This is a genomic window from Runella zeae DSM 19591, from assembly GCF_000423565.1.
In the GTDB taxonomy this organism is placed as follows: Bacteria; Bacteroidota; Bacteroidia; order Cytophagales; family Spirosomataceae; genus Runella; species Runella zeae.
The window spans coordinates 1-57,671 of record NZ_AUIF01000011.1 but is presented as its reverse complement, the minus strand read 5'-3'; the positions used below and the strand labels follow the sequence as shown (position 1 = coordinate 57,671).

Genomic DNA, 57,671 nt, shown 5'->3' with positions numbered 1-57,671 from the left:
ATCGTCAATAAACGTTTCGGTTTTTCCTACTACTCCTAAAACGTTATTTTTTGTGGTAAAAAAGTTAAGGGCGCGAGTATATTCTACCACTTCAGGGAGGTCTTTTTTCATGGTCGGGGCAATGACAGGCCCGCTGGTGCAGCTATTGAACATGGGCTGATCGCCGCCGTTATGAACGATATTTGTTCGGAGACGATAGATATTTTCGGCGTCTTTATGGTAGGTATCGTAGCCAAATTGGTCTTTGACATAGGCCAAAATGTACAAGCAACATACTGTACCGACGGTCAGGCCAAAAACATTGAGTGAGCTGAACGTCTTATGACGAACAAGATTTCGAAAAGCGACTTTTAAATAATTGATTAACATGGTCGGGCTGCATAAAAAAGTGGTTTGAAACTCGGATTTTTTACGTTTAAGGGCAAAAGGACGAATAAAACTCAGGACATTCCACACATATTGACGGCGTGCGATTTTCTCGCCAAACAGGGCTAGTTGTCGCTGATAACGCTCATGTAAGTCACCTTGTACTTCCTCTAGCAAGTGAGGAGCACAAAAGAATGTAAGTAGGCGGTCAGCCCAGCGGGGCGGGTAGTTTTGCATATGATATTATATTGTGCATCACGGTAGAGACGTTGCATGCAACGTCTTCTCCACGCATGCAACGTTTCTACAATATTACATTCCCAAAACAGGTAACGTCTGAGGTGCAATAGCATCCCACAAACGATTTCGTTGTTCGCGCACTTCTTGTAGTGTTTTACTGCCAATCACAGTCACCCGAAAGAGGCGCTTGCGGCGTCCACCGCGTTCGGCGGTAGCCTCTCCCATAAACGACGACAGCATTCCTTTCTCTTCGAGGCGGTGCAAAGCGGCATGAACCGCACTAATGCTTACACTTCGTCCCGTTTGGCGGTCGAGTTCGTCGGTAATAGCCACTCCATAGGCCCCTTCTCCCAAAATGGAGACGGTCAAGAGGACAATTTCTTCAAATTCACCTAAGTACGTTCGTTTCATCAAAAAAAATATTATTAACTTTTGTAGAACAAATAGTTTGCCAGTTACCTGAATGTGCATTTTTAGCCTGTAGAAGGGGATTTTGGGATTGTTATTTGTCCGAAATCGTACACCGTTGTCCAGTATTGTACGTTCCATGGTATTAGTTGTTGGTAGAGACGTTGCATGCAACGTCTCCACGCATGCAACGTCTCTACCAACAATACCCGATGATTTTATTCCGTTTTCAACGTTTTGACGGGATTAGAAAGGGCTGTTTTGAAGGCTTGGTACGCAACAGTGCCTAGTGCAACGAGCATCGACAAGCTCCCTGCCAACACAAATATCCACGCGTTGATTTCGATTCGGTACGCAAAGTCCTGAAGCCATTGATTGCCGAAATAATAAGCCACTGGGCAGGCAATGGCAATTCCTATAAAGACGAGCTTCAAAAAGTCTTTTGATAAAAGCGCAACGATGCTTGTTACACCCGCCCCAAGTACTTTACGAATGCCAATTTCTTTGGTACGCTGTTCGGTTACAAATGTGGCCAATCCAAATAATCCTAAGCAGGCAATCAAAATGGCTACCAAGGAGGTATAGGTCAAAATTTGCTTCCAGCGCAGGTCGTCGGCGTAGCGCTGCATCCGAAAATCTTCCAAGAAATAGTATTCCAAAGGAAGGTAAGGGACGTACTTTTTATAGACGTTCTTAATCTGTGCTAAGGCTTCTTTTTGGTGGTTAGCCGCCAGTTGTATGTGAATACAGCCTGCTTGTCGGCGGGTATCGCGCGCCCACACGATGGGCTTGATTTTCTCCTTAAATGAATCATAATGGAAGTCTTTTACAATCCCAACGATGTTCAATGCTTTGTCGCGTTGGCGAATGGAAAGCGTGAAAGGATCTTGGCCTTTGGGAACAAACTCCCGTACAAAAGCCTCGTTGACAATGATATTTGATACCGTGTCCAAGGCGTATTTGGATGAAAAATACCGCCCCTTGACCAACGGAATCCCCATGAGTTGAAGGTGATTCTCGTCGATGTATTCGTAGTAAGTATAATCAGTGTCTTTGCCGTTAATCTGGTAAATCGTACTATTCCAATCGCCCGATTTACTTGATACTTTTTCTACGTAAGGCAACTGCGCTAAATCGTGTTTGAGCGGAGTGGCTACTTTCTCTATTTGATCCCAAGGCAACCAAAAACGCAAGATATTGTCGGTTTTATACCCAAGTTCGGCGTGGGTGATGTAGTCAAATTGACGCGCTGCAATCACCGTCCCGATAATCAATACCCCTGCCAGCACAAACTGAAAGACGACCAATGCTTTGCCGAACATTTGCCGTCCTGATAGCTTAATTTGTCCACGCAAGGTCTCCATGGGACGAAAACCTGAAAGTACCAACGCAGGGTAAAAGCCCGCCAAGAGAGCGACCAAAAACAGTAAACCGCCAAACAGGGCTAAAGTCGAAGGCTGGAAAAGGTAAGTGCTTTCTAAGTGCTTGTCAGTCAGATCGCTAAACGTCGGTAATAGAACATACGCTAATAGCAACGACGGAATAAAAGCCAATGCCGTCAGCAAAAACGACTCTCCTAAAAACTGCGATAAGATATGATTTCGTGTACCGCCCGTTGCTTTTCGAATACCGATTTCTTTGGCACGTTTGAGCGAGCGGGCCAGCGTAAGGTTCACAAAATTGATACAAGCAATGACCAAAACCAACAACGCCAGTCCCGTCAAAATCTTCGGATAACGCTCATTTGACCAGTATTCTAAGCCATTGGAGGCGTAATACTCAGGGTTTAAGTGCATTTCGTACAAAGGTTGCAGCTTAAACTTCATTTCGTAGGTTTTGCCTTCACTATTATCTTTACGCACACTTTCTAAAAAATCAGAGGTGTACTTCTTTGTCACCGCCTCCATTTTTTTGCCCAACTGTGCCACATTCGCTTTCGGATTGACCAACAAAAACGTATTCAAACTTGCATTGAACCAATTTTCATCGTTGGCGCGTTGCTGAGGGTCAGGTGAAATGAGGTGGTCGATGGACATCAACATATCAAACTGAATCGACGAGTTGGCGGGTGGGTGTTTGACTACGGCCGCCACCACAAACGGCTTAAAGGCCGACCCTTCATCCCCGATTTGGATTATTTTACCCACGGGGTCTTGGCTTCCAAAATACTTTTCGGCCATGCGGTCGGTAATCACCACGTTTTTTAAGTCCTTGAGGGCCGTGCGAGCGTCTCCTGCCAACACCTCAAACGAAAACATGGTCAACGCCGAGTTGTCGGTGTACATCAGATTTTCTTTAATCCCTTCGTTGCCTTTTCTGACGAGGGTATTCCAACCGTTCTTAAAGCGACAATACGCCTCAAAATCACCAAGTTCACGCACAAACGCGGGGCCTTGGGGCATCCCTGTATTTCCCATTTTACTCAGATTTCCCTGCAAGTCTTTACGGTCTTGTATCAACCGAAAAATTTGCGGGCCTTTCGCGTGCATACGGTCAAAGGACAAATCGTCTTTGACGTACAGCATAATCAGCATCACCACCGTCAGGCCGAGGGTAAGCCCTGAGAGGTTGACAAACGAATACACTTTGTTTTGCCAAAGGTTCCGAAAAGCGATTTTGAGGTAGTTGCGTAGCATAAGGTTTAGGGTTTTGTGACGTATCGGTAGGGACATTACATGCTGTAGCGACGTTGCAGTGCAACGTCGCTACGGGAAATTATTCCGATTTCAACGATTTGACAGGATTCATCAAGGCGGCTTTGATGGATTGGTAGCTCACCGTAAACAAGGCAATAACAACCGTTACAAGCCCCGCTAACACAAAAACCAAAGGATTGATGGTGATTTTATAGGTGTATTCTTCCAACCATTTATTCATGATCCAGTACGACAGCGGACTCGCAATCAGAAAGGCCAATAGCACTGGCGTAACAAATCCTTTTGACATCAACAGCACAATTTGGCCTATGCCTGCTCCTAGCACTTTGCGAATGCCAATTTCCTTGGTTTTTTGCTGCGCCAGCGACGTGGCCAACCCAAGCAAACCTAAGCAAGTGATAAAAATGGTCAAGAAAGCAAACCCTTGTGCCATGAACGATAACCGCTCTACACTCTCAAATTTTTTGTTGTAGGCTTCATCCACAAAATGATACTCAAACGGGTAATTGGGGTTGTATTTCTTGAAAACGGCCTTTGCTTTTTCTAGGTTTTCACTCATTGGTTTGGCCGCATTGTACTTGACGTGTACTGCGTTGAAGAAATTCATCTTAGGACCCGCGATTGTGACCGCGTTGATTTCTCGAAAAGGCGATTGCATCACAAAATCCTTCACGACCCCAATCACTTGAAACTCCCAACCCCCGTCGGTAATTTTTTCGCCAATAGGACTCTTGAAGCCCATCATCTTTTTGGCGGTTTCGTTAATAATGACCCCAGAAGAATCGGTGGGATAAGCTTTTAAGTCGAAGTCACGTCCTTCTACAATTTCTAGCCCGAGCGTTTTTACAATTTGGTCGTCTGCGCCAAAACGATCAATATTCCTGTGGTCGTCGGTGGCTTTGCCGCGCCATTGCATCCCGCCCGTGTTGCTCCAGGTTTCAGTGATAGGTGAAAATGTTTTTACGACCGAAACCGCCACGTCGTTTTTCAACAAATCGGCTTTGATAAGGTCAAAGTTTTTAGAAATATCGCCCTCTACGGGATGATAGACCAGGTTGGCTTTGTCATAACCTGATTTTCTGTTTTGGGCATAATCTAATTGTTGCTTGATAATCATGGTACAAGAAATAAGCAAAACAGAGAACACAAACTGACAAACAACGAGTATTTTTCGCGGGGTAATTGGGGATGAAATGTTGAAATAACTTCCTTTCAATACTTGCAAAGGATTAAAACTCGAAAGGAATAACGCAGGATATGACCCTGCTACCAATCCCGTAACGACCACGAAAACCAAAGAGTAAGCAATCCACTCAGGATTCAACCAATCAATGACAATTTTAGACTCAATGAGTTGATTGAACGCGGGAAGGCTGACTATGATGATGCCGATTGCTAACACGCCCGCCAACAATGAGGTGAGAATAGACTCGAAATAAAACAGTTTAATCAGCGAGAATCGACTCGCCCCCGACGCCTTTCTGACTCCTACTTCTTTGGCGCGTTTTTCGCTGCGAGAAGTGCTCAGATTCATGAAGTTGATACACGCAATCAGCAATATCAAGAGGGCAATGACCGAAAAGTTGCGCACTTGTTCGATTTTACCACCTTCTTCTACCCCATTTTTAAAGTTTCCGTAGAGGCGCAACCGTTCAAAGGGGTAAACGAAAGTTTCCCAATTGGCCGTTTCTTTATCGTATCGTTTGCGTAGATGCTTGATTTTCTGGTTAAATGCCTGAGCGTCGGTATTCGTTTTTAGCAACACATAGGTAGTAGTTGAGTTGTTTCCCCAGTACAAACTTTCCATGTTGTTGGCTACCTTAAATCGCCACGGCACGAGGCATTCAAAGGTAAAATCAGTGTTAAGAGGAAGGTCTTTCAACACGCCTGTTACCACAAAATCGCTTTCGTTGTTGAGTTTAATGATTTGCCCCATTGGGTCGGTATTTCCAAATAGTTTTTTGGCAAAATCTTGTGTAATGACCGTACTGTTGACAGCGTTGAGGCAGGTTTTGGCGTCACCTTTGAGTAATGGGAAGGTAAAAATGTCCAAAAAGGTAGAATCAACAATCTGGACAGTTCCTTTGATTTTGGTTTCTTTTGATTGAAACAAATACTTATCAGGCCAATCTACCCGCGTCATTTTTTCGACTTCGGGATAGTCTTTTTGCAACGCAAGTCCCATGGATTGCGGAGTGACGTTCCAACTACTTGTCTTGCCTTTTTCGGTGACCTGATTCCACGCCTGATAAATTCGGTGCTTATTTTCGTGACTATTTTCAAAGTTTAATTCGTCATTTACCCAAAGCAAAATAAGCGCCGACGCCGAAAATCCTATTGCCAAGCCTAGGATGTTGATACTGCTAAATACTTTGTCATTTAGTAGGTTCCGAAAAGCGATTTTGAGGTAGTTGCGTAGCATGGTGGTATAATTGTTATGAATGTAGCGACGTTGCACTGCTGTGGCGACGTTGCACTGCAACGTCGCTACGGGAAATTATTCCGATTTTAACGATTTGACAGGATTCATCAAGGCGGCTTTGATGGATTGGAAACTGACGGTCAAGAAGGCTAACAGCATCGTGGCTGCCCCTGCTGCGCCAAAAATCCACAACGGGATTTCGGCCCGAAACGCAAAGTCCTCTAACCACGCGTACATGGCATAGTACGCCAACGGTGCCGCAATACAGAAGGCAATCGCGACCAACTTTAAAAAGTCTTTAGACAATAAGCCAACAATGCTCAAAAGGCTCGCTCCGAGTACTTTACGCACCCCGATTTCCTTGGTGCGCTGTTCGGCGATGTACGTAATCAGTCCAAACAATCCTAAACAGGCAATGAGTATAGTTAAAATGGCAAAAATGAGCGCAATGGTGCCGACGCGCTGCTCGGCCTGATACATTTCGTTGAAAGATTCGTCAAGAAAATGGTAATTGAAAGGCATACCAGTCGATAGCTGCTTCCATTGACCTTCTATTTGCTTGATGAGTTTTTGTGGGTCTGAGGCATTGACTTTAAACGCCATATCCCAGCCGCTGCGCCCGTATCGGAAGCACAATGCCCCTACATTTTGACGCATTGATGAATAGTGGAAGTTTTTGACCACCCCAATAATCGTCAACGTGACGGGGTTGGAGGCGTTGCCTTCGCTGGTGTAAATATTCTTCCCAATAGGGTCGTCGAAGCCCAACAGTTTGGCGGTTTCTTCATTGATAATGACCGAACTAGAATCGGCTCCGAATTCTTTGGAGAAGTTTCGGCCTTTGATAAGCTCCATGCCCAAAGTAGGAATGTACTCCTCATCAATAGTCCAGTTTTGCATATTAAACCCATTTTTTACGTCGATAATGGGCGTCTTTGAGTACGAATTATCGCTGCGTGACGAATTGGCAACAGGTAAATATCCCGCAAATGCCCCAGCTTTTACCCCCGCCATTTTTTTGACTTCTTCCTTGAAGACGCGGTTGTTTTCGCCTAATGATGATGTTCCCGTCACCACAAGCACTTGGTCTTTCGAAAAACCGAGGTTTTTATGCTGTATATAGTTGAGTTGACGGTAAATAATAAAGGTAGAAATAACCAATACCAACGAGGTGACAAACTGGAAGGTCACCAAAACATTCCGAAAGTTGGAACGCTTAAAGTTAGCATTCAACTTGCTTTTGAGAACTTCAATTGGCTTAAAAGACGACAAGAAAAAGGAAGGATAATACCCCGCCAAAATCCCAACACCGAGGGGCAATGTCAGCAAAAAAGGCAAGTAGGTAGGCTGGTACATGGTAGCGGGCGTAAACTCTTTGCCCGCAATTTGATTGAAGTAAGGAAGGAGTATCGTGGTCAACACCAGCGCGATTCCGAAGGCCAAGTAGCTCGTCAGGATTGATTCGGCCATAAACTGTCGAATCAAGCTGTTGCGCTCCGTACCTAGTACTTTGCGAATCCCCACTTCTTTGGCTCGATTGGCCGACCGAGCCGTACTCAAGTTCATAAAATTGATACAGGCAATGAGTAACAAGAACACGGCCACAATCGAAAAAATATAGACGTATTCGATGTTTCCGTTGACCCCAAACTCGTATAATTTGTTCGATTTTAAGTGAATATCTAAGAGCGGAATGAGGGAATACTGAATGTAATTTCCCGCTTTTTTGAATTCATCCATGCTTTTGATATCAACAAAAGCTTTGGCTTGGGGGAGAATGTATTTGTTAATCAACCCGTCAAACTTTCCCTCAAGTTGTTTGTAATCAGCACCTTCTTTAAGCTTGATGTAGGTGTAGAAATTATGGCTTAGGAAGTTACCGAAGCTGTAATCCACGTTTTTAAACGAAAAAATGACGTTCGTTCTAAAGTGAGAGTTTTTGGGAATATCTTCATAGACCGCCGTTACTTTGTATTCTTGGGGATTGTTGACACCCGTTGAAAGGATTTTTCCTACCGCAGGGCCAGCACCAAAAAACTTCTCCGCTGCCGACTGACTTAAAACAACGGTGTTAGGTGCGTTAAGAGCCGTTTTAGCGTCGCCTTCGATGATTTTAAACGGAAACACCACAAAAAAAGTAGAATCGGCATTGACGCAGTTGTTTTCCACCAAAAATGCGTTGCCTTTTCGGATAAATCGACGACTGTTTTCAGCGTACAGACGCACGTATTGTTCCACTTCGGGGTAGTCTTTTTTCAACGTAGGGCCAAAAGGGTCGGAACTCAGCGCCATTTTCATTTCCGTTCCCCCAAACTTAATGTCTGAGTGTACGCGGTAGATACGGTTAGCGTCTTTAAGATAGCGGTCATAACTGAGCTCATCGACGACGTACAACGAAATCAATAAAAAACAGGTAAGGCCAATCGCTAACCCAAAAATATTGATAACGCTGTATAGTTTGTTTTTAAGGAGGTTTCTCCAAGCGATTTTGAGGTAATTTCGTAGCATAATGATATGATTTTTATGACAATGTAGCGACGTTGCAATGCAACGCCGCCACGGTATTGCAACGCCGCCACGGATTATTCCGATTTCAACGATTTGACAGGATTCACCAATGCGGCACGGAGGGTTTGGTAGCTGACGGTCAACAACGTAATAACCAACGCTCCCGCCGCTGCGGCGGCAAATACCCACCAAGAAATTTCGACGTGATAATCGTATCCTTTCAGCCAATCGTTGAGGTAGTAGTAGGCAATCGGGCTGGCAATCAGGCTAGAAAGCAGTACCAAGCCCACAAAATCGCGCGAAAGCATCTGCCAAAGATTAGGCACACTTGCGCCTAATACCTTCCGAATTCCGATTTCCTTGGTGCGCTGTTCGGCCACGAAGCTCGCCATTCCGAACAAGCCCAAACACGAAATCAAAATGGCCAAAACTGCAAAATAGAGCGACAACGTGCCGATACGTTCTTCGGCTTTGAACTTATTGCCGTACTGTTGGTCAATAAATTCGTAAGAAAAAGGCACGTTTTGAACGTATTTTTTCCAGATGCGCTCAAGTGTGGCAATGGATTTGCTCGAACTTTGAGCCGGGTTGAGTTTAATGGTTAAGTTATACAAATCCTTGTCGCGTGTATGGTAGAGCGAAGGGCGTACGGGGTAAAACGGTGACTCGGCCATAATATCGCTCACCACTCCAATGATGGTGTAAGGTTTGCCATTCCATTTTAAAATTTTACCAACGGGCTCTTTAAATCCTAAAAATTTCGCCGCAGACTCGTTGATGATAAAGGCGGCGGAATCGGTTGCAAAGTCCCTCGAAAAATCGCGACCTTGTTTGATTTTCCAACCCACGGTTTTACCCCATTCTTTGGTAACGCGGCTATTGGGAAAATCTACGCCTAAATTTGGGTCTTTGCCTTCCCAGTCAAAACCACCATTGGTGTTCCAAACCCCTGTAAGTGGGCTGTTAGACGCTGTGAGTTCTTCAATGGCTCCTGCCGATTTCAGTTCAGCTCTGAACGCCTCAAAATGGTCTTGAATTTCTTTCTCCATTCCCATACTTATCAAGCCTTTTCGCTCGTATCCGATAGGGCGGTCTTTGGCGTACTGAATTTGTTGGTAAACGATGATGGTACCAATGATCAAAACCACCGAAACCGTAAACTGAATCATCACGAGCGCCTTGCGCGGAATGGCCGCCCATTTACCCACTCGAAATGTTCCCTTGAGCACTTTCAATGGTTGAAAAGAAGATAAATATAACGCAGGGTAACTACCTGCTAATAAGCCCGTAAGTGAAATAAACGATAGGCTGAGCAACCAGAAAACAGGATTTGCCCACGGAAGTTCTATTTTTTTATCGGCCACTTCGTTGAAAAAAGGGAGACACAGTATAACTAGTAAAAGGGATGCCGCAAAAGCAAATACCACTACCATGTACGACTCCGAAAAGAACTGATTGACCAATTGTGCCCGAACCGAACCAACCGCTTTACGAATACCCACTTCTTTGGCGCGTTTTTCGCTACGGGCGGTGGCTAGGTTCATAAAGTTGATGCAAGCCAATATCAATACAAACACTCCAATGATGCCAAACATCCAAACGTAACGGATATTTCCCCCCGTATTGACGCCATTTTTAAATTCACTTTCCAACGCCCACTTGCTCATTGGGTGTAGAAACGCCTCCCATTTATACTTTAATTCTTCCTTACTCAGGTTGTTGGCTTTGACATTTTTAATGCGTTTGGAAGCTGCTTCCATTGATACATTGTCTGCCACTTGAACAAACGTTTGACTAAAATTACTATCCCAAGGGTCTTCCATTTGTTTGACCCACGGGTTATCAATCAACCAAAGCGACCACGGCATAATCACTTTTAGGTTACGAAAAGAGGTATTGTAAGGCAAATCTTCATAAACGCCCGTCACTTTTACATCGTAAGTACGATTGATTTTCAGGGTTTTATCTAATGGGTTTTGGTTTCCAAATAGCGATTGAGCAACTGATTCGGAAAGCATAATCGAATAGGGGTCTTTTAGACCTGCGTAGGTGCCATACCGCATTTTGAGGCCAAGCATCTCAGGCGCACCTTCCTCAAAATAAATCCCCGATTTTGTAACATGATTATCACCCAATGATAGTACGTACGAGCCTTCCCACGAGGATTGTACCACGTGTTTGAAACTACTTCCGTATTTTGCCCGAATCTCAGGTGCCATTTGGGCAGGATTTGCAGTTTGAGTACCAACTTTCCCGTTGAAAGTAGCATGCTGCATGACTTGGGCAATTCGGTCGTAATGAGCGTGGTAGGTATCAAACGATAATTCGTCGTTGACCCAAAGCCCAATCATCATCGCGACTGCCATACCTACGGCTAGTCCACCAATATTGATGAAACTGTACATTTTGTTTTTGAGGAGGTTGCGCCAGGCAACCTTAAGATAATTACGTATCATGGGTGTATAGGGTTATTGGTATATATATCCCGTAGGGACGTTGCAATGTAGAGACGTTGCATGCAACGTCTCTACGGGGCGTATGGATTATTCTGTTTTCAATGATTTCACAGGATTCAACAGCGCGGCCTTGACCGCCTGAAAACCTACCGTTAGCAATGCAATCACAATAGCCAAAGCACCTGCCGCCGCAAACAACCACCACGAAACAGTGATGCGAGATGCAAAATCTTTCAGCCATTGTTCGGTCAAATACCACGCAATCGGCGAAGCAATCAGGATACCAATAATAACCAGTTTGAGGAAGTCTTTGGACAATAACGCCATGATTCCAAACACCGAAGCCCCTAGTACTTTGCGGATTCCGATTTCTTTAGTGCGCGATTCAACGGTGAACGTAGCCAAGCCAAACAAGCCTAAACAAGCAATAAAAATTGCCCACAACGACGCCGTTGTGAAAATGCGGCTGTACTGTTGTTCAGAAACATAAAGTTTGTTGTAATTATCATCCACAAAGGAGTTGTCAAACGGATTGCCTGGGAAGTAGGTTTTATACAATTTATCCAAAGCCGCTATTTTTTCAGGCATACGGTCGGCGGTCAAGCGAATGGTAAAATAGGCACTGTTGTTTTGGGGATAAAAAATAATGGGGTCAATGGCTCTTTTCAACCCTGTATGGTGGTAGTCTTTCACCACCCCAATTACATCCAAATAACGCTCATCCCACTTAATTTTGGTGCGAAGGGCTTCTTCTGCACTCGCAAATCCCAATAACTCCACCGCTCGTTCATTGAGTAAAACTTTGCTGTTTTGGTTCCAGTCTATATCACATTCGGCAGGCGTAAAGTTGCGCCCCGCCTTGAGGTCGATTTGGTAGGTCTTTAAAAAACGGTCGCCAATGATAGCAAATGAATAGGAAATGAGTTCGTCGCCTGGCTTAGATTTGGGTTGGGTAAAGCCTGAGGTTGAGAAGTTGTACCAACCACTCGGAACGCTTCCTGAAGTGGCATAGTCTTTCACAAACGTTTGTTGTGTCAACTCATTCTGAAATGTGGTTTGGCGTACTTTGTAGGTGGCGTCTTTGCCCACTTCTGGCCCACGAACTACCAACAACTGCTGCGGATTTAGCCCCAAACTCTGCGTTTGCATGTGGTGCAACTGCCGATAAATCACCATCGTTGTCACAACTAAGCAGACCGAAATAGCAAATTGAAAAACGACCAGCGATTTTCGAAGGAGCCCACCGCCCGACGTTTTGGTGACTTGGCCTTTTAAGGTCTTAACAGGATTGTAATTGGAAAGTAAAAAAGCGGTGTATCCACCCGAAAATAAGGAGCCTAAAAGTAAAATACCCAACCCCCACGCCCAGACGGAGGTAGAGGCTAAAGAAGCAAAGGAGAGCGGCGTACCAATCAGTTCGTTAAAAAATGACTGAAGTAAGGCCACTATCACCAGCGCCAAACCAAAACTTAGGACATTAACTAAGAGCGACTCACCCAAAAACTGCTTCACCAAATGGCTTTGCGTTGCGCCAATTACTTTGCGAACGCCTACTTCATTGGCACGTTTGAGCGACTGAGCCGTAGAGAGATTGACGTAGTTGAACCAACCAATGACCAAAATCAAAAACGCAATTCCGCCCAACATATAGACGTACTTGAGGTTTCCTTGCGTGAGATACGTATCGCTCAGTGAAGCTGCTAAGTGAACGTTTTTGAGGGGAATGAGTCGAAATTTAACGCCGTCGTTTTCTTTACTGAGTTCGTTTCGTAGGGCTGTTAGTTTTTTCTCAAAAGCTGCTGGATTTGCTTTTTCGTTGAGCTGAAAAAATGTATTAATGTATTGGTTATCAAGATTTTCTATGTTGGCCCATCCGTTACCGTGCAAGTTGGTGGGGTTACGTAAAGTTTCCAACGAAAACACCATGTCATACCGAATATCCGAGTTGGTGGGCATGTCAGCGTAGACTCCCTCTACTGTAAAAGGGTTAGTGTCAAATTGATTGGAAAGCATCAACACTTTCCCCAAAGGGTTTTCAGAACCAAAGTATTTTTTTGCATGAGAAGCAGAAATAAACACTACGTTTGACTTTTCCAATGCCTTGGGAGCGCCTGCGGTGAGAGGAAAATTGAAGAACGAAAAAAAATTGCCTTCGGCGTAGCTGATGTTGGTTTCGCGGAATGATTCGGTTTTAGCACCTTCACGCCGCACAATACCTTGTGCCATCCCGTCGGCAAAGCGGCAGTATTCTTTGATTTCGGGGAAACGTTGCTTGGCACGCGTAGCCCAGCCTGGTTCTACTTCACCCCACATCACGCCCTTCACGTCTTCATTCAGTAAGCGGTACATGGAAGATAAATGGGTGTGGAACTGATTAAAACTCTTTTCGTGGCTTACGTATTGGAGAATCAACAAAAAAGCCGCGATACCCATCGCCAAGCCAGTGATGTTGATAAAACTATACACTTTGTTTCGGACTAAGTTCCGAAAAGCGATTTTGAGGTAGTTGTGTAGCATGGAGCGATGGATTTTTGTAGAATTTTTCCCAAATGCCATACCAGAAATGTAATAATTTGATTGTCAGTTGTTTGTATTAAATTAAAGCAAATAAAAATGTCCATAAACGGACAAAACCAGTTCGTTTATGGACAGGGCCGTAGCATCGTTGCATTGCAACGATGGTGCTGTAGGCAATGCAACGATGCTACGGCAGACATTGCAACGATGGTGCCATATTGCAATGGTAGAGACGTTGCATGCAACGTCTCTACGCGACGTCGATTTATTCCGATTTCAACGATTTTACAGGGTTGGTCAAGGCAGCTTTGGTGGCCTGAATGACAACGGTCAGCAGTGCAATGACCACCGCAAGGACTGCTGAAAAGATGAATATATCAATACTGATATTGGTTCGATACGCAAAGTCTTCCAGCCATTTGTTAGCAGCATAGTACGCAATCGGAAAGGCAATGACATTGGCCACAACAACCAACCGAAGAAAATCTTTGGAAAGCATCGTAACGATGTTGGCGATGCTCGCCCCTAATACCTTGCGTACACCAATCTCTTTTGTTTTTTGCTCGGCAGTAAAGGTAATGAGTCCAAAAAGGCCCATACAAGCGATAAAAATAGCAATGCCCGTAAAGCCCGAAAAAAGATAGCCCATGCGCTGTTCAGCGCGGTATTGTTTGTTAAACGCCTCGTCCAAAAAGTAATACTCGAACGGGGCATTAGGCTCATATTTTTTGTAGCTTTTTTCAATCGAAGCTATCTTTTGTCGGAAATCTACCTTGGGGTCTAAGCGCAAATAAAGAGCCCGTAACTGCGTTGTATCTTTGACAACTTTTAGCATCATGGCTTCCACTTTTGACTGCAACGAAGCGAAGTTAAAATCTTTCAAAACACCGACGATTTCGGCTTTTTTTGATTCTTTATCAAACACATCCAGTTTCTGTCCGATAGGTTTATCGCTTATTTTTAACTTACCCACTGCCGTTTCATTGACCACCAATTGGTTCCCATGAGCGAGTTCCTTGAGGTTGTCAGGCTTGTGCTTCCATTCTAGCCCCAACAGCTCAATAAAGTTCTCATCTACGGTCATGTTGTTGAGGCTGACGTCTTCGTTGGTGGTAGGAGTTTTAGTAAAAAACATGTTCCAACCTCCCGTAAATAAACTCAGTGATGAAGCACCCAACTGACGAATTCCCACGCTTTGAACCAAGTCATTCCGAAACGCAGCATAGTGTTTTTGGGCTTCGTTGGAAAGCGTGATGACCAACACTTGCTCTTTGTTCATGCCGATTTTCTTGGTTTGCATGTAGTGTAATTGCCGCTGCACTACCATACTGAAAATAATCAGCACAATTGATACCCCAAACTGAAAAACAATAAACACGCGCCGCATGTTTCCGCCTTGCCCCACGGCCGAAAACTTGCCTTTTAAGATGCTGACAGGTGAAAACTTTGACAATAGCAGCGAAGGATACGACCCTGCAATAAGTGCCGTGACAATAACTAGTCCTAACAGAATGGATAAAAACAAGGGGCCTGTTACAAACGAATCGTCGATAGATAAGGATAAAAGTTGATAAAAGGGTGTTTTGAATAGCTGGAATAGTACTAACGCAAGAACGAAGGAAATCAAACTCACCAAAATCGATTCTCCATAAAACTGCGATGCTAAGTGATGACCATGAGCTCCCAGTACTTTACGAATACCTACTTCCTTGGCCCGAATGGTTGAACGAGCTGTGGTAAGGCTCATATAATTGATAAGTGCCAACAGCAACACAATGCCTGCAATGCACAGAAAAATCATGACGTATTTTGTGTTTGAAGAATCTCCCCAGTTGTTTCCAAGGTGAGTTTCCAAAAAAGGCGTTAGTGTATACTTTGAATGCGACTCTAATTCTCCTTTTTTATCTGTGAGTAGCGTTGGAATTATAGCCTCTACTTTTGCAACAGCTTCAGGGTTTTTCAATAAAAAATACGTTTCATAACTTCCCATTCCAACGACATCGTCTGCCTCGTAGCGTTGGCTTGGATCGCGTTTCATGATGCCTTCGAAGGTGGGTAGAGAGGCAATAAAATCAAAATGAAGCGATGAGTTGGTGGGCAGCTCTTTTACTACTGCGGTTATCTTCAACACTTCGTTTTTGTTATAAATCAAGGTTTTACCAACAGGATTGGTGTTTCCAAAGTATTTTTTGGCAATGTTTTCAGTTATCACCACTGCATTGGGTTCAGTCAAAGCTGTGGCTGGGTTGCCGTTGGTAAACTCAAATGCAAAGAGATTGAACAACGAGGGTTCGGAAAAGTAAAAACTCCGCTCAAAAAACTGATGACTTTCGTCGGATTTTATGACTACATCGCCACGAAACGAAGAAGCAATTCGTACAAAATCTTCGACTCCAGCATTAGCCTGTTTTACGGCAGGGCCAAAGTTTTTGGAAAGTTGATTAAACTGGACGGTATTTCCCCCAAAGTTCATTTGGATAAGCGTATGAAAAATGCGTTTTCCCTTGGGATGAAAGCGGTCATAGCTTAGTTCGTGCGATACATACAGTAAAATCAACATACTGACGGCCATTCCAACGGCGAGGCCCATGACGTTGATAAAGCTAAAAACCTTGTTTTTAAGCAGATTTCGCCAAGCGATTTTGAGGTAATTATGTAGCATAATTTTTTCGTTTTTGCCGTTGTAATGTGGTTGTAGAGACGTTGCATGCAACGTCTCTACGCGATGTTGATTTATTCCGATTTCAACGATTTCACAGGGTTGGTCAATGCAGCTTTTACAGATTGGGTACTTACTGTCACCAATGCAATGCCAATGGCTACAACGCCTGCTACCACAAATACCCACCATTCTATTTCAATGCGATACGCAAAATCATTGAGCCAATAATTCATGGCGTACCAAGCTATAGGAGAGGCAATTACGATGGATACCAACACTAGTTTTAAGAAATCGATCGACAACAACGCTGTAATGCTGACCGTTGATGCTCCGAGCACTTTACGCACGCCAATTTCTTTGGTACGCTGAGCCGTGATGTAGGCCGAAAGACCAAATAATCCTAAGCAAGCCAATAAAACGGCCAATATCGAAAAATACGTAAACACCTGATTGATGCGGTGCTCGTTGGCGTACATTTGGTTGTATTCATCGTTCAAAAACGTGTACGTAAAAGGTCGGTGCGGGGCAAACGCTTTCCACTTATTTTCCAAAAACGTCAGTGTTTGGGGAAGGTTATTCCCTGTTAGTTTTACCAATAACACATTGCCCCAAGTCACAGGAAAAATGACCAAAGGACCAATTGGTTGTTTCATCGATGCAAAATGGAAATCGCGTACAATTCCTTTCACTTCGCCTGTTCGGCCACCTACGCGTACTTTTTTGCCAATTGCTTCGGCAGGTTTCCAACCCAGCTGCTTTATCATCGTCTCGTTCAGCAAAAAGCGGTAATCAGCTTGACTCTCGTTTTGGCCTTTGAGTCGTTCCATGTCTTCTGATGATAAATCATTTCCTGCAACCAACTCCAAATTGAGCGTTTCGGCCATGTCTTCATCACACGGAAACGCCGTTATCATTTTCTGAACAGGTGTAGAAGTCCCTACCGTTTCAAGCCCATCGCCCCACTTGATGAGGGTGGGTGTCTCGTAGGCCAACGAAATACTTTTTACGTTGGGGTTTTGTCGAAATTCATTTTTGAGAGCAGGCAGATTTTTATTGATTCGCTCATCGGTCGTTAGCGCAATAACGTGTTGTTTGTCGTACCCAAGTTTTTTACTTTGGATAAAGTGGAGTTGGTTTTTTACGACCAACGTACCAATAATCAACAACACCGAAATCATAAACTGCACGACAATCAACGACTTACGAAGCACTAGCCCTGAAGTCGTATGCTTAAAAGCTCCTTTGAGTACTTTGATAGGCTGGAAGTATGACAAGGCTATAGAAGGATAACTTCCCGCGATAAAGCTCACTACCAACCAAGTGGCTAACAAAGCAATTATTCCTGTGGGTTGCATTAACACGTGCGGGGTAAGCTCGCGTTCAGACAGGTTATTAAATACCGGCAATATCAGTACGACCACCAATAAACTGAGTAGTAAAGCCACCAAGGTTACGACCATCGACTCCCCCAAAAACTGCCAGAATAATTGCCCCCGAACCGCTCCCATTACTTTACGAATCCCTACTTCTTTGGCTCGTTCGGTAGCGCGGGCTGTGGTAAGGTTCATATAGTTGGTGGTGGCGATGATTAAAATGAGCAACGCAATGGCCGAGAAGATATAAATGTAACGAATGTCGCCCGAGGCAACGATTCCACCTTCTGCCTCAGAGCGTAGGTGAACGTCGGTCAGTGGTTCAAACTGGTACGTCAGAAAGTTATTTCCCGTCATTTCGGTTTCTGCGGATTGCTTACGCATGTAAGCAGGCAACTTGGCTTGCAGCTGCGAGGCGGAAGCAGATGGTTTGAGCAAAAAGTAGGTAACGTAATTGGCCGTCCACCACATTTCTGTTTTGGCCGCCGAAAGTGACATAAAGGAAGCCACAAAATCAAACTGAAGCTGTGAGTTGGAAGGCGCGTCGGCGACTACCCCAGAAACGGTATAATCCACTCGGTCTTCTAACCGCAAGATTTGGCCAATGGGGTTTTCATTCCCAAAATACTTACGGGCGGCTGATTCTGTCACTACCACCTGATTGGTCGCATTTAGTGCTGTTGTGGCATCTCCTTTGACCAATGGAAACGAGAACACGCTAAAGAAGGTAGAATCTGCCCAGAGGAATCGAGGTTCACTAAACTGCACATCTCCCTTTTTTACGATAACTTTTTGTTGAGAAAAAGCAGGATCAGCGACGCGTACAAACTGCTCAATTTCAGGAAAATCGCGCTTCAAAGCAGGGCCTACTTTTGTGCCTGTCATCACCGTTTTGTTGCTGGTCCCTTCGATGCTATAGTGCATTATCGTACGAACAATCTGCTGCTTGTTTTTGTGAAACTGGTCAAAACTCAACTCATGCTGAATATACAAAACGATAAGGATACAGGCAGTCAGCCCTGCGGCCAAACCAAAAACATTAATGAAAGTAAATGTTTTGTGTTTCCAGAGGGTTCGGAGCGTGGTTTTTAGGTAGTTTTGAAACATAGTTTGAGCAGTTTTGAGTAAAGGAAAAGAGATCACTGAACTTTCGAGCAATACTTCTTTTAGGGCTTTAATTGAGGACCGAATAATGTCAATGGCTATATGGGTTTTATCTTTTGTTCTAAAGTCATGCCAATAAATTTAAGTATTTGAAGTATAGGGTATTGTATAGTAAAAAAACAAAAAAGTGTCCGAATCTGGACACTTTTTGTACGCGAGTGGACAACGTTATTCAAAATTTTTGTGCCGATATTTTTGCAATAGATAAGCACAAATATTGAGCTGATTTCTACTTTATCATGACTTTTATTCTGATTTTAAACTATTGATTGGGTTGGTCAAGGCGGCTTTCAGCGTTTGAAAGCTGACGGTTATTAGGGCTATCATAATCGCAGAGGCACCGACACCTACAAAAACCCATGCACTGATTTCGATGCGGTAAGTGTAACTATCTAACCATTTTTGCATCAGAAACCAGGCTAATGGAATGGTGATGGCCAAAGCAATAAGTATCAGTTTGATAAAGTCTCGTGAAAGCACAAAGACCAGATTGGGAAGACCCGCTCCTAATACTTTACGGATACCGATTTCTTTGGTTCGCTGTTCAATCACCAGCAAGGCAACTGCAAACAGTCCCAAACAAGACAAGAAAATAGCAATCCCCGCCGCTAGGCTAAAAACTTGGGTCATCATTTCCTCTTCTTGATACCAATCATCAATGTTTTGATCCAAAAATGTACCCATAAACTCGGCCTGCGGTGCTACTTCTTTCCATACATTTTTCAATTTGTCCATTGAACTAGCCAAGCTTTGAGGAGTGACCCGAACAAAGATATAATGAATGGTTTCGGTATTAGAAATGTGCATCGTAATCGGCCTACTTTCCGAAGTCAACGAATACAAATGAAAGTCAGGAACCACTCCAATAATCTGTGATTTAGTACTGGTCGTATCGCCATCATCTCCCAACAACAAACCTACGGGACTCTTTTCGCCCATCGCTTTGGCCATACTTTCCGTAATCACCAACCGATTGACCGAATCGCCTGCATAAGCTGGGTCAAAATCCCGCCCTGCTGCTACCTTTATATTCAGCGTTTTGAGGTAATCATAATCCACCAACAACCAATCTGTATCTACTTTTCTGCCTTTGTAAGTAAACCCCACTATCGACCTCGCACTGACACGGTCTTTACCTTTTCCCAAATTGACGCCAGTACCTGTTACAGAAACGATAGCAGGGTCGTTAGCCAATTTATTCCGCATTCGTTGAAGTACCTGCCGACCATTGGCGTAATTGCCGACAGGAATACTGATGACTTGTTCTTTTTGAAAACCAAGCGGCTGTTGGCGCAAATACCCGACCTGTTGAAGTGCAATAATGGTAGCGCAAGCCAGTAAACAAGACATGGAAAATTGCATAACAAGGAGTGAATTTCGCAAAAGTCCTGGACGTTTCAGGGAAATTTTCCCTTTTAGTACTTCAACAGGATTGAACTTGATCATTTGCCAAGCAGGGTAGCCTCCCGCAATAAATGTGACCAAAACGAACAGAAACAGCATCACGGCTATAAACCCAGGCTGGAATGCATACTCAAGTTCAATTTTAGCATTAAATCGTGCATTAAACTCTGGTAAAAGCAAAAAGGACAGAAGAATACCCACCCCAAAACCTATAAAACATATGATGGTTGACTCACTCCAAATTTGAATAAATAGCTGTTTTTTTAAAGCACCCAACGATTTTCTGACACCCATTTCTTTGGCACGCGTAAACGAACGAGCAATGCTCAAATTGATAAAATTGATGCAGGCAATCAATAAAATAAAGAACCCTATACCCAACAGCACATAAATCAAAGCAATAGGAGCGCCTTTGCCCCCATCAATATCCCGAGCAAAATGAACATCGGCCAAAGGTTGAAGCCGAATAGCAAACAAATCACCACGCTCATCCGACTTGACACCCTTTTTGACAAGTGTCTCAATCACTCCCGCATAATATTTTTTTGCAAACGACTTTAATCGATTTTCTAATGTAGCTTGCGTCACTTGTGGGTTTGTTTTGACAAAAACCAAATGAGAGTTATTCAACCAGTTGTCTTTTTCAGATTGGTAATTGGTTAGGTTTTCAACCCGAATCAAGGCGTCGTACTGAATCGTCGAATTATAGGGGGCATCACTCAAAACACCCGTAACAATGTATTGTTTCTGAGTTCCTTCATTCCCAATTTTTAATGATTTTCCAAGAGGGTCTTCGTTTCCAAAAATGGCCTTGGCGGTGTTTTCACTAAGCACAATGCTGCTCAATTCTTGAAGGGCTGCTTCGCGATTCCCCTTGAGCAAAGGAAATGAAAACACCTTCATAAAATCCGGGTCGGTCAGAGTCACTAATTTATCAAAGTATTTCCCTTGGTATTCAATCAAACTCTTCCTCCCCGATACTATTCTCGCGGCAGCTTCAATCTCAGAATATTCTGCTTTTAGGGCAGGCGTCAACGGTATCGGCATTCTGCCCGATTTGCGAGCGCCTTCGGGGTCATTGTTGACGAAATATGTTTGAAAAACTCGGTTGCCGTCGGTATGAAAAGCATCAAAAGTTAGTTGTAAATAGGCTATTAAAAACAAAAACAAGCAGATACATACTGCTACAGCAATACCTACTACATTGATAGTGGCATAGCCTTTGCTTTTAAGCAGATTGCGTAAGGCGATTTTGACGTAGTTTCTTAACATAGCTGCATTGGGTTTTTATGTCTTAACTTATAGCACGGGGCAATACTTATGCCAAGAAGCTATACTTTTGAAAATCAGGAAGTTGTGCAAGTGTATAGGCACAAAAATGTCCGTAAATGGACGATTTTTAGTTCACTTACGGACAGGGAAAATGGAATAATTAAGTTTGTATTATTTCATAAGCGCCTCCAGTGCTTTTTTACCGTATTCATTCTGAGGGTTCAGTTCCAATGATTTTTTGTACATTCGGATGGCCTCTTCTTTTTGGCCATTCTTCAAAAGAGCTTCGCCATAACTGTCATATACATTCCAACTATCGGGATAGAGATACACATTCAGATGAAAAAGTGGAAGGGCTTCGAGTAGCCGACCTTTACTAAGAAGCCTATAAGCCCAATCATTCAAATCCGTTTCTGTTGGCAGAATCCCCCCCTTTTCTTTTTGCTCTTTTACAATCGCAATCGCTTGGTCAAAACCTTGTTTGCGAAGCTCAATGTGAAGCGCCGTAAGCGGGTCAGAAGCGGGGATTTCTGGGTTGAAGCATCCCGCCAATTCATCAATAAAATCTTCGGGAGAAGCTCCTGATAGATTGGTCAAGACCACAATCGTTAAATCATCTTCGGGATACACAAAGAAGGCCGACCGTCCGCCACCCGTAGCTACTACGGCAGAGTGTTTTGGGCGGGGTTTTGTCATCCATCCTAATGCCCATTGTGTAGGCTTACCATTGTTGTATGTGCCTGCTTTCCAAAGTGTTTTAACGGCTGTTTTGGTTTTGAGTAAAGCCCCTTTTTGTAATGCTATAATCCACCTTGCCACGTCTTCGGCAGTGCTGTTCATACCAGAAGCAGTTCGACGAAATGGCGGAAATTCGGAATTAAAATTGATAAGTTTTTCCTCTTTCAATTTTTCCCCGTTAAGACTTGAAACGTATTTATAGCTTTGGGTCATGTTGGGAATGACATCGCGATAATCACCAAAACCAGTGTTAGACATTCCAGCCACTTGAAATTGTAATTCTTTAAAAACATCAGCAAAAGGCTTTTGGCGGTATTTATCAATGATTTTCCCTAATAATGCATAATTTGTCTGATTGTAGCTAAACTGTGTTCCTGTAGGAAAGCTCATCGGGGCTATGGTAGTTTTGGCCCATGCTGCTTCTTCGGAGAGATTGGAAGGCGAAGTTTCTAAAACTCTAAGAACGTCAGGAAGGCCTGATACATGGGTGAGTAGTTGACGTACTTTGACTGGTTGCCATGCTTGTGGAAGGCTGTCGAGATAGCGTGACACAGGCGCCTCAAGGTCTATCTTTCCTTCCTCTACTAGTTGCATGATGGCTACACCCGTAAAGGCTTTGGTGCAGGAATTAATTTGAAAAATGCTTTTTGAAGTGACGGGAACAGCGTATTGGATATTGGCTATGCCATACGATTTCGATAATACAATTTGCCCTCGTTGAACCACGGCAATTTGCAAGCCAGGAATTCGCCGTTCTTGCATTTCACGTTTGATAATTGATTCAAGTTGAGGATTTTGTGCGAAGGTGGGAGCGACAAAAAGAATAAAAAGAAACGAGAGGGCTGTTTTCATAAACAGGGAAATAGGTGTGGTTTAAAAGATTGATAAACATGGGTCATCCCGAATTTAGATGATTCCTATTATATCTCTTAGTACGAAGAGGAGACTTCTGATTAATCATATTTATTCAACCATATAAGGCATATAAGAGCGTAAATTATATGTCTTATATGGTTGAAACACGGTTCAAAAAAGCTACTTCGCCTTTCGGATGTAAATATTGCCGTGCATGTTTTTCATCATCACTTCGCTGCCTCCCCCGTTGACTTTGCCTTCTACCCAGTCGTCGATGCTTACTTTATAGAGACCGTCTTTCGTAACCTTGTTGGCTTTAGGGGTAGTTTTGTCTACATCTACGTCAAAATCGCTGTAAATTTCTCCCCTGTCAGATTTAAGTTTGACGTTAAATTTGGCGGTTGGCGGAAAAGTCACATCCAACCGGCCATTGAGCGATGTAAAGGCCATAGGAGTATCAGTGTTCACGCTCTTGAAATTGGCTTTCACTTCGCCGTTTACGGTAGTAGCCACCGCCGAACCCGAAACGTTGTTGAGGTGAATAGCACCATTTACATTGCTTATTTCCAGTACTCCCGTTACATTTTCGACTACTATATCCCCATGATTGACCGTACTGATTTGGAGTGAAAATTGTTGCGGTACTTTAATCGCCAAATTCATCGGGCGTTTCATAAAGTGCGAAGAAACTTTTACGTTATTGTTACGTTCTTCGGCGGTCAGGTCAATACCCCCGCGCGTCGAAATTTTCTTCATTCCTGTTGCGAGTTCATCTGTTTTTTCCTTGGGGTGAGGTTTGGGAGCCTCGCTCGTAGCATCTATGATGATTTCTTTACCACTGTAGCCTGTTATTTTGATGGAGCCATTCACCATATTAAGGCGCAAACTACCCGGTTTGTTGGGGTCGGTCAAGGGTACTACCAATTGCTCTTTGATGTCATTTTGAGCATTTACCGACAGGTGGGTAGTTATGAATACAAAAGCTGCGAAAGATAATTGAATGATTTTCATAGTATTAATGGAGCCTTCTTTTCGGAAAGTTAGGACTTGTTTTGATTTTTGCATCCTACACTAGCGAAGGATGCGAAAATAGGGTGATTATGATTGTTTTGTGATATAAATATTGCCATTGAAGGTCTCAAATCGGAAGATTTTGCCGCCATTTCCAATCCGAACGGAGGTTTCGGTATTGAGTTTATAAACCGTAGTTTTTCCATCTTTTTGATCCTGATTCTTAACCACTTTGACGGGTAGGTTTTCGACATTTTCAAAATCAGTATAAAACTCTCCCCGAAAGCTCTTAAACTCACAGTCGGCTGATAAAGCCGCAGGATAGGTGATTCGGATATCTCCATTGAGGGTTTTGTAATCAGATTTTCCGGGCGGAATAGCCGTATAGTTGGCGGTCACATTGCCATTAACAGTACGCACCTCAGTAGCACCTTTGGCATTGGTGAGCGTTATGGCACCGTTGACATTATAGGCTTGGAGCGCACCATCTACATTTTCGACGGTGACATTCCCGCCGTTGACGGTTGAGACGTGAATGCTCATCGCTCTTGGTATTTTGATAGTGAAATCAAGGTCATAGCGGTATTCTATGCGTCGGTTGTAATTTCGGCCTTTCCAGTTGCGATTGGGGCGCGAGTCATAGGGTTCCAAAATATAAGCGATAATACTGTCGGGTTTTTGTTCAAACATCAGTTTAAATTCGGCTTTGCCTTGCTCCAAGACTTCCTTGGTTTTGGCCGAAATCGTCTGGTCAACTTCTATCAGCACTTTGTCTCCAGAATAGCCTTCTACTTTAATGGAACCGTTGATATTGTAAATAGCCAAAGTACTATTGGCGGCATTTTGTTGGAGTGTAAACTCCTTCTTGATTTGTTCTTTAAAATCAAGGGATTGGGCGGAGGTTTGGGTACAAGAGAGTACCACGCCCGCCAGTAAGGCGAGGAAGATAGGTTTCATAGCTATTGGAGAGATTAGTGTATTTAGAGTATTTGTTTTTTTTGTAACTTTCTGACAGTAAGGTAGTACTGTTGCTTGTGGCTATGACAAATCTTTGATGGTTTGTTGAATTTTTGTTTTTACTAAATCATTCAAATCATCACGGCGGAGCATCTGCTTAAATGCCCTGATAGAGCGTTTTTCTTGCAGTTTTACCATCAAATCGGCCAAGGCTACTTGCACCAGCGGCGACTCTTGTTGGGGAAGCGATTGCACCAACCCCTCCCTCACGTGAGGGTCTTTTGCCATTTGGGCCAGCGCTTCCAAAGTTACCAAGCGCACATTGACGTTGGGGTCGTTGTTGAGGGTCGTAAACAAAGCCTCTAATACACGGCCATCTATTTCGTTGATTTCTTTGGTATAGCTTACGGCACGTAGGCGCTCGCTTGCCGAAGGGTTTTCAATCAGCGAAAGCATCATCATTTGGCGCATATCTTGTACTTCTTTTGTCAAGGTGTCCAGTTGCTCTTGATAGGCCATTTCTTTGGGGCGACTTAGCCAATAGCCCCCTAGCAAACCTATGCTTATGAGACAAATACTATAAGCCAATCGTAAGGCCAGCTGTGGGGTCCAAAAACGTTGCCATTTTTGGATAAATTCTTGCCATACATTCGCCTTTTTAGGCGCTTCTGTTTCTTTAAAATGATTGAGCATTGCATAAAACCCTTCACGTAAATGCTCACTGGGCTGGGGTACGGTGACTTTTCCCATTAGCTGCCACAATTGTCGGTCGGTTTCGAATTCGCGCTGACAGTCGGGGCATTCGGCTAAGTGTTTATTGAGGGCTTCTTGTTCGGACTCAGTTAGTTGGTGATTTAGCCAGCCCGTTAGCCGTTGTTTTGACTCTTCACAGTTCATGAGCTTTGCTTCCTTTTTCAATGTGTAAATAATTTTTTTTTAATTCTCCTAAAGCACGGTGCACTCTCACTTTGATGGCTCCTTCGGTAGTATTCAAAATCTTGGCGATTTCTTCGTATTTTAATTCTTGGTATCGGCTCATTATCAGCACTTCTCTATGTTCGGGGCTGAGCTTGGACATGGCGTCTTGTAATGCTTCTAATTCTTGCTGCTTTTCGAGTTGTTCGTCGGCTGCTACCCCTCCGCCGAGCTTTTCGGCCAATTCGGCAATGTCGTATTTAGGGCCTCCCCAGCGTTCTTGTTGACGAAACGAATCATTCAAAATATTCCGTGCCAAATGATACATCCAAGTTCTAAACTCCCCATCACCGTTGAAAGTATGTCGGTATTTGAGCATTCTATAAAATACATTTTGGACCAAATCTTCGCAAGCATGGGCTTGGCAAGTCATGTGGTACAAAAAGGCGAACAATGGCCGATGGTAACGCTCAAAAAGCAAGCCCATCTTGTCTAAATCTCCGGCTTTTACCCGAAGCATAAGCGCATTGTCCGATAATATATTCAAGTGTTTCGAGGATGATTAATGAGGTGATTTGTACGTGGAAACTTCCGAAGTGTAAGAAGGTTACAGGAAAAAGAGATTTTTTTTTAATATTTTTCTGTACGATTGAATTTCCTGTATTGATTGTTAAGTAATTGAAAATGATTTATTTAAAATGGTGGGTATAGGGGAGATATTATAAAACTGTAAAAATAGGGTTTATATGTCTAGGATGATACTGTAATGTTTTTGTGGCTCAATCGTCTTTGCTATTGAAATGGATTTGAAAGCTTTTACACAACTCGTTCTTCCTACGCAAGGGCGCCTTTATAGAATAGCTAAGCTATTTCTTCGCAGTCGTGAGGAAGCGGAAGATACATTGCAGGATGTGCTGCTGAAGTTGTGGAGCAACCGTCAGCAACTTGACAATTATCAGAGTGTAGAAGCGTTGGCCGTACAAATGACCCGAAATATGTGCTTAGATAAGCTAAAGTCTAAAGCCTATCAAAGTACCGAAGCAGACACAAACTTGCCAGAAATAAGCACCAATGTAAAGTCACCGTATCAGCAGGCCGAACTCTCAGACAGCGCCGCACTAATGCGCCAACTTATAGAGGCATTGCCAGAGCAGCATAAGCTTATTTTGCATTTGCGAGATGTAGAAGAGTATTCTTTTGAAGAAATCCAAGAAATAACCGGAATGACCATCAACAACATACGGGTGGCATTGTCGAGGGCGCGGAAAGAGGTGAGAGACGGGTATTTAAAAGTAAACAACTATGAATCAAGATATTGAAGAATTGTTGAATAAATATTATGAAGGCGAAACTTCGTTGGAAGAAGAGCGGCAATTGCGCGATTTTTTTCAACAAGAAGGCATTCCGCTTCATTTGCAAGGGCAGGCGGCGCAGTTTCGTTATGCTACCAACGCACGCACGCAAGAGCCGTCGGCAGGGGTAAGCTATCGTATTGTGAATCAACTTCACAAGCGCACCAAAGTACAGGCACTCACTACATGGGGCTTACGAGTGGCGGCGGGTGTGACTTTGATTTTGGTTGGATTTGCGGGCGGAAGGGGGTACACACTTTATAAATCTCAAGCAATACATACACAGAGCCACGAGATGATAGCCATGAAAAAAAGCTTGGATTTGAGCCAAACACATACCTCGGCAAGTGAACGTATTTGGGCGGTCAATCAGGTCAACAATCTCCCTGAAGTGGATGCTGAAATTACCCAAATTCTCATCAATACCATGAATTTTGACGACAACATAAACGTCCGTTTAGCGGCATGTCAGGCATTACGGCGGTTTGAAAATGAACCTTTGGTAAGAGAAGGGTTGATTCAATCACTCAAGATTCAGACCGATCCCAATGTGCAACTTACATTGATTGAAATTTTGGTGTCTATCAAAGAAAAACGCGCCGCCGACGCCATGCAACGTTTAGCCCAAAATCAAGAAGCATTGGAGATTGTACGTCAAAAAGCAGAAGAAGGCGTCATGCAATTGAAGAAAAAATCAACCTCTTAAAGCGAGGCTAAGACAACATCTTACTTTATATCATCAAACCATGAAACGAAACATTTTAGTAGGCACCTTATTGTGGGGGTGTGTTGGGGGAGTTTTTGCCCAAGAGTTTAAAACCAAATTTGCCAATTCGAAAGAGCAAAAAATTGTGATTGAGATGGATGCCGGAAGTCTCAAAATCGAAGGCTACGATGGCAATGAAGTAATCATCAAGGGAAATGGATTTCAGGCTCCACCCGAGCAGGCCAAAGGACTCAGACCTTTGTACAATTCGGCTATTGATAATACGGGCGTTGGACTATCGGTGACCACCCAAAACAACGTACTCAAAATCGAAAAGGCATCTCGTAAAAATACCAATTACGAAATCCGAGTTCCTAAAAAAGCGGCTATTTTTTATGAACAAGCCAACTGGCACCCTGCTGATATTTATATCAAAGATGTAGAGGGAGATTTAGAAATAAAAACCAAAAATGGCAAGATTGAACTCTACGATGTCACAGGCCCTGTAGTGGCCAACAGCACAAGTGGTGATATAAAAGTAGTGTATTCGAATGTCAATCAGACCAAACCAAGTGCTATTTCGGTGATTAGTGGTTTTATTGATGTGACATTGCCCGCCAATACCAAAGCCAATTTGAGCCTTCGGTCTATTACGGGCGAAATGTACACGGATTTTGATTTAGGTCTCAAAACTTCCAAAGAAGGTATGCCTCGTGTAGGTGGTGGTAATAATATCGACGCTACCACCAATGGAGGTGGGGTGGAAATTAAACTTAATAGTATCAGTAGCAATATCTATCTCCGCAAACAAAAATAACCATCTACAACTCATACTGCCATGAAAACTTTTTCATTTTTGCTGGGAGCTTTATTGGTAATTAATACAGCTTTTTCCCAAAAAATCATTGAAAAGAAAATTCCCTTTTCAGCCAAACAAACCGTAAACCTAAATCTAAAATTTGGTGATAGTATTCAGGTAAGATACTGGGACAAATCTGAAGTCTCCGTCAGGATTGAAGCAACCATAAACAGCGGCCACCTCAACGATGCACTTACTGTCGAATCATCTTCTAGTGCTGAAGAGATTGTACTCAAAACAGATTTTGACAAAGAAATGATGAAACAAGGCAAAGCGGAGGATTGCCCCGGGTCTAAATCTACTTGGCGCACAGAGCGCAATGGCAATGATTACTATGTGTGTAGCAAGATCAATTACCAAGTGTATTTGCCAAAGCAAGCTAAGTTGAAGCTAGAAACTATCAATGGCAATATCGACATCAAAGGTGCTAGCAGTCCTGTATTTGCCAAAACCATCAGTGGTTATGTTGATTTTAGCTGCCCCAAAGCCCAAGGTGCAAATTTGGCCATGAAGACTATTACGGGCGAGGTTTATACGGATTTGGATATTGATTTTAAATCTAAAAAACAAAAAAATCCGATAGTGGGGTATTTGCTAGAAGGAACCGTAAACGGTGGTGGGCCGGAGGTACGATTAGAATCAATCAGCAACAATGTGTATGTCCGAAAAAATCCGTAGAGACGTTGCATGCAACGTCTGTATTGAACGTCTGTATACAACGTCTCTACAACATCTGTATGTAACGTCTGCCCGCAACGTCTCTATAACGTTTGCATGCAAGGCCCGTAGATGTAGATGATGCCAATCCGTAGAGACGTTGCATGCAACGTCTGTATTGAACGTCTGCATGCAACGTCTCTACAACACCAAACAAATTATTCGGTTTTTAATGATTTTACAGGGTCTGATAAGGCCGCTTTGACAGACTGAAAACCAACCGTCAAAAGGGCCATCAAAACTGCTAATCCTCCTGCAATCGCAAACATCCACCACGAAATACTGATGCGATAGGCAAAATCTTGTAGCCATTCTGACATCAAATACCAAGCGATAGGAGAAGCAATCACAATCGCGATAATCACAAGTTTGAGGAAGTCTTTGGATAGTAGTGCGGTGATTCCTAATACTGAAGCACCCAAGACTTTGCGAATGCCAATTTCTTTGGTACGCACTTCGGCTGAAAAAGTAGCGAGGGCAAACAACCCCAAACAGCCAATGATAAGTGCCAAGGCTGTAAATACTCCTAAAATCAAACTGACTTTATTTTCGGTACGATATAAAGTTTTAAAAGAAGCATCTAAAAAATCAAACTCAAAAGGAACATTAGGAACACTCTTTTGCCACAAAGATTCGATTTTGGCGATGGCCGTTTTTTCGTTATGAGGTTGTAATTTGACAGCTAGGTACGAACCCCAAGTTTGGTAGGTTTTAGAAGATTTATGGAAAATGGCCACAGGTTCGATAGCTGCTCTAATCGACCCAATGTGAAAATCCTTCATGACTCCTACCACCTGAAAGCGCTGGTTTCGATTGCCAGGGTAGCGCATCCATTTACCTATGGGTTTTTGCCAGCCAATAGCTCTTACTGCTGCTTCGTTGAGAATGACCGACGTCGAATCAAGTGGTGAATTATGAACAAAATTTCTACCTTCTAACAATTGAATTCCCAAAGTTGGTACAAAATGCTCGTCGGTTAAAAAAGAAGAAATAGGTATATTTTGAACAACAGCAGTGGTTTGAGTGCCTTGCTCTGGCTCATAAAAATCTCCAAAACTCCCTAAAGAAGGTAAGAAAGTAGAGTGCGTTACTTGCTGTACTTCGGGCAGTTGGAGCAGTTTTTGTCTGAAAGTTTCTCTCGCACTTTCAGATTCTAGGTGACGTACATTTTCTACAACTAAGATGTTTTTGCGTTGTAAACCAGTTGATTGATTTTGGGCGAACTGTAATTGCCAATACACGACTGTGGCGCATATCATCAAGGTGATAGAAACCGCAAACTGAAATACCACCAAACTACTACGGAGCCACCCTTGCCCACCTTTGGCCGAAGGAGTCGCAGCTTTGAAGATATCTACGGGCTTAAACTTGGATAAATAAAGGGCGGGATATATTCCTCCTAAAAGCGTACTTATGAAGGGTAATATCAGCACTAAACCAACGGTATTGGGGGAAAAAAGCTCCTTGAAAGTCCATACATGGTCGGTGAGTTGGTTGAACAAAGGCAGGGCTAAAGACGCTAGAATCATAGTTAAGCCAAATGCCATCAGACTAAACAAGAATGCTTCTATTAAAAATTGACCAATGATGGTGCTACGTTGCGAGCCAATCGCCTTTCTTACCCCCACTTCGCGGGCTCTTTGAAGAGAGCGTGCAGTAGTGAGGTTGGTGAAATTGACACAGGCAATGATCAGTATCAACACACTGATGATACTAAATAACTCTACTTGTTGGGCATCTCCCAAAGTGGTGAGTCTGGAGGAGAGGCCGGGCTGATAGAGATGCAGGGATTTTAAAGGTAAAAGTTCGACTTTATAACGGTCCCCGCGCTTCATGTTTTCCTCAAAATTTTGACCAATGCGTTGATAAGCCGCCGGTGCATGAGTCCTTACCATGAGGTCGAATCTATCGGTAAGCACCGCCAATTCCACAGGAGTAAGAGGCTTACGAAGCCGTACCCATGTGTCCATTTGGAGCCATATCCAGCTCCACGAAAAACGCTCCACTACTTTGAAGTTGGTCATTGAAACCAAAAAATCAAATTGGACAGAAGAGTTGGAAGGAATATCTTTAACGATGCCTGTAATGCTAAAGGGTCGCTCATTAATCGTTAATGAGCGGCCTATGACATCCATGCTGCCAAAGTATTTTTTTGCCATTTTTTCGGTCAAAACCACACTATTAGGTTTATCCAGTGCCAATGCTGCATCACCCTGCTGCATCGGAAAACCAAATAATTCGAGAAAGGCAGTATCGGCGGCCATAATCCCGTTTTCATTGAAAAGCAGCGGTTTTTGGTTTGGTAAATCTCGTTGAATGACAGTGGCACCTAGGTCAAACGTTCGGGCAAACATCTCAATTTCAGGATAATCAATCGCCATTTGGGGCCCTAGAGGTGGCGGAGTATTGGTAGTGCGACCTTCATCCTGTCCCATTTTGAGATTGAGTGCTACTGCATGTGTACGTTCGGCATATGGCAAAAATTCATCATAACTTTTTTCGTGTTGTACATAAAGCATAATCAACCAACAGGCCGTTAGTCCTAGTGCCAACCCTGCAATGTTGATAATGCTGTATACCTTATTGCGAAGTAGATTGCGGAAGGCGATTTTGAGATAGTTTTGTACCATGATGATATAGGTTTATTTGTCGTAGGGTCGTTGCAATGCAACGACCCTTGTATTGCAACGACCTTTGCATTGCAACGACCCTACGACAACGGTCATTTATTCCGATTTTAATGATTTGGCAGGATTTACCAATGCAGCTTTGGTAGCATAATAGGCAATCGCCCCAACGGCAACGGACAACACCACCCCAAAAAACATAATCATCAAGCCTATATTTAACCCTGCATAAAAAGTAAACATCTTATTCATAAACATATTCTCAACCAATCCAATCGGTAAAGCTACCACTGCCGCAATGAACAGTAGTTTCAAAAAACTCCACGACAAAATCCGAACTACTTCCCATACGCTTGCTCCCATTACTTTTCGGATTCCGATTTCTTTGTAGCGTTTTTCGGTGCTGTATGTCACCATGCCTAGTAAGCCCATAAGGGCAATCACAAAAATAATGAGTGAGGTCAAACCCATGATTTTCATATCTTCCGCCGGATAGTAGCGGTCATATAGTTCTTTTTCGTACCACGAATACCCCAATTCTTTATAAGGATTGTATTTTTTCCAAATGACTTTCATATCGGCCAAAAAAGCATCCTGATTTACTTGAGGATTGACTTTGACCGACATCATTGCAAATTGTGAAGGATTGTACTGGAATACTAACGGTTCTTTCTTGTATTGGTAATGGAAATGACAAAAATCTTTGACTATGCCCACAATTTGGGCAGGAAAAGCATTGTTCAAAAATACCTGCTGCCCAATCGCTTCGCGAGGCGTACCGAGGCGTAAACGTTGTACGGCGGTTTCGTTTAGTAAGATAAAGTGACTTGCTGAGTCGGTAGAAGAAAAGGGTAAATTTTTGCCTGCTACCAACGTCAGATTCATGTTTTCGATGAAGTTTTTATCGACCGAATAGTAATACGTGGATGAATTTTCATCCTTTTCATGTACTTTAATGGCTTGCTGCGACGGCACGCCTCCAAAGGGCATAGACACCAAGCCTATTTTTTCTACGTCCTTGTGCTTTTTGATGTCATCTATCAATACACGATAATCTTGTCCTGCCAATGATAAATTAAAAATTCCTTTTCGGTTAAAATTATCGTTTTCGGTAGCCATATAACTAAACTGATTGTACATATGACCAATCATAAACAAGAATCCCAAAGTGGCTATAAATTGAATGACAATCAGGCTTTTTCGAAAGTTTACTTTTCCAAATGAAACCGGCCCCAGCATACCTTTCAGGACCATGGCAGGTTGAAATTTTGATAAGATTATGGCTGGTAATGCCCCGGCCAAAATGCCCAACACCAAAGTGAAAATCACAAACATTCCTCCGATTAGCATTTTGTTTTCGACTTCCCAAGTAAGCCATTGTACTTGAAGGTTTTGTTTCATAAAATACAACAACACTAGCCCAATCCCGAAGGCAAAGAAAGCAATGATGAGGGCTTCACAAATAAACTGAATCACCAACTGTAGTCTAATCGCCCCCATCACTTTGCGTACGCCTACTTCTTTGGCACGACTCAACGACCGCGCCAACGTCAGGTTGGTATAGTTGAAACCAGCCAACAACAAAATCATTAAAGGAATGAAAAAGTTGAAATAAATATCTTCCATCGAATCCACATAAGGATTGTATCTCAAATCCTCGACACTTGGAGATATATCGGCCAAAGCCTGTTTCCGAAACAGATTGGTCTTTTTGGCAGCCGTTAGGTTGACATTAGTCTTCTTAGCTACTCCTTGCAGCGCAAAATCTAAGGCACTTGCAGGGGTATTGGGCTGTACTCTCACAAAGGTGTGGGTTTCGTAAGTTCTCCATCCTGTGTTTTGTTTTATCTCTGGACGAAATTTTTCTAACGTCGCTATCGATACCATTACATCACTTCGAAACTGTGTCTGTTTTTTGAAGGGCTTCAATACACCCGTTACTGTCATGGGGCCGTAGGTAGGGTGTACTAGTGTTTGTCCAATAGGATTGGCATCATTAAAAAATCTGGTAGCGGCTTCATGGCTCAACATCAACGTATTGGGAGCTATTGAAATACTTCCTTTGGCGAGCGAAAATCCAAAAAGTTCAAAAAAACTAGGCTCTACGTATAAGGTGTTTACTTTCAACGACTTAAACGGGGTAGTCAGCTCCCAACCAAAGTCCCGCACCACTTTGGTCGCCTTTTCGATGCTAGGATAATTGCTTTTTAACTCATCCGCTAGTAAGTAGGGCGACGAAGCATACTTTGTCACTGTCCCTTCGCGGGTTACTTCGTTGGTCAAAACTCGGTAAATGCGTTCGGGATGAGGGTGAAAATTGTCAAACTCAAAAGTGCTTTGAAGATGCATCAAGGCCAATAGCGCAAAAGGAATAGCCAGTCCCAAACCCATGATGTTGATGAAGGAAAAAAGCTTGTTTTTCCAGAGGTTTCGAAACGCTATTTTGATATAATTGGCTGTCATACCAGCCCCCCAACCCGCAATGGGGAAGGAATTATTTGATGTTTTCATAATTCTATTTTCCGTATTGGGATGTTGTTGTAGAGACGTTGCATGCAACGTCTCCACCGCTACCGCATGCAACGTCTCTACCGCATGCAACGTCTCTACGTGACGTCGATTTATTCTGATTTCAACGATTTTACGGGATTCATCAATGCAGCCTTGATAGCCTGAAAACTGACCGTAACAAGCGCAATCACCAAGGCACTAACGGCGGCTATTAAAAAATACCACCATTCCAGATCAATGCGGTAGGCGTATTTTTGAAGCCAATCTTTTAGGAAATACCATGCGATAGGAAAGGCAATGAGCGTGGCAATCAATACCAATTTTAGAAAATCCAAAGAAAGCATTTGAACTAAGTTGCCAACGCTTGCGCCCAATACTTTCCGTACGCCTATTTCTTTGGTACGTTGTTCGGCAGTAAAGGCTGCTAATCCAAACAGCCCCAAGCATGAAATAAAAATGGCTAAGAAGGCAAAGTAGTTGGAGAGATTACTAACTACATTTTCGCTTTTATACTGTTTCGCAAGTTCTTGGTCGGCAAAGAAGTACTTGAAAGGAAAGTGAGGGTTAAACTGTTTAAAGATTTTTTCGGTGCTAGCGATAGCCGTTGGGATTTTTCCAGCCTCGGTACGGATTACTACTACACCCCAATAGTCGTCTTTGGGCTGTAATCGCAAAATCAAAGGCTCGATAGGTACATGAAGTGTATTGTGATGGAAGTCTTTCATCAACCCTACAATCGTTCCCTTGCGTCCCCACATTGTCATTTCTTTACCTACGGGGTCTTTGTAGCCCATTTTGCGGGCGGTGGCTTCATTGATGATATAGTTGGTGGTATCAGTACCAAATTGAGGACCAAAATCACGTCCTTCAATCAGCTGTATGCCCATGGTTTGGATGTAATCATAAGAGATAGAATTGTTGGCAAAGAGCAGAAGCTGAGTGGTATCTTTGCCAGGCCAAGACACCCCTTGGGTAGAAGAACCCACCTCCAAAGGATTGGCCTGTGAAGACGTGACAAGCTTGATACCTGGTTGATTTTGAAGTGCTTGCTTAAACGATGCAAAGTTTTTTTGTAAATCTCCCTCTAAGGGCATGTAAAGCAGATTTTCGCGGTCAAACCCTATATTTTTAGTCTGTAAGAAATTGATTTGGCGGTGTACAATAATCATTCCTACAATGAGAATGATAGACAATGCAAACTGAAACACCACCAATCCTTTGCGAAAATAAGTGGCACTAGGCTTAAATTTGAGTGCTCCTTTCAAGACTACTACAGGATTGAGCGACGACATAAACAAGGCTGGGTAACTCCCCGCTACAAATCCCGTAAGAAGGGTTAGAACAACTAAAAAGAGCCAGAAACTGCCTTCGGTAAAGTTGAGAGAAAGCTCTTTTTCAGTAAGCATATTGAAAGTAGGTAACAACAAAAATACAATCAATAGGGCTATCACAAGAGACATAAAAGTGATGAGAATAGCTTCCCCGATAAATTGGCCAATCAAAACACTTTTCATGGCACCGATTACTTTTCTGACTCCTACTTCCTTGGCCCGTTTCACCGAACGTGCCGTGGCTAAATTCATAAAATTGATACACGCAATCGCCAAAATAATAATGGCAACGATGGCAAAAATACGGACGTAATCAATGCGTCCACCGTTTTGACGACCACTATCCCAGTTAGAATATAAATATGACTCTTGGTATGATTGTAAAAATAATTCTACGTTGCTGTCTTTATTTTTGGTTTTAATATACTTTTTGATTTTGGCATTTACCTTTTCAAGAGAAGCACCTTTGACGAGCATTACGTAGCAGCGAGGACCATTGTTGCCCCATTCTTTTGCCCATCCGTTGGTTTTATGCCAACGGTCATAGCTCATCAAAAAGTCAAATTTAAGGGAGGAATTTTTGGGGATTTCCGCCAAAATACCCGTCACCATCATATCATCTTTGCTATCAATTCGGATGGTTTTGCCTAAAGCATCTTGGTTGGGAAAATATTTATCTGCCAGTTTTTTAGAAATCACGACTCCATCGGGGCGTTTGAGGGCAGTGCGGGCATCTCCTTTGTCGAGCTTAAAGCTAAACATGTTTAGAAAATCGCCTTGTACATAGCGGCCTTTTTCTTTGTCGAAATTGTTGCCAACCGTAAAAAGCGGTTCTTCTTCCCATAGCATCTGACTTGCTTTTTCTATTTCGGGAATATCCTTTACGATGTTTTCGGCCAAGATGCCAGGGGTAGAAGCGTAAGTCTCAATTTTACCAGAATAAAACTGATTTTCCATTACCCGATAAAGACGAGGGCCATTTTCGTGGAAAGAATCCATCGCTACTTCATCTTGCACCCATAGCATGATGATAAGGCTACAAGCCATTCCGAGAGCTAACCCCAAAATATTAATAGCCGAAAAAGCCTTGTTTTTTTGGAGATTACGAAGGGCTATCTTGAAGTAATTGCTAAACATGATTAAAAGAGCTGTTGAATAGGTTTTTGAGAAATGAGGAAAGGAAAAAACAGCGTTGTGCTTGCTCTGTTTTTCTTATAGCAGCATTATACAAACAGCACTGCCTCACTCAAGGCAAGTAGTGTGAAGAAAAAAAAGTGCTGTATGGGATAGATATAAAGGAGAGAAAAGTAAGCATTCTTTGACTTTTCTCTCCGTAGCAGGGGTTAAACCCGCATTTTTTCGGTTACTACTTTTCCGTCAAATAAATTGACAATACGGTGGGCAAAGCCCGCATCGTAAGGTGAGTGAGTCACCATGATGATGCTTGTGCCTTCGTCGTTGAGTTGAGAGAGGAGTTTCATCACTTCTTCGCCATTGGCAGAGTCCAAGTTTCCGGTAGGCTCATCGGCCAAGATTAATTTGGGCTTGGCTACTACCGCCCGCGCGATTGCGGTTCTTTGTTGCTGTCCACCAGAGAGTTGTTGAGGAAAGTGATTGCGACGGTGCATGATATTCATACGGGTCAAAACGGTCTCTACCATTTCTTTACGCTCATTGGCTGGAACCTTGAGATAAAGCAAAGGAAGCTCTACGTTTTCATACACCGTTAGTTCGTCGATAAGGTTAAAGCTTTGAAATACGAAGCCAATGTTGCCTTTACGAAGCTGGGCGCGTTGGCGTTCGGAGAGTTTGGCTACTTCGGTGCCATGAAAATCGTAGCTGCCATCAGAGGGGTTGTCAAGCAATCCTAGGATATTGAGAAGGGTGGATTTTCCACATCCAGATGGCCCCATGATAGCTACAAATTCGCCATCTTTTACTTCCAAATCTATTCCGTTCAGGGCTGTTGTTTCTACTTCTTCGGTAGTGAAGATTTTTTGGAGATTAGTTGTTTTTATCATCGTAAAGTCAAAATTATGGATTCAAGAATTGTGAGGATGAAAATGGCTACTCGATAAGAGACTCAATATAAAACCGAGGGTTGCTTTCTTAAGGGTTGATTAATTTAATTCCAATACTTCTTTATCTCCAAAATTGGCGTACGAACTTGTAATCACTTTTTCACCATTTTGAAGGCCCTCCAATACTTCATAAAATTCGGGGTTTTTGCGGCCCAAAGTGATGTTTCTTTTGACGGCCCGCTTGCCGCTATTGTCTAAGACATAGACCCAATTGCCGCCTGTATCCGAGAAAAATCCGCCTACTGGCAATAAAAGAGCCTTTTCTGCTTTTCCTAGCTCAAGACGAATAGGGGTAGATTGGCCACGTTTGATTCCTTCGGCAGCGCCGGTGGCAGGAAAAATCATGTCTACTTCAAAGCGACCATTGCGTACTTCAGGGTATATTCTAGAAATGGTGAGGGGGTTTTCTTTTCCGTTAAAATCAAAAGTACCTTTCAGACCCACAAAAATCCGAGAAATATAGTGCTCATCTATGGCTACTCGCATTTTGAAGCCGTTGAGGTCGTCAATTTGTCCGATGTTTTGTCCTTGGCTGATGTTAGAACCTACTTCTACATCAATCGAAGACAAGACGCCACTTACGGGTGCTTTTACCACCAAGTTGTCGAGGGTTTGCCGCCACAGCTCTACGTTTTTCTGAGTACGCGAGAGCGTACCTTCTAGCTGTGCGATTTGCATCTTGGCGTTTTCTTCCTGATAGTTTTGTGATTCGGTTTCGATTTCCTTTTGTTTAACCAAAAGCTCATAATCACGTTTTGATTTCAAAAAATCAGACTCAGGCAATACTTTATCTTTGAAAAGTTTCTGATTGCGTTCATAAACATCCTTCGCTTGGTCGATTCTGAACTCCAGATCGTTGAGAGTACGGAGAATATTGAAGCGATTGACTTTCAGTTGTTGGCGGGTATTTTGGAGGTCGTTTACCAAGCGGCTTGCTTCAGTTTCGGATTGCAAGAAGCTTAATTTTAAATTTTGGTTTTCAAGTTTGAGCAATATCTGTCCTTGATTGACCATACTACCCCCTTCTACGAGTTTTTCTTTGACGTACCCTCCTACAATCGCATCTAAGCGGATGATTTTGAGGGGTTGGACTACACCTGTCACAACAATAAATTCATCGAATGAGCCCATTGAAACCGACGAAACAGTGAGCTTTTCGGCTTCTACGTTAAGTTTTGAGCGTTTATCTGCAAAAAATACCTGATAAACGACAAAAGCCACAAGGGCTGCCCCACCCGCAAACATGAGAGTGCGTTGGGTATTCCAAAATTTCTTTTTGCGTACGCGGTCCATTGAGCCTTGAGTATGGTTGCCCGTGGTTTGGTTGATGAGCGGATTCTTAACTTCCATGTGAAATAAATTTAAGCAAAATAATTTTTAGAAAAATGGTAAACAAAATGGCTGTTAATAACAACGCCTTGTCTGGCTCACGCTTCTCTTAACCTAAACTAATTTTCAAATCGTGTTTTTATGGCTGTATGAGTACATTTACAATGCTGCCAATACCCGTGCCAGAAACATAAGTGCCTGTATATGAATGATTTATTTTTATAGAATGCTTGGCAATTTGTCCGAAAACGGACAACCGTTGTACGGCTTTGGACAAGAATAAAAATAGCCCTATTTCTTAATGCTTGATAATGAGGGATTTCGTATTTTGGCACTCTAATTGGGTAATAAACAATACAGAAAGTCTTCTTAAGATTGTACCGAAAAATTAAATCGTCCATTCACAAATATCTCAAATGCAGACAGCCAAAATATTAATTGTTGACGACGACGTAGATGTCCTTAGTGCTGCTAAGTTGCTTTTAAAGCGTCATTTTAGCCAAGTCGATATTGAAAAAAATCCGCAGCGAATTCCTTTTTTAGTCACCAATGGAGATTATGATGCCATCTTGCTTGACATGAACTTTACGCGGGATGTCATCAGTGGTAAAGAAGGCTTTGATTGGCTTGATCGGATATTGGATATTGACCCCTTAGCGGTGGTGGTTCTTTTTACGGCGTTTGGCGATGTTGAAATGGCGGTCAGAGCGATGAAAGCTGGAGCGATGGATTTTGTGTTGAAACCTTGGGAAAACGACAAACTCTTGGCTACGATGCAAGCGGGAGTTCAGAAAAGAGCCAATGATAAAGCACAGGCGGGTTTAGCTGCCCCCATAACTACCCACAAAGCCGCTCCTGCTCACCAAAACTCTAGTATCAATTTGGTATTTGTAAGTGCTCTCATGCAGCAGCTCTTCGAAACCGCCGAGCGCGTAGCCGTTACGGATGCTACCATCTTGATTTTGGGAGAAAATGGCACGGGAAAAAGCGATTTGGCGCAGTTGATTCATCAAAAATCCAAACGTGCCGACAAGCCTTTTGTGACAGTCGATTTGGGGGCTATTCCAGAAAGCTTGTTTGAAGGCGAATTGTTTGGGCACGTCAAAGGTGCTTATACTGATGCAAAAGAAGACCGAGCGGGGCGTTTTGAAGAAGCCAATGGCGGCACTCTCTTTCTGGACGAAATCGGCAATTTGTCGTTGCCAATGCAGGCCAAGTTACTGACTGTTTTACAAAGTCGCATCGTAACTAGGGTAGGCTCCAACAAACCAAAACAGGTGGATGTCAGGATTATATGTGCTACCAATCAGCCACTTGGACAAATGGTAGCTGAGCGAGCGTTTCGTCAAGATTTGCTATATCGTATCAACACCATTGAGTTGCGTTTGCCTGCTTTGAGAGAGCGCCCTGAAGATATTATGCCTTTGGCTGAGTTTTTCTTAAAGCAATATCGGCATCAGTACAAGCGCGTAGTTACTACTTTTAGTGCGCCGTTGGTCAAACAATTGCAACGGTATAATTGGCCCGGAAATGTGCGAGAGCTTAGAAGTGCGGTAGAGCGGGCGGTAATTCTTACCCAACAAAATGCCTTACAACCCGAAGACTTTTTCCAAAATGCTTTTACGGAAGCATCGCAATTTTCGGAAACATACCAACTCGAAGAAATGGAAAAACAGTTGATTGTGAAAGCAATGAAAAAGTACAGTGGTAACATTACCGAAATCGCACGAGAATTAGGGCTGTCGCGGCAAGCCCTCTACCGTCGCATGGAAAAATACGGGTTATGAGACATTTTTCTATCGGGATTTTGTGGCGGATTTTGTGGCTAGTGGCGAGCATATCGGCCTTGATTTATTTTTTTCCGCAGCAGCAATGGGTACTCTCTGCCCTGATAGGGTTAGTGTGTTTGATTGCGGTGATTCAGTTGTATTATTATGTAACCAACACCAACCGCAAGCTCGCCCGTTTTTTTGAGTCGGTGCGATATTCTGATTTTGCCATCAAATTTCGTTCTGATGACAAAATGGGCGATAGCTTTCGCGAAATCAATCAACAATTCAATGAAGTATTGGAGGCATTTAGGGTGGCTCGTGCCGAAAAAGAAGCAAACTTACAATACCTCAATACCATCGTTCAACACATCAGTACGGGACTTATCAGTTTTAGCGGTCAAGGGCGCGTAGAGCTGGTCAACAGTGCCGCACTTAAAATGCTCAATATCTATCGCCTACGTCAGCTTGATGACCTGAAAGAGTCTCATCCGCAGCTGTATACTTTGGTAGAAAATCTCCATACTGGCGTAAGACAGCTCTATCAAACGCCTGACGATGAGCCATTATCGGTACAGGCTACGCAAATCCAACTGAGAGGTAAAGTATTGAAAATTTTGGTGCTTCAAAATATTCAATCCGAATTGCAGCAGAAGGAAATCGAAGCTTGGCAAAACCTAACGAGGGTACTGCGCCACGAAATCATGAATTCTTTGACCCCGATTTTGTCGCTTGTAGGTACGATGAAAGACATTGTAGAGCTTGATATATTGCCCGTAGTACCCGAAAACGAAGGCGTACAAGACTTAAAAGAAGCCCTCCAAACTTTACAAAAACGCAGTGCTGGCATCATCCAATTTGTGAATGCTTACCGTGATTTTACGACGCTTCCCAAGCCTGTTTTAGTAGATATTCCAGCCAAAGAGTTGCTAAATAGGATTGTACAATTGTTTCAGAAAGGCTTGCAAGATGCTTCTATCGAAACTACCGTAACAGTACTGCCCGAATCTCTCATCCTTAAAGCGGATGCCGACCAAATCGAACAGGTCCTTATCAATTTAGTGAAAAATGCTATTGAAGCTTTGGAGGAAATTCCCAATGCTCACCTTACAGTCAAAGCTTATGCCGATATGAGTCAGCGTATGTATATTGAGGTGGCAGATAATGGACAAGGGATTGAACCCGAAGCATTAGAGCGGATTTTTATTCCTTTTTATACTACCAAAAAAACAGGCTCAGGGATTGGCCTAAGCCTGTCTCGTCAGATTATGCAGCAGCATGGTGGACAGTTGAGTGTTTCGTCGGCCGTGGGCGAGGGTACTACTTTTGTGATGGTGCTGCGGGGAGCAGAGTAAAAAAGCAAATCATCCCTAACTTCGCTTGCCCCAACTTATTTTTACAATCGCCTCTCGGTTAATCGGCCCATAAACGTGTGGAAAAGTTTCGGTACTATCCGGTACAGCTTCGTACAAAAGCGGCGATGTGAGCTTTGTCTCATCAATGTGAAGTAATAGCAACTCTGAAACATCGCCATAAAAGCGCTCTAGTACCCCAGCAATCTGCTCGTGTCGGCTACAATGGATGAAAGTTTCGGTGGCAAGAGACTCGCTAATGTAGGTGGCCTCTTGCTCAAACTGTGCCCAATACGCTGGACTTACGAGGTGATAAATCATGGGGTCGTTGCGGGTTCGGGTTTTTTAGGAAATAAGAGAGACGCAATAACGGCGACCGATAAAATCCCCACAATGATATAAAGCGAATAAATCGTTTTAAAGCCCCATGCCTCTAGGTAGTGGTGAGCCAGCATTTTGATCCCTATGTATGACAGCAATATACCAAGACCAGGCTTGAGATAATGGAATTTGTCCATGATACTCGACAAAAAGAAGAACATCGAGCGAAGCCCCATAATGGCAAAAACATTGGAGAAAAATACAATGTAAGGGTCTTTGGTAATTGAAAAAATGGCCGGAATAGAATCTACCGCAAAAATCAAATCGGTAAAAGCAATCACAATCACAACCACAAAAATGGGGGTGATATACCATTTTTTATAACGTTTGTGATAGACAAAGAAATGATCAATGACATTTCTTTTATACACATTGAAGTACTTAGACGCAAACTTTACCGCAATATGCTCGTTGGGATTGATTTGTTCGTCCTCTTCTTTTTGAAACAAAATCTTGATACCTGTATATACCAAAAAAGCACCGAAGATATAAATAATCCATTCAAATTTTTGGAGCAAAGCTGCACCTACGAATATAAATACAAAGCGGAGTAATACCGCCCCCGAAATCCCCCAGATGAGTACTTTTTTGTAGAATTTTTCGTGAACTCCGAAAGAGCTAAAAATCAAAATAAATACAAAAATATTGTCGGCCGAGAGAGAATACTCCACCAAATAGCCCGTGATATATTCAAGGGCCATGTTGTTTTGAAAAATTTGTAAACTTTCTTCAAAATTGCCGGGTACTAGCTTCAGGTGATTCGCATATTTGCTGACAATAGCCTCAAGATGCTCCAGATCCGAGACATCATGCACCAAATAGCCGTAGTTTTTAATAAAAAAATAAAAACCAACCGATAAAGCTACCCAAACAGCGCTCCAAATCCCAGCTTCTTTGAAGCTAACGATGTGGCTTTTTTGTTTGGTGAACACACCAAGGTCGATGAGCATTATGAAGATAACAAAGAGCGAGAAGGCTCCAAAAAATAGAAGTTCGTTAGAAATCATCGCTTACGCGTGGGTTAGTTGTGAACTGTTTCGGACTCATAATCCCAAAACAGTGGTCAAAGTTCCGTAGATTCTTCCACATTGACAAATGGCAATACAGAGAAGATGAGCGGATAAAATCACTTAGTTGGTTTCTAGGAAAGTTTTGATGGAGTCTGCACAAGCATCTGTGTCTTCAATCATGCCCATGTGGCCTGCTTCGGTCAAAATCACCGTAGAAGCTTTGGGGGGGAGTTCGGAAAGGCCGATGTTCTTTTCGAATACAATGAGCTTATCTTGTTTTCCAAAAATGAATAAAACGGGAAGGGAGGTTTCGCTAAGTATGTGGGTACGGTCAGGGCGATTCATAATAGCTTTAAATCCCGTAATGACAGCCTCTGTGGGAAGTTGACTATATCGCTCCACGTGATTTTTGACGATTTCTGGGTTTTTCTCGGCAAATTCTTCGGCATACATGTTAGGGCCTGATTGGCGGATAAAAGCTGCCGCTCCGTGATTTTCCATAAATGCCAGTGTTTTTTTACGCTGTTCTTTTTTGGCTTCGTCGTCGGCATAGGCCGTGGAATGAAAAAGACCAAAGCCTTCTAACAAATCAGGATATTTCTCGGCAAAAGCTAAGGCAATATAGCCTCCCATCGAATGACCTAGTAAAGTGCATTTTTCAACACCCACCGAAATCAGCCATTGATAGAGCCAATCGACATAAGCTTCGATACTTTGGTAAGCTACCTCTGATGAATAATCGGGAGTGAGTACTTGGTAATCGGAAAGTTTTGTGCTTAGAGGCTCCCATATTTTAGAGTCAACTCCGTGGCCATGCAAAAGTACTAAGGTTTTCATACGCTAAAATCTGTGTTTTGGTGGGGATGAATATAGCTAAAAAAAGACTTCCCAAGTTATGATCTTACTCTTTTTGTTTGAGTAGAATTAACTTGGGAAAGTCAAAAAAGAAAAAAATGGGGGTATGCTAAGCAACAGATTTTAGCACATACAGCGAGGAACGCTCAAATTTTTCACGAGCATAATCAAGCGTAAGTGTAAACTCCGTAACATCTTTCATCGAAGGAAGGTCAAACATAGCATCGGTCATGATAGCTTCGCAAATTGACCGTAATCCTCTAGCCCCTAATTTGTAAGTAAGTGCCTGAGCTACAATGTATTCTAGTACGTCTTCGTCAAAATTTAGTTTGATGCCTTCCATCGCAAACAATTTTTGGTATTGTTTGGTGAGGGCATTTTTAGGCTCTGTCAAAATTTGACGCAAGGCATCAGCATCAAGCGGGTTGAGGTGAGTCAATGCTGGAAGACGGCCTATCAATTCTGGAATCAAACCAAAAGACTTAAGGTCTTGCGCTGCTACATATCTCAGGAAATTGCCTTTATCAAAAATCTCACCCAAACGGCGGTCGTTGGTAAATCCTATGGGACGGGAGTTGATACGTTTGGCAATATGGCGCTCGATACCATCAAAAGCTCCACCACAAATGAAAAGGATATTTTCGGTATTGAGTGGGATGAGTTTTTGGTCGGGGTGTTTACGGCCTCCTTGGGGCGGAACGTTTACGATAGACCCTTCCAATAGCTTGAGGAGGGCTTGCTGTACTCCTTCGCCGCTCACATCACGAGTGATAGAAGGATTATCGCTTTTGCGGGCTATTTTGTCGATTTCATCAATAAACACAATACCTCTTTCGGCGGCTTCGGCGTTGTAATCTGCCGCTTGAAGAAGGCGGGTCAGAATCGTTTCTACGTCTTCGCCCACATAACCGGCTTCGGTGACCACGGTCGCATCAGCAATACAAAAAGGCACTTGCAACATCTTCGCAATGGTACGTGCCAAGTAAGTTTTACCTGTACCTGTTTCACCCACCATGATGATGTTGGTTTTTTCGATAGTCACCTCATCCTGAGATTTGGGCTGCATGAGGCGTTTGTAGTGATTGTACACCGCTACAGATAAGGTTTTCTTGGCTTCATCTTGACCAATCACATACTGGTCAAGATAGCGTTTGATTTCAAGGGGTTTGACAAGGTTGAACTTAGGTGTGCTCGTTTTTTCCTTTTTCTTTTTAGGATACAATTCCTCCTGAACTACGCCATAGCCCTGTTCGATGCAGAAATTACAGATATGGGCATCAATTCCAGAAAGGAGAAGTTGAACCTCGTTTTTGCGCCTACCGCAAAAAGAACAATTTATTGCTGCCATGGAAGGTGTCAATGTGAACAAATTAAGATTTTGATGATTGCAAATTTAAGGGGAAAACACAAACAAACCCCAATAAGTTTATCTAACGGTCTTACGTGTTTGAGAGTGAGGGCGTTGCAATATTATATGATGGAACTTTAAAAAATAATTACGGCGACAAACTGCCGTTTTACACAGTTTGTCGCCGTAGCTATAGGTTTTATCTTAAAAGGTTACTTAGCCTTGAAAATTAGCTTCTGCTACGTTCCAATCTACTACATTCCAAAACGCATCCACGTAATCAGGGCGTTTGTTTTGGTATTTCAAATAATAAGCGTGCTCCCATACATCAAGTCCGATGATAGGGGTTCCTTTTACATCGGCGATGTCCATCAAAGGATTGTCTTGGTTAGGAGTAGAAGTAATCGCTACGCCTCCATCTTCGGTTTTGATAAGCCATGCCCATCCTGAGCCAAAGCGGCCAAGCGCTGCTTTTTTGAATTCATCTTTGAAAGCGCTGAATGAGCCAAATTTTGCATCAATAGCTTCAGCCAAAGCACCTACGGGTTCTCCACCGCCGTTGGGCGACAAAATTCCCCAAAAGAAAGTGTGATTCCAGTGACCACCGCCGTTGTTGCGTACTGCTGGTGAAATAGCACCCGCATTGGCTACCAATTCTTCTAAGCTTTTATCTTCGTTGGGGGTACCTGCTACCGCGTTATTGAGGTTGGTAACGTAGGTATTATGATGACGACCGTGGTGGATTTCCATGGTAGCTTGGTCAAAATGAGGCTCTAACGCATCAGAGGCGTAGGGCAAAGGAGCTAATGTAAAAGCCATAGTAGATATTGAATTTATGAAGTTTTAAAAAATTAAGATTCGACTCCAAAACACCATGCCAGCCGATTACGTTCGCAGCTTGAGGAAAAATTTCTTCAACAATTGGGATATTTCTACCTCTAAAACGCCTTTTTTAACGATAGTTTTTGGATGTAAAATAGAAGGTTGAATGAGCGAAAAGCCGCGTTTTTCGTCGGAAGCACCATATACAATTTTGCTGATTTGAGACCAATAAAGCGCTCCTGCACACATTACACAGGGTTCGAGGGTCACATAGAGTGTGCAATCTTTGAGGTATTTGCTTCCTAAGTATTCGGCGGCGGCGGTGATGGCAAGGATTTCGGCATGAGCCGTGACGTCGGAGAGTTTTTCGGTGTGGTTGAAGGTCTTCGCAATCACGCGATTTTGGCACACCACAACGGCTCCCACGGGGATTTCGCCCGCTTCGGCGGCAGCTTCGGCCTCATAAAGCGCCATTTGCATGTAATATTCGTCCGAAAAAAGAGGGTGCATACCTAAATCCAAAAAGAAATAACTAAATATGAAAAGAGGATACAACTTAGGTAGTTATATCCTCTCTATGAATGTTTGGAAATAAGACCTCTTAGGCCATAGCGACGTTTTGTTCTTCTTCCAAATATTGCATCAATTTACTCATAGTAGTGAGTTTATGATAGTCTTCATCTGGAATGCGAAGTCCAAATTCCTGCTCAAGTTTCATCATCAAATCTACGGTATCGAGGCTATCGAAGCCCAAATCTTTGACAAAATGAACCTGATCAGTTACGGTACGGCGCTCTACGCCAAATTCTTCTAGGATGGTCAAGATACGGTCTTTCATGGCAATGTATGTTAATGTTTAGTGTATAAACCCTACATTTGAATTAACGCCAAGAAAGACATAAAAATTTCAATAAATAAGATGAAACTAATAACTATTTATTTTTATTGAATTCAATCATCTTATGTTCAATAAGATATGAAAAAAGATTTTTGTAAAAAAAACAGAATCCATCGTTGATTTAAAAATAGATTAAGATTTTTTCTTCAAAACAATTCCACCTAAAGGAGGAATTGTAATCACCGTTGACTGTGGCTGATTGTGCCATTTCAATGATTCTGTTTCTACTTTTTGGGTATTGCTTACGCCACTTCCATAAAAATCTGAGGAATCACTATTGAAAATTTCTTCCCATTCACCTTCTGATGGAATTCCGATACGGTAGCCACTTTGAGGTGTGGGTGTCATATTGAGAACTACCACCAAAGTATCGCTGGGATTAATTCCTTTGCGTGAAAAAACAACGATACTATTGTCGCGGTCTTGGGCATCAATCCACTCAAAACCCTCGGCAGAGAAGTTATAGTCGTGAAGGGCAGGTTGATTTTTGAGCAAATGATTCAATGATTTCAAACAATTTTGGGCTCCTTTGTGGGGTGCAAGTTGGAGGAGATGCCAATCAAGCGATTGTTCAAAATTCCATTCTTTTAGTTGGCCAAATTCCCCACCCATAAAAAGTAACTTGGTGCCTGGGTGTGTGTACATATAAGTAAACAAAAGACGTAAATTGGCAAAGCGTTTCCACTCATCGCCGGGCATTTTATCAAGTAGGGAGCCTTTACCATATACTACTTCATCGTGCGATAGAGGAAGCATGAAGTTTTCGGAAAAGGCGTATACTAGACTAAATGTAATTTGGTCTTGGTGCCAACGACGATACATAGGGTCTTTTTGGAAATATTTGAGGGTATCGTTCATCCAGCCCATCATCCATTTCATCCCAAAACCTAGTCCTCCTATGTATGTAGGACGAGATACGCCGGGAAATGCCGTAGATTCTTCGGCAATCGTCTGTGCATCTGGGAATTCGCTGAAAATAGCTACGTTTAGCTCACGCAAAAAGGCAATGGCCTCTAGGTTTTCGCGTCCACCAAATTCATTGGGAATCCATTCGCCGTGTTTACGAGAATAATCAAGATAGAGCATTGAAGCGACTGCGTCTACTCTGAGGCCATCTACATGATAGCGATCAAGCCAAAATATAGCGTTTGAAATAAGAAAGGAGCGGACTTCATTGCGGCCATAGTTGAAGATAAAGCTTTTCCAATCAGGGTGATAGCCTTTACGGGGGTCGGCGTGTTCGTAAAGGTGCGTTCCGTCAAACGCAAAAAGACCGTGGGCGTCGCCCGGAAAATGCGACGGCACCCAATCCATATACACACCGATGCCTTCCTGATGAAGACGCTCAATGAGGTACATCAAATCTTGTGGAGCACCCATACGCGACGCGCAAGAAAAATAACCCGTGATTTGGTAGCCCCATGAGGGAGGATAGGGGGCTTCCATAATAGGCATCAATTCTACGTGCGTAAATCCCATATCTTTGACGTATCCTACGAGACTATCGGCGATTTCCCGATAGTTTAAGAATCTTGTAGGCTCAGCAGGGTCGCGCATCCACGAACTCAAATGCACTTCATATACCGATATAGGCGAAGTGAGAGAGTTGTGTTTACGGCGATTGCGCAACCATTCAGCGTCTTGCCATTCGTGCCATGTATCCCATACTACAGAAGCCGTTTTGGGAGCTACTTCGCACCAAAGAGCAAAGGGGTCGGCTTTCTCAATTTCGGCGTCATTGATATTGGATTTAATAAAATACTTATAAACTTCGCCTCGCCCTATATGAGGCACAAAACCTTCCCATATTCCTGAGTTGTCCCAACGTAGGCTTAAAGGATGGCTTCCTTTGTTCCAACCATTAAAATCCCCAATGACCGATAGGTATTGGGCGTTTGGTGCCCACACGGCAAAGTAAGTCCCTATTACTCCCTTGTATTCCATTACATGAGAGCCGAGCTTTTCGTATAGCTTATAGTGTTTACCAGATTTAAAAAGATATATATCAAAATCAGTAAGCCGAGAGTAATTTTCGACACCCTGCAAAGGGTCATTTACGATAGGTTCGGGTACGGTTTCAGCTTTTTTGCGAGTTTTTTTTGGGGCGGGAACTTCGGCTACGACTTCTTTTTTAGTTTTTGCTGATTTTGCCATAATATTGATATTGGAGGATGATTCTTCGAGGGTTATGTGACGCAAAATAGACTTTTTCAAGCTAAAATTGCACTATTGTACAAAAAAATAATTTGTTTGGTGAACATACTTCCATTCAAGCAAACACGCAAAGAACACACAATGAATTTTTTTGATATTAACACCATTTTTTTTGAGGCTTTGGGTTATAAAATGAGCCATTTGGAGTTTTGGGCTACGATTACAGGGGCAGTGGCGGTGTGGTTGTCGGCTCGTGAAAATGTATGGAGTTGGATTATAGGTCTTTTTAATGTAGTTCTAGCTTTTGTGATGTTCTACCAAATCCAGCTTTATCCTGATATGTTTTTGCAGGTTTTCTTTTTTATTACAAACCTAATAGGCTGGTGGCAGTGGAAGTTTCCTAAAGAAGAAGAGGCCAACCAAAAAAATGAATTAAAAATAAGTAAACTTTCATCGACCCAATGGATAATGCTTGGGATAAGTGGGGTAGGGGCGACGTTTCTGATGGGACATTTTGCCAAAAATCTTCATGAGTGGTTTCCTCGCTTATTTAGTATTCCCAGTGCTTTTCCCTACATGGATTCGTTTACGACTATCATGAGTGTGGTGGCGACTTTTATGTTGATTCGTAAAAAAATTGAATCTTGGTATATGTGGTTGTTGATTGATATTATTGCTACTTACATGTACTACATCAAAGACGTGAAGCTTTATTCACTTTTGTATTTTGTGTTTTGCTTTATTGCTGCTTTTGGGGCTTACCATTGGACCAAAGAATACAAAAGTTATTTCAAGTCGTAAGACTTGCTCAATAAGAATTGACACAAAAAAAACCAACTTGATATAGTTGGTTTAAATTTTGAAAGGATATATACAAAAGCGCTTAGACTTATCGCTTTGTTGTTATGAATTGATTAATTTCCAAAATAGTGCCACGATACTCCCAATAGTCGAAACAGCTTGACGAGTTTCCTCTGCGCCATTTTGTGCTTTGGTAGTCACTTCTTTCAATACCGAAGTACTCGGGGTTACGTTTACTTTTTTCGGTTGACTTGCCGCTGTACGTTCCACTAAAGCCTTGTGGTTAGCAAAGATATTGTGAGGGCGACCAATCGAAAAAGCAGAAGTGCTTAACAAACACAAAACGGCGGCGAGGGTGATAGCTTTCATGACTGTACGGGTTTTTAAAATGGTCGATTTTTTTATCTATTTATTGTCTGGCTGTAATGTTGATACAAAGATATATGTTTGCTATGGTATTATGCAATACAAAGTACCTTGTTTTTTGCTTGATTAGTGATAAAAGGCAAATTTTCAGGATAAGTGGTAGGTGTTTTTGGCTCTTCGCTAAATCCATCCGTTTGTCACATAAACATTGAAGATTTGCTTCACACAACATTATGATGCAAAGGTGTGATGGAAGGTTGCATCACACCAAAAAAAAATGACAAACGCGCTCTTATTCCCGATGAAACGGATAAAACGTGGGGTGAACCAAGTCAGCTTTTAATGCCTAATGAGAAAAACGCAAACGTTTACCTTGCTTCGATTCGTCAAAAGTACCATTTTCATAAACCACATGCCCTGATACCAATGTATGAGTCACTTTAGATTGAAACGTTGTACCTTCTAGGGGAGACCAACCGCATTTGAATAAAATATTTTCTTTGGATACGAAGGTAGTTTGATTCAAATCAACCAGTACCAAATCTGCCCAATACCCTTCTCGAATGTAGCCACGTTTTTCGATTCTAAATACATCTGCTACGGCGTGGCTCATTTTCTCCACTACTCTTTCGAGGGAGATTTTGCCTTGAGCTGCAAATTCAAGCATGATATTGAGAGAATGCTGCACCAAAGGTAAGCCTGAAGGGGCAGCCCAATATCCTTTGGATTTTTCTTCCCAGGTATGAGGTGCGTGGTCGGTCGCAATTACATCGATACGATTGTCTAAAACGGCCTGTAGTATTTGTTCTTTGTGATGAGGCGCTTTGATAGCGGGATTGCACTTTATCAAATTTCCGAGTCGATGGTAGTCTTCGGCGTCAAACCATAAGTGGTGTACACAGGCTTCGGATGTGATTTTTTTTTGCCGCTTTTCTATATCGCTTATGGATGAATTTCCATAACTTCCTATCTCAAAAAGTGAAGTTTCTTCGCCCGTCGAAATATGCAATATGTGTAAACGGGTGCCATATTTTTGGGCAAGGCTCACCGCCAACGACGACGATTTCAAGCAAGCTTCTTCGTTTCGAATCAGGGCATGAATATCATAGGGGACTTGGTCTCCGTAGCGTTCTTTAAACATTTCGGTACGTTGACGTACTGTAGGCTCATCTTCACAGTGGGTTGCAATGAGACAAGGAGCCGTTGAAAATAACTTTTCTAGCACATCAGGCGAATCAACTAGCATATTGCCAGTAGAAGAACCCATAAAAATCTTGATGCCACATACATCAGGGCAGATTGTTTTCATGACCTCATCATAATTGTCGTTGGATGCCCCCATGAAAAAAGAGTAGTTGGCCAACGATGTTTTAGAAGCAATTTGGTACTTATCTTCCAACAACGCTTGAGTAAGGGCATTAGGAACTGTATTGGGCATTTCCATAAAGGAAGTCACTCCGCCAGCTACGGCAGCTTTGGCTTCGGTATAGATAGATGCTTTGTGAGTGAGTCCGGGTTCTCTAAAATGTACTTGGTCATCAATAACCCCTGGCAAAACATACTGCCCTTTGGCATCAATGAGACGGTCGACCACTAGATGCGAAAGATTAGGCGCTATGGTATCGATAAAACCATTTTTTACTAAAATGTCTTGTTCTAAGATTTGTCCTTCATTGACGATACGGGCATTAAGAATAAGAATAGTTTGCATCTCAATCTATACGTTTAGAGCCTGATGTCACCTTTATAAATCTAGGGTTGACACTATTTTATGTAATAGGCTCGTTATTAAAAATAAAAATTCAAACTTACGACTCATTACCTAAACAGCCATCGAATGAGGTACTTTTTATTTTTTTCTCTTTTCTCTTTGTCGATTTGTGCTCAGCAACGCTTTACGGTAAGTGGATTTGTGAGAGAGCAAGGGAGTCAAGAGCAGCTCATTGGTGTAAATGTTTTTTTACCCGGAACCAATACTGGCACAACTTCCAATACTTACGGTTTTTATTCTTTGACTCTCCCTAGCAATGATTCTGTCACAATAGCCTTTTCTTTTGTGGGATACGAAACCGTACAGCGTACTTTTCGATTAAACAAAAACACTGAACTAAATATCTCTTTAGCGCCGATAGGGCGGCAACTGGAAGAAGTGGTAGTCTCTGGTAAGCGTGACAATGAGCGTATCAGCGAATCGCCTCAGATGAGCCGAATCGATATTCCGGTACAGCAAATCAAGAAAATTCCAGCTTTTTTGGGTGAAAAAGATGTGCTACGCGTATTACAGTTAATGCCTGGTGTACAAAAAGGCTCGGAAGGACAAACGGGTATCTATGTAAGAGGAGGCGGCCCCGATCAAAACCTTGTGATTCTGGACGATGCCCCCGTCTATAATGTAAGTCATTTGTTTGGGTTTTTCTCAGTGTTTAATGGAGATGCGCTCAAAAGCGTAGAACTTATCAAGGGGGGATTTCCGGCTCGTTTTGGAGGGCGCCTTTCGTCGGTCATTGAACTTAATATGAAAGAAGGTAATAAAGAAAAACTTCACGGAGAAGGAGGCGGGGGGCTCATTGCTTCACGACTTACCCTTGAAGGCCCAATCAAAAAAGGCAAATCTTCTTTTTTAGTATCAGGGAGGCGTACTTATCTTGACCTTTTGGCTCGCCCGCTCATTGCTGCCCAAAACGACGGTAATAGTACCGGAGGATATTATTTTTACGACTTGAATGCTAAACTAAATTATGATTTTGGACAAAAAAATAAACTATACGCTAGTGGCTATTTCGGACAAGATCGATTTTTTTTTAGAGACAAAAGTTCGTCTTCTTCTAGCGAAGGTGGGCTTAATTGGGGCAATGCTACAGGCACAGTTCGTTGGAATCACCTCTTCAATGAGAAAATGTTTTCGAATGCCTCGCTCATTTTTAGTAATTACAAATTTCAGATTTACGCCAAAGATACCCGCACCAGTGGAACTACCCAGAACGAATACGAACTTAGATACAGCTCTGGAGTGAGAGATTGGGGGTTAAAATATGACGTTGATTATTTTCCTAATCCACAGCATGCTTTACGTTTTGGCGTTTCGACTACCTTGCATCGGTTTACCCCTAGTGCCGTAGTGGTCAAAGATTCCGACATTGCACAATTTAAAACGGAAGTAGAGGCTTTAGACAATGTAGAATCGGGGATATATGTAGAAGATACATGGAAGCCTACCAATAGGTTGAAAGTAAATGCGGGGTTAAGGTTAAGTTATTTTCAGGCTGAGACAAAACGCTATCTACGCCCTGAGCCTCGTATCTCAGCAGCCTTTATGTTGCGTTCGGATTTGTCTTTCAAAGCTTCCTATGCTCGTATGAATCAGTACATCCATTTACTTTCCAATACAGGGATAGGATTACCTACTGATCTTTGGGTACCAAGTACCGACAAAATCGCGCCTCAGCAATCAGGTCAGGTTGCGGCGGGTTTTGCCAAAGATTTCAGCAAAAAAGGACTTGCTTTGTCGATTGAAGGTTATTACAAAACCATGAACAACATCGTTAACTATAAAGAAGGAGCAAGTTTTTTATTGATAGATGGCCCTGAAGGAGCCGATAAAATCCGCTGGGATGATAATCTCACGGCGGGTAGAGGCTGGTCGTATGGAGCAGAAATATTGTTACAGAAAAAAACAGGGAAACTGTCGGGTTGGATTGGCTATACCCTATCTTGGACTCAATGGCAATTTGCGGAGCTTAATGCTGGCAAAACTTTCTTTCCTCGCTATGACCGACGCCATGATTTTTCTATTGTGGGTATTTATGAGCTTTCACCGCGTGTCACGTTGTCAGGGACTTGGGTATATGGTACAGGCAATGCCCTCACTCTGCCTCAAAGTAATTATACGGCTTTTCAGAATGCCACTATTCCCTATTTAAGTAACAACAACTCTTCTTTAATCAATACTACTTTTGGAGGAGGAAGAGCGGTAAGTGACTATGGTCCTAAAAATAGCTTTCGAGCTGAGCCCTATCATCGTTTTGATTTAAGTCTCCAATTTCACAAGAAAAAGCGCTATCACGAACGTACTTGGGAATTAAGTGTCTATAATTTATATAATCGGCGAAATCCATTTTTTTATAATTTAATCACTCGCCCCGTATACGATAGCGCTGGCAAAGTCATCAGCAATGAAAGAGTATTACAACGCGTTTCGGTTTTCCCGATTGTGCCTACCTTGAGCTATAACTTTAAATTTTAGAACTGTGAAAATAGTTGCAACAATCGCTACTCTGCTTCTGTTAGGCGTATTTACTGCTTGTGATACCCTCATCAAAGATGTTGATCCTAGTCTATTGCCTCAGACCGTTAACAAACTAGTGGTACATGGGTATCTCTCTCCTCAAGATACCGCAATCAATATCATGGTAAATCGAAGCAACGAAGTACTAGGAAATATATATAATAATACTGGCAGTTCGGCTTCTTTAACAGGGGCAACTGTTTTGCTTTCTAGCCAAAATCGGGAAGTCAAACTTCCTTTCAATACCAAAGATTTGGTGTACCGAATATCTGTAAAAGAAATGCCTATCGTGGAAGGTCAAACTTATTCTTTGAAAGTCACCCTTGGTGACCAAACAGTTCAATCGTCTTGTACTGTCCCTAAGGCCACATTTATCAAAGAAATAAAATTTGATTCTACACTTTCAACCTCCATGTTTTCTTCAGCTCAAACTTATTACGACTATCTATACCGCATCGTATGGCAAGACGTTCCAAATCAGGTTAATTATTACCGAGTAGCGGGCTATTTATTCCAAATAGAAAAAATACAAACAGGGCCTAACAACTATCAAATGATGCCCAATATTACTAATATCAACTTCAGGGATAAAAGTCGTCTTGGAGATTTGGTATCAGACCAAAATGTTGATGGGGAAACCATGATTTCAGACGCTGGTAGAATAAGCGCTTATACGCTCACTCGCCCCGTACAAAACTCCCGACAAGTAACTTTAATGCTTCTTAGTTGTGATAAAAACTACTATGATTATCACCGAACCGTCCGCTCGTTTGATGACGACAACCCCTTTAGCGAACCTACTCTGATTCCAACTAATATCCAAAATGGACTTGGATGCTTTGCCGCTTACAATAAAAGTTCTATCAACATTACTCTAAAATAGATTTAAGGCTTGAGTAAGACCTTACCCCATCGTCCTGATGCTTCGGCATGAGAAACTGCTTTTTTGATTTCATCCAATCCATATACTGCTTCTATAGGTATTTGTACTTGACCAGTTACAAGTAGGTTTATTACTTCTTGAGATACTCTTTGACGAGTATTGGTATCTACCCTACGCATCCAATCAGTAAGCCAAAATCCCCTCAATGTCAGTTCTTTAAATATCATCAGTCCTACATTTACTTGAGGGTCTTGAAGACTAAGTGAGCCGTATATAAGCATTAATCCTCCTCTACTCATACATTTCACGGCTTCGCTTGCGGTGTGGCCACCTACACACTCTAGTACCGCTTTTACGCCTTCGTATTTGGTGATATGTTGGACTTTTTTAGGAAGATTTTCTTCTGAGGTATTCACTACTTCATCCATTCCGAGGCTTTTAAGGTCTTCTGTATGGTCATTATGGCGTACTGTCCCGATGGTTTTGATTCCTCTCATTTTACAAATCTGAATCACCATTTTGCCGAGCGCCGAGGCGGCTGCTGTAATCATGAGCCATTCCCCGCTTTTTACGCCTGATTCTTCTACCATTGCTACTGCCGTAAAGGGGTTGACAAACAACTGCGCTGCTACATCATCTGGCATAGCTTCGGGTACGGGTATCAAAGTTCGGTGATTGGTAATAACATACGCTGCCCAGGTCCCGATTCCGGTAAAACTTACCCGTGTACCTATGGGTATTTTGACGTTTTCGCCAACAGATTCTACAATGCCCACTCCTTCAAAACCCGCGCCAGAGGGTAAATGAGGTCGAATACCATATAAATTCTGAACAAACATAATATCAGAGGGATTGATAGGGCTTGCTATCACCTTGATAAGTACTTCATCGGCATTAGGAACGGGGGTAGCGACTTCCTCTACGGCTAAAATATCGTAAGGCTTGCCAAATTGATGGAATACAACTTTTTTCATCTGAAAATATATTAAGCCCGACAGGGCAAATTAGGGTTAAAAAGTGCTAAAAGCGTTATTTTTGGTCAATGTAATGACAAACAACTTTTTGAGTCGTCATAGAATTTTTCTTAAAAAAGGCAGCAAGGAACTGTGAAAATTTCATCTACGTGCTTATGTATCACAACTCTGTGTGCTTTGCTGCCAAGGCCAGTTTCATGAACGGGATGTTATCACCAGTAAAAATCGGCCTTTAAATTCGTTAAGCGGCTGTTTCCAACTGCTTCAATTCTTTTTTTAGGTAAGCGATTCGCTTATCCTTTCTATTTTTCTCAAACCACTCATTGCCTAAGTCT

Annotated in this window: 40 protein-coding genes (1 of these 40 running past the window's edge); 9 read left to right on the top strand and 31 right to left on the bottom strand. The window is 42.6% G+C overall.

Features of this window, described 5'->3' with window-relative positions:
- The 15 genes from G563_RS0103860 to G563_RS0103790 all read right to left on the bottom strand — a co-directional run.
- A protein-coding gene (locus G563_RS0103860) for an ABC transporter permease (RefSeq protein WP_084650750.1) crosses the window boundary here: on the bottom strand, nt 1–603 show its 5' portion. 2,064 nt of this gene lie to the left of the window's left edge; the window shows 603 of its 2,667 coding nt (coding positions 1–603); the start codon lies at nt 601–603; its stop codon lies off the left edge, out of view.
- Between the two features lie 75 nt (nt 604–678).
- Nucleotides 679–1,017, bottom strand: coding sequence for a PadR family transcriptional regulator (locus G563_RS0103855; protein WP_028664147.1), 339 nt, complete (start codon nt 1,015–1,017; stop codon nt 679–681).
- A 215-nt stretch (nt 1,018–1,232) separates the two neighbouring features.
- Complete coding sequence (locus G563_RS0103850) at nt 1,233–3,650, bottom strand: ABC transporter permease (protein ID WP_028664146.1); 2,418 nt, start codon at nt 3,648–3,650, stop codon at nt 1,233–1,235.
- Nucleotides 3,651–3,729: 79 nt separating this feature from the next.
- Entirely contained in the window at nt 3,730–6,129 is a 2,400-nt protein-coding gene (locus G563_RS0103845; protein ID WP_229598436.1) for an ABC transporter permease, read from the bottom strand.
- Between the two features lie 39 nt (nt 6,130–6,168).
- Entirely contained in the window at nt 6,169–8,601 is a 2,433-nt protein-coding gene (locus G563_RS0103840; protein ID WP_028664144.1) for an ABC transporter permease, read from the bottom strand.
- Nucleotides 8,602–8,675: 74 nt separating this feature from the next.
- The gene (locus G563_RS0103835; protein ID WP_028664143.1) at nt 8,676–11,057 is read right to left on the bottom strand and encodes an ABC transporter permease; all 2,382 of its coding nucleotides are present in this window, start codon (nt 11,055–11,057) and stop codon (nt 8,676–8,678) included.
- An 87-nt stretch (nt 11,058–11,144) separates the two neighbouring features.
- Nucleotides 11,145–13,574: an ABC transporter permease gene (locus tag G563_RS0103830; RefSeq protein WP_028664142.1), complete on the bottom strand. Its 2,430-nt coding sequence runs from the start codon at nt 13,572–13,574 to the stop codon at nt 11,145–11,147.
- 265 nt (nt 13,575–13,839) lie between these two features.
- Entirely contained in the window at nt 13,840–16,236 is a 2,397-nt protein-coding gene (locus G563_RS0103825) for an ABC transporter permease (RefSeq protein ID WP_028664141.1), read from the bottom strand.
- Between the two features lie 71 nt (nt 16,237–16,307).
- Nucleotides 16,308–18,716 (bottom strand): ABC transporter permease, encoded by a 2,409-nt coding sequence (locus G563_RS0103820; protein ID WP_028664140.1) that lies wholly within the window; start codon nt 18,714–18,716, stop codon nt 16,308–16,310.
- 303 nt (nt 18,717–19,019) lie between these two features.
- On the bottom strand, nt 19,020–21,449 hold the full coding sequence (locus tag G563_RS0103815; RefSeq protein ID WP_028664139.1) for an ABC transporter permease: 2,430 nt from the start codon (nt 21,447–21,449) through the stop codon (nt 19,020–19,022).
- 171 nt (nt 21,450–21,620) lie between these two features.
- The gene (locus tag G563_RS0103810; protein ID WP_037325859.1) at nt 21,621–23,039 is read right to left on the bottom strand and encodes a serine hydrolase; all 1,419 of its coding nucleotides are present in this window, start codon (nt 23,037–23,039) and stop codon (nt 21,621–21,623) included.
- Between the two features lie 183 nt (nt 23,040–23,222).
- Complete coding sequence (locus tag G563_RS0103805; RefSeq protein WP_028664137.1) at nt 23,223–24,053, bottom strand: DUF4097 family beta strand repeat-containing protein; 831 nt, start codon at nt 24,051–24,053, stop codon at nt 23,223–23,225.
- Between the two features lie 87 nt (nt 24,054–24,140).
- On the bottom strand, nt 24,141–25,010 hold the full coding sequence (locus G563_RS0103800; protein WP_028664136.1) for a DUF4097 family beta strand repeat-containing protein: 870 nt from the start codon (nt 25,008–25,010) through the stop codon (nt 24,141–24,143).
- An 81-nt stretch (nt 25,011–25,091) separates the two neighbouring features.
- On the bottom strand, nt 25,092–25,928 hold the full coding sequence (locus G563_RS0103795) for a zf-HC2 domain-containing protein (protein ID WP_229598435.1): 837 nt from the start codon (nt 25,926–25,928) through the stop codon (nt 25,092–25,094).
- Nucleotides 25,897–26,445, bottom strand: a complete 549-nt coding sequence (locus G563_RS0103790; protein WP_028664134.1) for an RNA polymerase sigma factor — start codon at nt 26,443–26,445, stop codon at nt 25,897–25,899. Before G563_RS0103790 ends, G563_RS0103795 begins: the two co-directional genes overlap by 32 nt.
- Before the next feature lie 280 nt (nt 26,446–26,725).
- Between G563_RS0103790 and G563_RS0103785 the strand changes: the two genes are divergently transcribed.
- The 4 genes from G563_RS0103785 to G563_RS0103770 are packed head-to-tail and all read left to right on the top strand — an operon-like array spanning nt 26,726 to nt 29,520.
- Nucleotides 26,726–27,244 (top strand): GFO_1088 family ECF-type sigma factor, encoded by a 519-nt coding sequence (locus G563_RS0103785; RefSeq protein WP_028664133.1) that lies wholly within the window; start codon nt 26,726–26,728, stop codon nt 27,242–27,244.
- Nucleotides 27,228–27,983, top strand: coding sequence for a HEAT repeat domain-containing protein (locus tag G563_RS0103780; protein WP_028664132.1), 756 nt, complete (start codon nt 27,228–27,230; stop codon nt 27,981–27,983). The genes G563_RS0103785 and G563_RS0103780 overlap by 17 nt, the downstream gene beginning before the upstream one ends.
- Nucleotides 27,984–28,023: 40 nt before the next feature.
- Nucleotides 28,024–28,800: a DUF4097 family beta strand repeat-containing protein gene (locus G563_RS0103775; RefSeq protein ID WP_028664131.1), complete on the top strand. Its 777-nt coding sequence runs from the start codon at nt 28,024–28,026 to the stop codon at nt 28,798–28,800.
- Nucleotides 28,801–28,821: 21 nt separating this feature from the next.
- The gene (locus tag G563_RS0103770; RefSeq protein WP_028664130.1) at nt 28,822–29,520 is read left to right on the top strand and encodes a DUF4097 family beta strand repeat-containing protein; all 699 of its coding nucleotides are present in this window, start codon (nt 28,822–28,824) and stop codon (nt 29,518–29,520) included.
- A gap of 197 nt (nt 29,521–29,717) precedes the next feature.
- Here the strand turns inward: G563_RS0103770 and G563_RS0103765 are convergent, their stop codons facing one another.
- The 5 genes from G563_RS0103765 to G563_RS0103745 all read right to left on the bottom strand — a co-directional run bounded on the left by G563_RS0103765 (nt 29,718) and on the right by G563_RS0103745 (nt 39,402).
- Nucleotides 29,718–32,189 (bottom strand): ABC transporter permease, encoded by a 2,472-nt coding sequence (locus G563_RS0103765; protein ID WP_028664129.1) that lies wholly within the window; start codon nt 32,187–32,189, stop codon nt 29,718–29,720.
- Nucleotides 32,190–32,285: 96 nt separating this feature from the next.
- Complete coding sequence (locus G563_RS0103760; RefSeq protein ID WP_157585053.1) at nt 32,286–34,697, bottom strand: ABC transporter permease; 2,412 nt, start codon at nt 34,695–34,697, stop codon at nt 32,286–32,288.
- Between the two features lie 110 nt (nt 34,698–34,807).
- Entirely contained in the window at nt 34,808–37,165 is a 2,358-nt protein-coding gene (locus G563_RS0103755) for an ABC transporter permease (protein WP_028664127.1), read from the bottom strand.
- Between the two features lie 206 nt (nt 37,166–37,371).
- Complete coding sequence (locus G563_RS0103750; protein WP_028664126.1) at nt 37,372–38,049, bottom strand: ABC transporter ATP-binding protein; 678 nt, start codon at nt 38,047–38,049, stop codon at nt 37,372–37,374.
- Between the two features lie 99 nt (nt 38,050–38,148).
- Entirely contained in the window at nt 38,149–39,402 is a 1,254-nt protein-coding gene (locus tag G563_RS0103745; protein ID WP_028664125.1) for an efflux RND transporter periplasmic adaptor subunit, read from the bottom strand.
- Nucleotides 39,403–39,854: 452 nt separating this feature from the next.
- On the opposite strand from G563_RS0103745, the gene G563_RS0103740 reads away from it, so the two are divergent.
- Both G563_RS0103740 and G563_RS0103735 read left to right on the top strand, forming a co-directional pair.
- The gene (locus G563_RS0103740) at nt 39,855–41,225 is read left to right on the top strand and encodes a sigma-54-dependent transcriptional regulator (RefSeq protein ID WP_028664124.1); all 1,371 of its coding nucleotides are present in this window, start codon (nt 39,855–39,857) and stop codon (nt 41,223–41,225) included.
- Nucleotides 41,222–42,562 (top strand): sensor histidine kinase, encoded by a 1,341-nt coding sequence (locus G563_RS0103735; protein ID WP_028664123.1) that lies wholly within the window; start codon nt 41,222–41,224, stop codon nt 42,560–42,562. The genes G563_RS0103740 and G563_RS0103735 overlap by 4 nt, the downstream gene beginning before the upstream one ends.
- Nucleotides 42,563–42,577: 15 nt before the next feature.
- Here G563_RS0103735 and G563_RS0103730 read toward each other — a convergent pair whose 3' ends face one another.
- The 8 genes from G563_RS0103730 to glgB all read right to left on the bottom strand — a co-directional run bounded on the left by G563_RS0103730 (nt 42,578) and on the right by glgB (nt 50,027).
- Nucleotides 42,578–42,880: a DUF952 domain-containing protein gene (locus tag G563_RS0103730; RefSeq protein ID WP_028664122.1), complete on the bottom strand. Its 303-nt coding sequence runs from the start codon at nt 42,878–42,880 to the stop codon at nt 42,578–42,580.
- On the bottom strand, nt 42,877–43,947 hold the full coding sequence (locus tag G563_RS0103725; RefSeq protein WP_028664121.1) for a TerC/Alx family metal homeostasis membrane protein: 1,071 nt from the start codon (nt 43,945–43,947) through the stop codon (nt 42,877–42,879). The genes G563_RS0103730 and G563_RS0103725 overlap by 4 nt, the downstream gene beginning before the upstream one ends.
- A 123-nt stretch (nt 43,948–44,070) precedes the next feature.
- Entirely contained in the window at nt 44,071–44,787 is a 717-nt protein-coding gene (locus tag G563_RS0103720) for an alpha/beta fold hydrolase (RefSeq protein ID WP_028664120.1), read from the bottom strand.
- A 127-nt stretch (nt 44,788–44,914) separates the two neighbouring features.
- On the bottom strand, nt 44,915–46,153 hold the full coding sequence (clpX, locus tag G563_RS0103715) for an ATP-dependent Clp protease ATP-binding subunit ClpX (protein WP_028664119.1): 1,239 nt from the start codon (nt 46,151–46,153) through the stop codon (nt 44,915–44,917).
- Nucleotides 46,154–46,369: 216 nt separating this feature from the next.
- Nucleotides 46,370–46,972, bottom strand: coding sequence for a superoxide dismutase (locus G563_RS0103710; protein ID WP_028664118.1), 603 nt, complete (start codon nt 46,970–46,972; stop codon nt 46,370–46,372).
- Between the two features lie 66 nt (nt 46,973–47,038).
- Entirely contained in the window at nt 47,039–47,485 is a 447-nt protein-coding gene (locus tag G563_RS0103705) for a nucleoside deaminase (protein ID WP_028664117.1), read from the bottom strand.
- Nucleotides 47,486–47,576: 91 nt separating this feature from the next.
- Nucleotides 47,577–47,813: an acyl carrier protein gene (locus G563_RS0103700; protein ID WP_028664116.1), complete on the bottom strand. Its 237-nt coding sequence runs from the start codon at nt 47,811–47,813 to the stop codon at nt 47,577–47,579.
- 192 nt (nt 47,814–48,005) lie between these two features.
- Complete coding sequence (glgB, locus tag G563_RS0103695; RefSeq protein WP_028664115.1) at nt 48,006–50,027, bottom strand: 1,4-alpha-glucan branching protein GlgB; 2,022 nt, start codon at nt 50,025–50,027, stop codon at nt 48,006–48,008.
- Between the two features lie 141 nt (nt 50,028–50,168).
- Here glgB and pnuC point away from each other — a divergent pair, with 141 nt between their 5' ends.
- On the top strand, nt 50,169–50,828 hold the full coding sequence (gene pnuC, locus G563_RS0103690) for a nicotinamide riboside transporter PnuC (protein ID WP_028664114.1): 660 nt from the start codon (nt 50,169–50,171) through the stop codon (nt 50,826–50,828).
- A gap of 102 nt (nt 50,829–50,930) precedes the next feature.
- Here the strand turns inward: pnuC and G563_RS0103685 are convergent, their stop codons facing one another.
- Entirely contained in the window at nt 50,931–51,197 is a 267-nt protein-coding gene (locus G563_RS0103685; protein ID WP_028664113.1) for a hypothetical protein, read from the bottom strand.
- Between the two features lie 343 nt (nt 51,198–51,540).
- Complete coding sequence (locus G563_RS0103680; protein WP_028664112.1) at nt 51,541–52,905, bottom strand: dihydroorotase; 1,365 nt, start codon at nt 52,903–52,905, stop codon at nt 51,541–51,543.
- 126 nt (nt 52,906–53,031) lie between these two features.
- Between G563_RS0103680 and G563_RS0103675 the strand changes: the two genes are divergently transcribed.
- On the top strand, nt 53,032–55,437 hold the full coding sequence (locus tag G563_RS0103675; RefSeq protein ID WP_028664111.1) for a TonB-dependent receptor: 2,406 nt from the start codon (nt 53,032–53,034) through the stop codon (nt 55,435–55,437).
- Nucleotides 55,438–55,441: 4 nt separating this feature from the next.
- Nucleotides 55,442–56,362, top strand: a complete 921-nt coding sequence (locus G563_RS0103670) for a DUF4249 domain-containing protein (RefSeq protein WP_028664110.1) — start codon at nt 55,442–55,444, stop codon at nt 56,360–56,362.
- A 2-nt stretch (nt 56,363–56,364) separates the two neighbouring features.
- Here the strand turns inward: G563_RS0103670 and G563_RS0103665 are convergent, their stop codons facing one another.
- On the bottom strand, nt 56,365–57,336 hold the full coding sequence (locus tag G563_RS0103665; RefSeq protein WP_028664109.1) for a zinc-dependent alcohol dehydrogenase family protein: 972 nt from the start codon (nt 57,334–57,336) through the stop codon (nt 56,365–56,367).
- Nucleotides 57,337–57,671 lie beyond the last annotated feature (335 nt).

Bases quoted from the DNA above. Each gene is read 5' to 3' on its own strand.
- glgB (WP_028664115.1), bottom strand. From the start codon at position 50,027: ATGGCAAAATCAGCAAAAACTAAAAAAGAAGTCGTAGCCGAAGTTCCC.
- G563_RS0103805 (WP_028664137.1), bottom strand. From the start codon at position 24,053: ATGAAAATCATTCAATTATCTTTCGCAGCTTTTGTATTCATAACTACC.
- G563_RS0103675 (WP_028664111.1), top strand. From the start codon at position 53,032: ATGAGGTACTTTTTATTTTTTTCTCTTTTCTCTTTGTCGATTTGTGCT.
- G563_RS0103825 (WP_028664141.1), bottom strand. From the start codon at position 16,236: ATGCTACATAATTACCTCAAAATCGCTTGGCGAAATCTGCTTAAAAAC.
- G563_RS0103830 (WP_028664142.1), bottom strand. From the start codon at position 13,574: ATGCTACACAACTACCTCAAAATCGCTTTTCGGAACTTAGTCCGAAAC.
- G563_RS0103725 (WP_028664121.1), bottom strand. From the start codon at position 43,947: ATGATTTCTAACGAACTTCTATTTTTTGGAGCCTTCTCGCTCTTTGTT.
- G563_RS0103760 (WP_157585053.1), bottom strand. From the start codon at position 34,697: ATGAAAACATCAAATAATTCCTTCCCCATTGCGGGTTGGGGGGCTGGT.
- G563_RS0103765 (WP_028664129.1), bottom strand. From the start codon at position 32,189: ATGGTACAAAACTATCTCAAAATCGCCTTCCGCAATCTACTTCGCAAT.
- G563_RS0103850 (WP_028664146.1), bottom strand. From the start codon at position 3,650: ATGCTACGCAACTACCTCAAAATCGCTTTTCGGAACCTTTGGCAAAAC.
- G563_RS0103820 (WP_028664140.1), bottom strand. From the start codon at position 18,716: ATGTTTCAAAACTACCTAAAAACCACGCTCCGAACCCTCTGGAAACAC.
- clpX (WP_028664119.1), bottom strand. From the start codon at position 46,153: ATGGCAGCAATAAATTGTTCTTTTTGCGGTAGGCGCAAAAACGAGGTT.
- G563_RS0103755 (WP_028664127.1), bottom strand. From the start codon at position 37,165: ATGTTTAGCAATTACTTCAAGATAGCCCTTCGTAATCTCCAAAAAAAC.
- G563_RS0103800 (WP_028664136.1), bottom strand. From the start codon at position 25,010: ATGAAACCTATCTTCCTCGCCTTACTGGCGGGCGTGGTACTCTCTTGT.
- G563_RS0103855 (WP_028664147.1), bottom strand. From the start codon at position 1,017: ATGAAACGAACGTACTTAGGTGAATTTGAAGAAATTGTCCTCTTGACC.
- G563_RS0103710 (WP_028664118.1), bottom strand. From the start codon at position 46,972: ATGGCTTTTACATTAGCTCCTTTGCCCTACGCCTCTGATGCGTTAGAG.
- G563_RS0103785 (WP_028664133.1), top strand. From the start codon at position 26,726: ATGGATTTGAAAGCTTTTACACAACTCGTTCTTCCTACGCAAGGGCGC.
- G563_RS0103750 (WP_028664126.1), bottom strand. From the start codon at position 38,049: ATGATAAAAACAACTAATCTCCAAAAAATCTTCACTACCGAAGAAGTA.
- G563_RS0103840 (WP_028664144.1), bottom strand. From the start codon at position 8,601: ATGCTACGAAATTACCTCAAAATCGCTTGGAGAAACCTCCTTAAAAAC.
- G563_RS0103790 (WP_028664134.1), bottom strand. From the start codon at position 26,445: ATGCTTCGGGTAAAAGCCGGAGATTTAGACAAGATGGGCTTGCTTTTT.
- G563_RS0103810 (WP_037325859.1), bottom strand. From the start codon at position 23,039: ATGAAAACAGCCCTCTCGTTTCTTTTTATTCTTTTTGTCGCTCCCACC.
- G563_RS0103735 (WP_028664123.1), top strand. From the start codon at position 41,222: ATGAGACATTTTTCTATCGGGATTTTGTGGCGGATTTTGTGGCTAGTG.
- G563_RS0103740 (WP_028664124.1), top strand. From the start codon at position 39,855: ATGCAGACAGCCAAAATATTAATTGTTGACGACGACGTAGATGTCCTT.
- G563_RS0103665 (WP_028664109.1), bottom strand. From the start codon at position 57,336: ATGAAAAAAGTTGTATTCCATCAATTTGGCAAGCCTTACGATATTTTA.
- G563_RS0103780 (WP_028664132.1), top strand. From the start codon at position 27,228: ATGAATCAAGATATTGAAGAATTGTTGAATAAATATTATGAAGGCGAA.
- G563_RS0103815 (WP_028664139.1), bottom strand. From the start codon at position 21,449: ATGTTAAGAAACTACGTCAAAATCGCCTTACGCAATCTGCTTAAAAGC.
- G563_RS0103700 (WP_028664116.1), bottom strand. From the start codon at position 47,813: ATGAAAGACCGTATCTTGACCATCCTAGAAGAATTTGGCGTAGAGCGC.
- pnuC (WP_028664114.1), top strand. From the start codon at position 50,169: ATGAATTTTTTTGATATTAACACCATTTTTTTTGAGGCTTTGGGTTAT.
- G563_RS0103775 (WP_028664131.1), top strand. From the start codon at position 28,024: ATGAAACGAAACATTTTAGTAGGCACCTTATTGTGGGGGTGTGTTGGG.
- G563_RS0103770 (WP_028664130.1), top strand. From the start codon at position 28,822: ATGAAAACTTTTTCATTTTTGCTGGGAGCTTTATTGGTAATTAATACA.
- G563_RS0103705 (WP_028664117.1), bottom strand. From the start codon at position 47,485: ATGCACCCTCTTTTTTCGGACGAATATTACATGCAAATGGCGCTTTAT.
- G563_RS0103745 (WP_028664125.1), bottom strand. From the start codon at position 39,402: ATGGACCGCGTACGCAAAAAGAAATTTTGGAATACCCAACGCACTCTC.
- G563_RS0103730 (WP_028664122.1), bottom strand. From the start codon at position 42,880: ATGATTTATCACCTCGTAAGTCCAGCGTATTGGGCACAGTTTGAGCAA.
- G563_RS0103685 (WP_028664113.1), bottom strand. From the start codon at position 51,197: ATGAAAGCTATCACCCTCGCCGCCGTTTTGTGTTTGTTAAGCACTTCT.
- G563_RS0103835 (WP_028664143.1), bottom strand. From the start codon at position 11,057: ATGATACGTAATTATCTTAAGGTTGCCTGGCGCAACCTCCTCAAAAAC.
- G563_RS0103720 (WP_028664120.1), bottom strand. From the start codon at position 44,787: ATGAAAACCTTAGTACTTTTGCATGGCCACGGAGTTGACTCTAAAATA.
- G563_RS0103680 (WP_028664112.1), bottom strand. From the start codon at position 52,905: ATGCAAACTATTCTTATTCTTAATGCCCGTATCGTCAATGAAGGACAA.